The 54,682-nt window shown below is 72.7% G+C and carries 55 protein-coding genes and 6 pseudogenes (2 of these 61 only partly in view); 27 read left to right on the top strand and 34 right to left on the bottom strand.

The window, feature by feature from the left end; translation table 11 throughout:
• The 3 genes from ACZ6R9_RS28520 to ACZ6R9_RS28510 form a co-directional block, all read left to right on the top strand.
• Positions 1 to 281, top strand: the end of a protein-coding gene (locus tag ACZ6R9_RS28520; RefSeq protein ID WP_465541223.1) for a GNAT family N-acetyltransferase. Its footprint begins 502 nt before the window's first position; the window shows 281 of its 783 coding nt (coding positions 503–783); its start codon lies beyond the left edge, outside the window; it ends in the stop codon at positions 279 to 281.
• A 355-nt stretch (positions 282 to 636) separates the two neighbouring features.
• Entirely contained in the window at positions 637 to 900 is a 264-nt protein-coding gene (locus ACZ6R9_RS28515) for a hypothetical protein (RefSeq protein ID WP_465541221.1), read from the top strand.
• 6 nt (positions 901 to 906) lie between these two features.
• A complete protein-coding gene (locus tag ACZ6R9_RS28510; RefSeq protein ID WP_465541287.1) occupies positions 907 to 1,884 on the top strand; it encodes a hypothetical protein in 978 nt (325 codons plus the stop codon).
• 32 nt (positions 1,885 to 1,916) lie between these two features.
• On the opposite strand, the pseudogene ACZ6R9_RS28505 reads toward ACZ6R9_RS28510, so the two are convergent.
• The 8 genes and pseudogenes from ACZ6R9_RS28505 to ACZ6R9_RS28470 form a co-directional block, all read right to left on the bottom strand.
• Positions 1,917 to 2,111 (bottom strand): annotated as a pseudogene (locus ACZ6R9_RS28505) (NUDIX hydrolase); the annotation flags it as partial.
• 96 nt (positions 2,112 to 2,207) lie between these two features.
• Positions 2,208 to 2,540, bottom strand: coding sequence for a LysM peptidoglycan-binding domain-containing protein (locus tag ACZ6R9_RS28500; RefSeq protein WP_465541285.1), 333 nt, complete (start codon positions 2,538 to 2,540; stop codon positions 2,208 to 2,210).
• 9 nt (positions 2,541 to 2,549) lie between these two features.
• Positions 2,550 to 2,692, bottom strand: a pseudogene (locus tag ACZ6R9_RS28495) (transglycosylase family protein); the annotation flags it as partial.
• A gap of 298 nt (positions 2,693 to 2,990) precedes the next feature.
• Positions 2,991 to 3,155 (bottom strand): annotated as a pseudogene (locus ACZ6R9_RS28490) (methyltransferase domain-containing protein); the annotation flags it as partial.
• Between the two features lie 258 nt (positions 3,156 to 3,413).
• Entirely contained in the window at positions 3,414 to 4,274 is an 861-nt protein-coding gene (locus ACZ6R9_RS28485) for a universal stress protein (protein ID WP_380488412.1), read from the bottom strand.
• Between the two features lie 163 nt (positions 4,275 to 4,437).
• Positions 4,438 to 4,611, bottom strand: a complete 174-nt coding sequence (locus ACZ6R9_RS28480; protein ID WP_465541219.1) for a hypothetical protein — start codon at positions 4,609 to 4,611, stop codon at positions 4,438 to 4,440.
• A gap of 89 nt (positions 4,612 to 4,700) precedes the next feature.
• Positions 4,701 to 5,132, bottom strand: coding sequence for a hypothetical protein (locus tag ACZ6R9_RS28475; RefSeq protein WP_465541217.1), 432 nt, complete (start codon positions 5,130 to 5,132; stop codon positions 4,701 to 4,703).
• 265 nt (positions 5,133 to 5,397) lie between these two features.
• On the bottom strand, positions 5,398 to 6,456 hold the full coding sequence (locus ACZ6R9_RS28470) for a serine/threonine-protein kinase (RefSeq protein ID WP_465541215.1): 1,059 nt from the start codon (positions 6,454 to 6,456) through the stop codon (positions 5,398 to 5,400).
• A 65-nt stretch (positions 6,457 to 6,521) separates the two neighbouring features.
• On the opposite strand from ACZ6R9_RS28470, the gene ACZ6R9_RS28465 reads away from it, so the two are divergent.
• Positions 6,522 to 6,791, top strand: coding sequence for a SpoIIE family protein phosphatase (locus tag ACZ6R9_RS28465; protein ID WP_465541213.1), 270 nt, complete (start codon positions 6,522 to 6,524; stop codon positions 6,789 to 6,791).
• Positions 6,788 to 6,985, top strand: coding sequence for a hypothetical protein (locus tag ACZ6R9_RS28460; protein ID WP_465541211.1), 198 nt, complete (start codon positions 6,788 to 6,790; stop codon positions 6,983 to 6,985). The genes ACZ6R9_RS28465 and ACZ6R9_RS28460 overlap by 4 nt, the downstream gene beginning before the upstream one ends.
• 35 nt (positions 6,986 to 7,020) lie before the next feature.
• Here the strand turns inward: ACZ6R9_RS28460 and ACZ6R9_RS28455 are convergent.
• From ACZ6R9_RS28455 to ACZ6R9_RS28435, 5 genes and pseudogenes are all read right to left on the bottom strand, one after another.
• Positions 7,021 to 7,538, bottom strand: a pseudogene (locus tag ACZ6R9_RS28455) (transposase family protein); the annotation flags it as partial.
• A 56-nt stretch (positions 7,539 to 7,594) separates the two neighbouring features.
• A complete protein-coding gene (locus tag ACZ6R9_RS28450; RefSeq protein WP_465541209.1) occupies positions 7,595 to 7,849 on the bottom strand; it encodes a DUF6213 family protein in 255 nt (84 codons plus the stop codon).
• A gap of 66 nt (positions 7,850 to 7,915) precedes the next feature.
• Complete coding sequence (gene tpg, locus ACZ6R9_RS28445; RefSeq protein WP_380488418.1) at positions 7,916 to 8,464, bottom strand: telomere-protecting terminal protein Tpg; 549 nt, start codon at positions 8,462 to 8,464, stop codon at positions 7,916 to 7,918.
• A 91-nt stretch (positions 8,465 to 8,555) separates the two neighbouring features.
• Complete coding sequence (tap, locus tag ACZ6R9_RS28440) at positions 8,556 to 11,063, bottom strand: telomere-associated protein Tap (protein WP_465541207.1); 2,508 nt, start codon at positions 11,061 to 11,063, stop codon at positions 8,556 to 8,558.
• Between the two features lie 32 nt (positions 11,064 to 11,095).
• Entirely contained in the window at positions 11,096 to 11,452 is a 357-nt protein-coding gene (locus ACZ6R9_RS28435) for a hypothetical protein (protein ID WP_380488420.1), read from the bottom strand.
• 467 nt (positions 11,453 to 11,919) lie between these two features.
• Between ACZ6R9_RS28435 and ACZ6R9_RS28430 the strand changes: the two genes are divergently transcribed.
• The 3 genes from ACZ6R9_RS28430 (at position 11,920) to ACZ6R9_RS28420 (ending at position 14,170) form a co-directional block, all read left to right on the top strand.
• On the top strand, positions 11,920 to 12,354 hold the full coding sequence (locus ACZ6R9_RS28430; RefSeq protein ID WP_380488422.1) for a hypothetical protein: 435 nt from the start codon (positions 11,920 to 11,922) through the stop codon (positions 12,352 to 12,354).
• 734 nt (positions 12,355 to 13,088) lie between these two features.
• Complete coding sequence (locus ACZ6R9_RS28425) at positions 13,089 to 13,217, top strand: hypothetical protein (protein ID WP_380488423.1); 129 nt, start codon at positions 13,089 to 13,091, stop codon at positions 13,215 to 13,217.
• A gap of 119 nt (positions 13,218 to 13,336) precedes the next feature.
• The gene (locus tag ACZ6R9_RS28420; RefSeq protein ID WP_380488424.1) at positions 13,337 to 14,170 is read left to right on the top strand and encodes a hypothetical protein; all 834 of its coding nucleotides are present in this window, start codon (positions 13,337 to 13,339) and stop codon (positions 14,168 to 14,170) included.
• Here ACZ6R9_RS28420 and ACZ6R9_RS28415 read toward each other — a convergent pair.
• The gene (locus tag ACZ6R9_RS28415; RefSeq protein WP_465541204.1) at positions 14,116 to 14,532 is read right to left on the bottom strand and encodes a hypothetical protein; all 417 of its coding nucleotides are present in this window, start codon (positions 14,530 to 14,532) and stop codon (positions 14,116 to 14,118) included. The two genes, ACZ6R9_RS28420 and ACZ6R9_RS28415, sit on opposite strands and share 55 nt — an antisense overlap.
• Entirely contained in the window at positions 14,529 to 14,747 is a 219-nt protein-coding gene (locus tag ACZ6R9_RS28410; RefSeq protein ID WP_465541202.1) for a hypothetical protein, read from the bottom strand. The genes ACZ6R9_RS28415 and ACZ6R9_RS28410 overlap by 4 nt, the downstream gene beginning before the upstream one ends.
• 180 nt (positions 14,748 to 14,927) lie before the next feature.
• Between ACZ6R9_RS28410 and ACZ6R9_RS28405 the strand changes: the two genes are divergently transcribed.
• On the top strand, positions 14,928 to 15,317 hold the full coding sequence (locus tag ACZ6R9_RS28405) for a ribosomal protein L7/L12 (protein WP_465541200.1): 390 nt from the start codon (positions 14,928 to 14,930) through the stop codon (positions 15,315 to 15,317).
• 70 nt (positions 15,318 to 15,387) lie between these two features.
• Here the strand turns inward: ACZ6R9_RS28405 and ACZ6R9_RS28400 are convergent, their stop codons facing one another.
• On the bottom strand, positions 15,388 to 16,665 hold the full coding sequence (locus ACZ6R9_RS28400; RefSeq protein WP_465541198.1) for a hypothetical protein: 1,278 nt from the start codon (positions 16,663 to 16,665) through the stop codon (positions 15,388 to 15,390).
• A gap of 183 nt (positions 16,666 to 16,848) precedes the next feature.
• Here ACZ6R9_RS28400 and ACZ6R9_RS28395 point away from each other — a divergent pair, with 183 nt between their 5' ends.
• The 3 genes from ACZ6R9_RS28395 to ACZ6R9_RS28385 all read left to right on the top strand — a co-directional run bounded on the left by ACZ6R9_RS28395 (position 16,849) and on the right by ACZ6R9_RS28385 (position 19,568).
• Positions 16,849 to 18,033: a hypothetical protein gene (locus ACZ6R9_RS28395; protein ID WP_465541196.1), complete on the top strand. Its 1,185-nt coding sequence runs from the start codon at positions 16,849 to 16,851 to the stop codon at positions 18,031 to 18,033.
• Positions 18,034 to 18,995: 962 nt separating this feature from the next.
• Positions 18,996 to 19,241: a hypothetical protein gene (locus ACZ6R9_RS28390; protein WP_380488432.1), complete on the top strand. Its 246-nt coding sequence runs from the start codon at positions 18,996 to 18,998 to the stop codon at positions 19,239 to 19,241.
• Between the two features lie 36 nt (positions 19,242 to 19,277).
• Positions 19,278 to 19,568, top strand: a complete 291-nt coding sequence (locus ACZ6R9_RS28385) for a hypothetical protein (RefSeq protein ID WP_380488434.1) — start codon at positions 19,278 to 19,280, stop codon at positions 19,566 to 19,568.
• Between the two features lie 1,407 nt (positions 19,569 to 20,975).
• Here ACZ6R9_RS28385 and ACZ6R9_RS28380 read toward each other — a convergent pair.
• Positions 20,976 to 22,571 (bottom strand): hypothetical protein, encoded by a 1,596-nt coding sequence (locus ACZ6R9_RS28380; protein ID WP_465541194.1) that lies wholly within the window; start codon positions 22,569 to 22,571, stop codon positions 20,976 to 20,978.
• Between the two features lie 1,309 nt (positions 22,572 to 23,880).
• Here ACZ6R9_RS28380 and ACZ6R9_RS28375 point away from each other — a divergent pair.
• The 3 genes from ACZ6R9_RS28375 to ACZ6R9_RS28365 all read left to right on the top strand — a co-directional run bounded on the left by ACZ6R9_RS28375 (position 23,881) and on the right by ACZ6R9_RS28365 (position 26,495).
• On the top strand, positions 23,881 to 24,696 hold the full coding sequence (locus ACZ6R9_RS28375) for a hypothetical protein (protein WP_465541192.1): 816 nt from the start codon (positions 23,881 to 23,883) through the stop codon (positions 24,694 to 24,696).
• Between the two features lie 304 nt (positions 24,697 to 25,000).
• Entirely contained in the window at positions 25,001 to 26,134 is a 1,134-nt protein-coding gene (locus tag ACZ6R9_RS28370) for an IS30 family transposase (protein ID WP_465541279.1), read from the top strand.
• A gap of 169 nt (positions 26,135 to 26,303) precedes the next feature.
• On the top strand, positions 26,304 to 26,495 hold the full coding sequence (locus ACZ6R9_RS28365; protein WP_465541190.1) for a hypothetical protein: 192 nt from the start codon (positions 26,304 to 26,306) through the stop codon (positions 26,493 to 26,495).
• A 367-nt stretch (positions 26,496 to 26,862) separates the two neighbouring features.
• Here ACZ6R9_RS28365 and ACZ6R9_RS28360 read toward each other — a convergent pair.
• From ACZ6R9_RS28360 to ACZ6R9_RS28325, 8 genes and pseudogenes are all read right to left on the bottom strand, one after another.
• Positions 26,863 to 27,081, bottom strand: a pseudogene (locus ACZ6R9_RS28360) (IS5/IS1182 family transposase); the annotation flags it as partial.
• 60 nt (positions 27,082 to 27,141) lie between these two features.
• The gene (locus ACZ6R9_RS28355; RefSeq protein ID WP_465541188.1) at positions 27,142 to 29,229 is read right to left on the bottom strand and encodes a helicase associated domain-containing protein; all 2,088 of its coding nucleotides are present in this window, start codon (positions 29,227 to 29,229) and stop codon (positions 27,142 to 27,144) included.
• Positions 29,195 to 29,455, bottom strand: a complete 261-nt coding sequence (locus ACZ6R9_RS28350; protein ID WP_465541186.1) for a DEAD/DEAH box helicase family protein — start codon at positions 29,453 to 29,455, stop codon at positions 29,195 to 29,197. Before ACZ6R9_RS28350 ends, ACZ6R9_RS28355 begins: the two co-directional genes overlap by 35 nt.
• A gap of 188 nt (positions 29,456 to 29,643) precedes the next feature.
• Positions 29,644 to 30,342: pseudogene (locus ACZ6R9_RS28345) on the bottom strand (SbcC/MukB-like Walker B domain-containing protein); the annotation flags it as partial.
• 35 nt (positions 30,343 to 30,377) lie between these two features.
• Positions 30,378 to 31,076, bottom strand: coding sequence for a helix-turn-helix domain containing protein (locus ACZ6R9_RS28340; RefSeq protein ID WP_465541184.1), 699 nt, complete (start codon positions 31,074 to 31,076; stop codon positions 30,378 to 30,380).
• 166 nt (positions 31,077 to 31,242) lie between these two features.
• A complete protein-coding gene (locus tag ACZ6R9_RS28335) occupies positions 31,243 to 31,572 on the bottom strand; it encodes a DUF1330 domain-containing protein (RefSeq protein WP_380488442.1) in 330 nt (109 codons plus the stop codon).
• Between the two features lie 146 nt (positions 31,573 to 31,718).
• Positions 31,719 to 32,297, bottom strand: a complete 579-nt coding sequence (locus tag ACZ6R9_RS28330; protein ID WP_465541182.1) for a GNAT family N-acetyltransferase — start codon at positions 32,295 to 32,297, stop codon at positions 31,719 to 31,721.
• Between the two features lie 118 nt (positions 32,298 to 32,415).
• The gene (locus tag ACZ6R9_RS28325; RefSeq protein ID WP_465541180.1) at positions 32,416 to 33,393 is read right to left on the bottom strand and encodes an MBL fold metallo-hydrolase; all 978 of its coding nucleotides are present in this window, start codon (positions 33,391 to 33,393) and stop codon (positions 32,416 to 32,418) included.
• A 212-nt stretch (positions 33,394 to 33,605) separates the two neighbouring features.
• Between ACZ6R9_RS28325 and ACZ6R9_RS28320 the strand changes: the two genes are divergently transcribed.
• The 5 genes from ACZ6R9_RS28320 to ACZ6R9_RS28300 all read left to right on the top strand — a co-directional run bounded on the left by ACZ6R9_RS28320 (position 33,606) and on the right by ACZ6R9_RS28300 (position 43,387).
• Positions 33,606 to 35,999 (top strand): hypothetical protein, encoded by a 2,394-nt coding sequence (locus ACZ6R9_RS28320; RefSeq protein WP_465541178.1) that lies wholly within the window; start codon positions 33,606 to 33,608, stop codon positions 35,997 to 35,999.
• Positions 36,000 to 36,923: 924 nt separating this feature from the next.
• A complete protein-coding gene (gene lanKC / locus ACZ6R9_RS28315) occupies positions 36,924 to 39,440 on the top strand; it encodes a class III lanthionine synthetase LanKC (protein ID WP_465541176.1) in 2,517 nt (838 codons plus the stop codon).
• 111 nt (positions 39,441 to 39,551) lie between these two features.
• Positions 39,552 to 39,677 (top strand): SapB/AmfS family lanthipeptide, encoded by a 126-nt coding sequence (locus ACZ6R9_RS28310; RefSeq protein WP_380488450.1) that lies wholly within the window; start codon positions 39,552 to 39,554, stop codon positions 39,675 to 39,677.
• A gap of 87 nt (positions 39,678 to 39,764) precedes the next feature.
• The gene (locus ACZ6R9_RS28305; protein ID WP_465541174.1) at positions 39,765 to 41,528 is read left to right on the top strand and encodes an ATP-binding cassette domain-containing protein; all 1,764 of its coding nucleotides are present in this window, start codon (positions 39,765 to 39,767) and stop codon (positions 41,526 to 41,528) included.
• Entirely contained in the window at positions 41,525 to 43,387 is a 1,863-nt protein-coding gene (locus tag ACZ6R9_RS28300) for an ATP-binding cassette domain-containing protein (protein ID WP_465541172.1), read from the top strand. The genes ACZ6R9_RS28305 and ACZ6R9_RS28300 overlap by 4 nt, the downstream gene beginning before the upstream one ends.
• A 240-nt stretch (positions 43,388 to 43,627) precedes the next feature.
• Here ACZ6R9_RS28300 and ACZ6R9_RS28295 read toward each other — a convergent pair whose 3' ends face one another.
• The 3 genes from ACZ6R9_RS28295 to ACZ6R9_RS28285 are packed head-to-tail and all read right to left on the bottom strand — an operon-like array spanning position 43,628 to position 44,242.
• Positions 43,628 to 43,795, bottom strand: coding sequence for a hypothetical protein (locus tag ACZ6R9_RS28295; protein ID WP_465541170.1), 168 nt, complete (start codon positions 43,793 to 43,795; stop codon positions 43,628 to 43,630).
• Positions 43,792 to 44,085 (bottom strand): hypothetical protein, encoded by a 294-nt coding sequence (locus ACZ6R9_RS28290; RefSeq protein WP_465541168.1) that lies wholly within the window; start codon positions 44,083 to 44,085, stop codon positions 43,792 to 43,794. The genes ACZ6R9_RS28295 and ACZ6R9_RS28290 overlap by 4 nt, the downstream gene beginning before the upstream one ends.
• 28 nt (positions 44,086 to 44,113) lie before the next feature.
• Complete coding sequence (locus ACZ6R9_RS28285) at positions 44,114 to 44,242, bottom strand: hypothetical protein (protein WP_465541166.1); 129 nt, start codon at positions 44,240 to 44,242, stop codon at positions 44,114 to 44,116.
• Positions 44,243 to 44,256: 14 nt separating this feature from the next.
• On the opposite strand from ACZ6R9_RS28285, the gene ACZ6R9_RS28280 reads away from it, so the two are divergent.
• Entirely contained in the window at positions 44,257 to 44,589 is a 333-nt protein-coding gene (locus ACZ6R9_RS28280) for a hypothetical protein (RefSeq protein WP_465541164.1), read from the top strand.
• Positions 44,590 to 44,853: 264 nt separating this feature from the next.
• Positions 44,854 to 45,282, top strand: coding sequence for a hypothetical protein (locus ACZ6R9_RS28275; RefSeq protein WP_380478332.1), 429 nt, complete (start codon positions 44,854 to 44,856; stop codon positions 45,280 to 45,282).
• Between the two features lie 268 nt (positions 45,283 to 45,550).
• On the opposite strand, the gene ACZ6R9_RS28270 is transcribed toward ACZ6R9_RS28275, so the two are convergent.
• The 3 genes from ACZ6R9_RS28270 to ACZ6R9_RS28260 all read right to left on the bottom strand — a co-directional run bounded on the left by ACZ6R9_RS28270 (position 45,551) and on the right by ACZ6R9_RS28260 (position 47,526).
• Positions 45,551 to 45,730 carry a polysaccharide deacetylase family protein gene (locus ACZ6R9_RS28270; protein ID WP_380479225.1) on the bottom strand — a complete coding sequence of 60 codons (180 nt, stop codon included), beginning with the start codon at positions 45,728 to 45,730 and terminating at the stop codon, positions 45,551 to 45,553.
• A gap of 476 nt (positions 45,731 to 46,206) precedes the next feature.
• Complete coding sequence (locus ACZ6R9_RS28265; RefSeq protein ID WP_380478333.1) at positions 46,207 to 46,872, bottom strand: peptidylprolyl isomerase; 666 nt, start codon at positions 46,870 to 46,872, stop codon at positions 46,207 to 46,209.
• 144 nt (positions 46,873 to 47,016) lie between these two features.
• Entirely contained in the window at positions 47,017 to 47,526 is a 510-nt protein-coding gene (locus ACZ6R9_RS28260; RefSeq protein WP_465541161.1) for a hypothetical protein, read from the bottom strand.
• A 274-nt stretch (positions 47,527 to 47,800) separates the two neighbouring features.
• On the opposite strand from ACZ6R9_RS28260, the gene ACZ6R9_RS28255 reads away from it, so the two are divergent.
• Positions 47,801 to 48,349: an EF-hand domain-containing protein gene (locus ACZ6R9_RS28255; protein ID WP_465541159.1), complete on the top strand. Its 549-nt coding sequence runs from the start codon at positions 47,801 to 47,803 to the stop codon at positions 48,347 to 48,349.
• Positions 48,350 to 48,438: 89 nt separating this feature from the next.
• Positions 48,439 to 49,200 (top strand): hypothetical protein, encoded by a 762-nt coding sequence (locus ACZ6R9_RS28250; RefSeq protein WP_465541157.1) that lies wholly within the window; start codon positions 48,439 to 48,441, stop codon positions 49,198 to 49,200.
• A 170-nt stretch (positions 49,201 to 49,370) separates the two neighbouring features.
• Here the strand turns inward: ACZ6R9_RS28250 and ACZ6R9_RS28245 are convergent, their stop codons facing one another.
• A complete protein-coding gene (locus ACZ6R9_RS28245) occupies positions 49,371 to 49,895 on the bottom strand; it encodes a hypothetical protein (RefSeq protein WP_465541155.1) in 525 nt (174 codons plus the stop codon).
• A 223-nt stretch (positions 49,896 to 50,118) separates the two neighbouring features.
• Positions 50,119 to 50,463, bottom strand: a complete 345-nt coding sequence (locus ACZ6R9_RS28240; RefSeq protein ID WP_465541153.1) for a hypothetical protein — start codon at positions 50,461 to 50,463, stop codon at positions 50,119 to 50,121.
• A 106-nt stretch (positions 50,464 to 50,569) separates the two neighbouring features.
• On the opposite strand from ACZ6R9_RS28240, the gene ligA reads away from it, so the two are divergent.
• Entirely contained in the window at positions 50,570 to 52,603 is a 2,034-nt protein-coding gene (gene ligA / locus ACZ6R9_RS28235; protein WP_465541151.1) for an NAD-dependent DNA ligase LigA, read from the top strand.
• Between the two features lie 232 nt (positions 52,604 to 52,835).
• Here ligA and ACZ6R9_RS28230 read toward each other — a convergent pair whose 3' ends face one another.
• Positions 52,836 to 53,201, bottom strand: a complete 366-nt coding sequence (locus ACZ6R9_RS28230; protein ID WP_380478347.1) for a hypothetical protein — start codon at positions 53,199 to 53,201, stop codon at positions 52,836 to 52,838.
• Between the two features lie 63 nt (positions 53,202 to 53,264).
• Here ACZ6R9_RS28230 and ACZ6R9_RS28225 point away from each other — a divergent pair, with 63 nt between their 5' ends.
• Both ACZ6R9_RS28225 and ACZ6R9_RS28220 read left to right on the top strand, forming a co-directional pair.
• Positions 53,265 to 53,858, top strand: coding sequence for a TetR/AcrR family transcriptional regulator (locus ACZ6R9_RS28225; RefSeq protein WP_465541277.1), 594 nt, complete (start codon positions 53,265 to 53,267; stop codon positions 53,856 to 53,858).
• 446 nt (positions 53,859 to 54,304) lie between these two features.
• Positions 54,305 to 54,682: the 5' portion of a hypothetical protein gene (locus ACZ6R9_RS28220; protein WP_380478351.1), read on the top strand. Its footprint extends 66 nt past the window's final position; 378 of the gene's 444 nt are visible here — the first part of the coding sequence; its start codon is at positions 54,305 to 54,307; its stop codon lies beyond the right edge, outside the window.

Below are 54,682 nucleotides of genomic sequence, written 5' to 3'. Positions count from 1 at the left end.
CCGGCCGGGTCGACCTCGTCCTAATTCTCCCTCGTACCACAAGACTTCCAAAGCAGCTCCCCCACACCGACCGATCCCAGCTCCTGGCCCCCGCGACCGACGGGGCGAAGCTCGACACCTGCGACCAGCAACAGCCGCCCGAGCGACAGACACTGACGTCACGAGAGCCATCCAGGACCCCGCCGCCCCGTCCCGGGGCGGCATCCGACGCGCCCCCCGGCTCCCGGACGACGCATAACACCGTGGACACTGCCCGAACCCGATGCTCACCGAGCCGGTGAGCAGCCCGGTGCTGCCTGTCGGATGGGTGCACCGTGCCTGTCTGGCGGTCCGTCGGAGCGGGCGGGCGGTGCGGCGGGCTCGGCACAGGGAGTCGCCTGGTCGGACTGTTCCCGGACCCCGCACGGCTACAACCGGTACGGGGCCACCGGCTCGACACCTTGGCCGGCGCCGTCCGACAGCAGCAGCAGCGGCCAGGACGGATCCGGTACCCAGGTGGGCCAGCTTGCGGCGAACGGCCCCTCCCGTTGTCGAGCATCGCGATCGCACGGCCGCAAGCCTGCTGCACCTGGCGGTCGATGATCGGACGGATCTCCCCGGTGGCCGCCCGCGGCCACCGGGGCGACGCTCGACACCATGGCGATCATCGTGCTGTTCGAGGTCCGGCCCGGCCGACAAACCGGCCCGGACGCCGCGGAGCCCGCCGTGATCGCGGTGCACGCCGCCGGATCCGACCCGGACGTGCCCGAGGACCCGCTGCCCACCACGCTCTGCGGCCGCGACACCGCTTCCATGGAGCACGCCCACTACTCGCGCACCGCCCCCGGACAGCCCTGGTACCCGCCGCGGTTCGCCGCCATACGGTGCCCGGAGTGCGAGCGGGCGCTGCGTGGTCTGTAGAAGCGGGTGATCGTGGTGTCGAAGGCGGCGTTCGAGCGGGTTGCGAACGACCTCTACACCCTGTCTCCTGCCGAGTTCACCGCCGCACGCAACCGCGCGGTGGCCCGAACGCGTCAGGCCGGGGACCGCGAGCTCGCCGCGCAGATCAAGGCGCTGCGGAAGCCGACCCTTGCGGCGTTCGCGGTCAACCGGCTCGTCCGCCGACATCACGAGGAGGTCGGGCCCTTGCTGGAGCTCGGCCGCGCCCTGCGCGAGGCCCAGGACCGGCTCGCCGGCCCCGAGCTGCGGGAGCTGTCCGCCCAGCGACACCAGCTGGTCGCGGCGCTCACCGAGCAGGCCCGCCAAGCGGCCGCCGACGCGGGCGAGCAGCTCGGCGAGGCGCATCTGCGGATGGTGGAGCAGACGCTGCGGGCGGCGCTCGCGGACGAGCGGGCCGCCGAGGCGCTGGCGGCGGGCAGGCTCAGCGGGGCGTTGGAGGAGACGGGCGCGTTGCCGTCGGAGTCAGCTGGCATGTCGGCCGGGCGTGCGGCGGGCGGTACGGCGAGGACCGCGTCCGAAGCGCCGGCCGGCCCGGGCCGGGCGCGGAAGGCGGCGCCGCCCGGGACGTCTAAGGAGGCGGGCCGCCGGGCAGCCGCGCAGCAGGAGGCCCGGGGCCGGGTCGCCGAGGCGGAGACAATCCTGGCCGGGGCCGAGCGCGTCCAGGAGGCCGCCGGCCGGGAGGCCGCGCGGTTGGAGGAGCAGGCCGAGCGCCTGGCCGCCGACGCCGCTGCGGCGGCCGAGGACACCGAGCGGGCCCGAGCCGTGCTGGAGCGGGCCGAGCAGCGGCTCGCGTCCGCCCGCGGCGCCGAGCAGAACCGGCGCGAGGAGCAGCGGGCCGCCCGGCGAAGGGCGGACGAAGCCGCCGACGCTGCCGAGAAGGCCCGCGACGGACTCGGCCGGGAGCGAGGCCGGTTGGTGGAGCTGGAGAAGGAGAGTGGTTCGTGATGGCGGCGGCCAGCGGGCGCAGCGGTGCGGCGCGCGACGGCGAGGGGGTGTCCGCCGGGGTCGGCGAGGCCTGCGGGCGGCTGCCACCAGGCGGGGTGTCCGAGGTAGGGGCGGGCCTGGTGGAGCATCAGAATCCGCCCCGCCTCGTCGGCGGCGAGGACGGAGGCGGAGACGGTGTGCGGGGGCAGCGTGGCGGCGAACGCGGAGGGTTCGAGGGTCCCGGTCACCGTGCTGCTCTTCCCGTCGGAGCCGTCGGCGGGCCCGTTCAGCGGGCGAGAGTGACGGTCAGTTCCGTGTCCGGGCAGCGAATGACCGGCTGCGGATCAGGAGCCGAGCGCCAGCACCTGGCCGGGCAGCAGCAGATCCGGGTCGCCGCCGACAGTGTCGCGGTTGAGGGCATGGAGGGCCGGCCATCCCCCGGGGAAGCCGAGCTCTTCCGCTATGCCGCTGAGCGTTTCCCCCTCCTCCACCGTCCAGGTGCGCGACGGGTCCGCGGACAGGACGGCGGCATCCTGCGAGTCGGCCCACGCCTCGCGGTCGTCGCGCGCACCCACCCACGAATAGTGAGTGTCCGAGCGGTCCGGGTCCAGGGCCGCCTCGGCGTCGCACACCGGCCACGGCGTCAGGCCCCGCCGCGCGGCGAGGCGCTCCGCCACCTCGATCTGCTCCTCCCTGGTCGCCCGGCCCGCGCGCGGCGCGAAGTCGAGCCCGCCGTTGGCGCGCCAGGTCGCCGCATCGAACTGCAGCCCCCGTAGTAGCCGTTGCCGGTGTCGGCGTCCCAGCGGCCGCCGCTCTCGCAGCGGGTCACAGCGTCCCAGTCCGCACCCGCCGACGCTCCGGCCGCAGGCGGCGCCGACAGCCCTCCGAACACCGTGGCAAGCACAAGCAGAGGAAGAAGGACGGCGGACAGACGGCGCAGCGACACGGCCACGAACGGCACGGGAACTCCGCAACTCGGGGACAAGGACCCGGACACCGAAGCGCCCGGAACCCCATCCGTTCCCACGACGCCACGCCCCCCGTTCCCCGAAGACGTCAACCGTCCGAACGGCAGCTCGACGTCGTCCCGACGCCGAGCGGGATTGCCCCGGGCCGGCCTCGGCGGCGACGTGCTCCACGTCGGACATCAGCATCAGCGCCATGCGCGACACGACGGCATCGCACGAGCCTCTGGGAAAGGGGGTTGCTGCGCGCGGGTCACGTGCGGGTCGGCACTGGCCATGGCGGGGCCGGCGAGCCATGTCGAGCTCCCGCTGCGACGGATCGGTGCCTGCGAGAGCCTGTGCGCCACGCCCCGGCGAGCAGGTTCACCAGCACATGGCTGGGCATGGCTTGATGTATCCCGACGCTGATCGTTGGAGTCGATCAGAACCGCGACCTTACTGTCTTCGCCGTGGAGGCCTTCCGCGTCCTGCGCCCCCGGTGGCCGGGCCGCCACCCGCGTCCGGCCCGAGTCAGTCAGCGGCTGCCGGGTTGCCGGCATGTCGGCCGGAGAGGACGAAGGCTGCGCCCACGGGAAGGCGGCGATCTCAGTCGTGCGGGACGACGGCGACCGGGGCGGTGCAGTGGTGGATCGCCGCGTGGGCGACAGCGCCGAGCCGGGTGCCGAGGCGGTGCTGCCGGCGGCCCACCACGACCAGGTCGGCCTGGGCCGAGGCGGCGACCAGCGCGTGCGCGGCACCGCCGGTCCTGGTCTCGGCGAAGGCCTCGACGCCGGGATGTGCCGCCCGGACCGGCGCGAGCGCCTTGGCCAGCACGTCCATGAGCTCGGCGCCCCGGAGTTCCACGTCCTCCTGCGGCGGCATCCAGCCTGCCGCGGTCCAGAACGGGACCGCCTCCCATCCGTGCACTGCCCGCACTCGCGCCCCCCGGCGCTCGGCCTCGGCGAACGCGAACTCCAGCACCGCCGCGGAGGACTCACCGGGCACGCCCACGACGATCTCGGGGCGGTCGGCGGCGTCGGCAGGAGTTGCGGGCGCGCCGTCGCGGACCAGCACCACCGGGGTGGTGCTGCGGGCGGCCACGGCCAGGCCGACGGAGCCCACCACCAGGCCGGCGAAACCGCCGAGGCCGCGTGAGCCCAGCACGACGAGCCGGTGCTCCGCGGCACGGGCGAGCAGGGCGTCGGCGGGGTCGTCGGCCACCGCCTCGGTGACGACGTCCAGCGCGGGGTGAACGCCGCGCAGCCGGTCAGCGACCTCTTCCAACTCCAGCAGGGCGCCGCGGTGGGGAGCCGCCGCGGGCCCGTCGCTCCAGGCCGAGCCGAGCCAGGGCCAGGCGTGCACGATCCGCAGCGGTTCGCCCTGCCGGGCCGCCTCGGCGGCGGCCCAGCCGACTGCGGTTTCGGACCGCGCCGATCCGTCGAACCCGGTGACGATTCCGTGGGCCATGGCCGTTCCCTTCTGTCGGACGGTGACCCGGTGTCCCGCCTCCGGGATCCATGCTGCTGCTCGCGGCGACCGCCCCGACAGGACCCGACGGTCCCTCGCGCGGACCCAAGGTCCTTCTTCGCAGCAGGACTTGGCATGGGGCCGGGTGGCGTCGGCGGGCTGCTCAGCGCAGCCAGCGGCGGGACCTGACCACCGGCAGGGTGGCCCACCAGCGGCCCAGGCCCCAGCGGTCACCGGCCTGCGCGGCCGCGAGGACGATCGACAGGAGGGCATAGACCCTGTGGTAGTCGACGACCGGGTTGGTCGATCCGCTGGGTGCGCCGCTGTCAACGGCCATGTAGTGCCGGCCGTTGACAGTGCTTTGCCCACTCCAGGTTCTGCTGACGTGTCATCTGACATCCCTCTCGGTACCTAGTAGATCGGCTTTCAGTCTTTTTCGGGTTCCCCAACCATCCAGCCACTCACCGCCGTAATCGGACCGCGCCACAGCGGCAGGGTGTGGACGGTGCGGGCAGCGCGGTGGGTGACGTCGCGCAGGTGTAAGAAGCGCCGGTCAATGCCCTGCCGACGGCCTTCGTCGGCGGCCTGGTCGAGATGACCGACCGCATCCCGGACGACACGGCGAAGGGCGTCGTCATGGTCGCCGAGCCGGCGCAGGTGCAGACGCTCCCACGTATCGGTGGAGATCACTGTTCCGGTCACCAACGCACCGTCCAGCACCAGGGTGACAGTGACATCGCGGGCGTCGACGTCCTGGTGCTCGGCGCCCAGGCGCAGGATCTCCAGGTGCGGATCGACGTGGTCGTCCTTCTGAAGCAGCATCCGCAGGGCCAGCGGTACCACGCTTCGCCCCGACACCTACTACTCCTCGGGTCCGCCCACACCCTGCCACCGCCGCGACCGCTCCTGAAGAATCGTCACCGGCTCATCGTGTCACTCGAAGACCTTGGCCGGGCGCATTCCGAACGGTTCCAGGGCCTGTCCGCCGAACGCCCGCGACGCGCCGTCTCCCGAATACGTCGGACAGGGGTCATCGGCGCGATCGAGGCGGGCGTGCTCGGAGATGATCCGGCACCGCGAGGTGCACTCGCGGCACCGGATCAGTCGGCCGGCCTGTCAGCTGTCAGATCGACTGGGCGGGGTTGTCGAGCCAGGCGTGCCAGCCGTCCGGGGTGACGGTCAGTCCGAACAGGGTGTGCGTGGATGCGGTGTCCGGCAGTGGGGGGAGGCTACTTGCTCTGCGGGTGGGGGCCGCGGGCGGGAGCGGGGTCGTCGCTGTCGTGGACGGGGGTTGGGTGGCCCCTCCTGCTGGTGGCGTGGGGCGTTGGGCGGGTTCGGGTGTGCGGTCGAGGTGTCGTAGTGCCTGGGAGAGGTCGGTGGCGTTCGGGTACCGCTGGTCGGGGTCCTTGTGCAGCAGCCTCAGCACGAGGTCGTCCCACGCGGAGGGGACGCCGGTGGATACCGAGCTGGGTGTGGGCGGTTCCTGTGTGAGGTGGGCCGTGAGGTATCCCACGGTGTCGGGAGCCTGGAAGGGGAGCCGGCCTGTGATCAGCTCGAAGAGGAGGCAGCCGAGGGCGTACAGGTCGCTGCGCGGTTCTGGGAAGCCGCGTGCTTGTTCGGGCGCCATGTAGGGGGGTGTGCCCACGATGAAGCCGGTCTGGGTGAGGCGGTCCGCGGTCGCGTAGGGGTCGGCTGCCCGCGCGATGCCGAAGTCGAGGACCTTCACCGTGCCGGACGGCGTGATGAGGATGTTGGACGGCTTGATGTCCCGGTGCATGATCCCGGCTGCGTGCGCCACGGCCAGCGCGTCAGATATCAGCGCACCCCATAAGGCCGCGTCCGCCAGGGTGACGACACCTCGGCGCAGCATCGTGTCCAGGCCCTCGCCTCGGACCAGTTCCATCACCAGGAACGGGACCCGCTCGTTTCCCGCGCCGGTCTCGCCGAGGTCGTGGATGGTCACGATGTTGGGGTGCTGCAGTTGGGCGGTGATCCGTGCCTCGCGCAGGAACCTGGCGCGGGCCTCGTCGCCGCGGCTTCCGCCACCGGCAAGTAGGGAGATCACCTTGACCGCGACATTCCGGCCCAGCGTCTCGTCCTGCGCCTCCCACACTTGCCCCATGCCGCCCTCGCCGAGCTGCCGCACCAACCGGTAACGGTCCCCGAGGAGTTGGTCTCGCATCGTCACGCCTCCCCCGTTTCGAACATTCCTGTCCCTCCTGCTGCCGCGCCGGCGCGATGGGGATCATGACGCGATTGCGTGGGCGGCATGCCCGTTATCCAGAAACCCGCCAAACGGCAGGGGTGTTCGCCAAGGCGGCCACCCTGCTCCGGATCAGCTTTCCACGCCCGGCGCGTCTTTGGCTGCGGATCGGCGCGGTCGCCCCGGCGGACTGCAGCGTGGACGTGTGCACCTTCGAACCCGGTGACACGCTGCTGCTTTACACCGACGGCGTGGCGGAAGCCCGCGACCGCTCCGACAACTTCTACCCGCTCGCGGAACGCGCCGCCCAGTGACAGGAACCGGCCCCGACGAACTCCTGCAGCACATCCGGTGCGACCTCCTCGCCCACGTCGGCGGACGCCTCGCGGACGACGCGGCCCTCATCGCCCTGCACCGCACGCCCACCGTGCACCGAGGCCGGCCGCGGATCTTCCACCTCGGACGGGGCGGTCCCGACGCCGACGGCGAACCACCCCCACAGGCTTGACCAAGGACGCGGGGCTTAGGGCGTCCGCCAGTAGGTCATCGGATGCGTGGGCTTCGAGGGCGGGTGTTCCAGCGGTAGAGGGTCCAGGCGTGTCGGATCAGGCAGCGGACCGTGATGATGGTGGCGGCCAGGGCGAGGAAGAACTCGACGGCCGTTCTCCGGCGTTCGGTGCAGCGCCGGAGCTTGCCAAAGTTGTTCATCCAGGAGTTCGTGCGCTCGACGACCCACCGGCCGCCGGTCTGGATCGGGGTCTTCGCGCCACGCGGGGCGATGCGGGCGTCGATCCTCCGGCCGGCCAGGTCGTCATGGACGACCCGGTAGTCGTAGCCGGCGTCCAGGGCGAGGCGCGGATGCTCCGGCAGTGGCCCGAGGGCCTGTTCGAGGGCGGTGAAGCGGTCGAGGGTGGCGGGTAGCAGAGTGTGGTCGCGGGTGTGGCGGGCGCCGGCTCGGTGACCAGGGGTATGCCGGTGCCATCGGTCAACTGCGAGCGTTTCAGCCCGAGTTTGGCGCGGTCCACCGGACTCTTGCCGGCGCATTCGCCGCCGTGACGGGCAGGTCGCTCGGCCGACGGCGAACGGATCGGTGGACGACGTGCGGGTCGCCTGCTTGTCAGCTCGCGGCGGCGATGCAGGCGACGTCGATCTGGTCGGCGAGGCCTGCGAGGGCGCCGCCGAGCAGGGCGACGGTCTGCGGGTCCAGCTCGCAGTCGCCGTTCCTCTCCCAGGTCAGCCACTGGCCGACGGCGGCGCGCAGCAGGCCGGAGACGTCGGCGGCGGGGACGACCATCTCCCCGGTGCTCGCGTCGTGGTAGATCGGCAGGTGGCGGCGCAGCTCGCCGGGGTGGGGTTCGGGGGTGTTGTCCACGTCGGTGCTTTCTCGGAGTGGGTCGAGTGTGTCGCCGGCGCGAGCAGCACTGGTGGAGGGTGTGGGTCAGATTCCCTCGACGTCCATCCAGGCGATGTCGTTGAGTTCGATGTCGAGGCCGCCGGCGCGGCGTCCGTTGTCCTGGAAGTAGTGCTCGCGCAGGCCTTCGGCGAGGATCCGTTCCTGTTCGGCCTGGCCGGCTCCGGCGTCGCGCGCGGCGTACAGCCGTTGGGCGACCGAGCCGGGCATCTTCTGGGTGATCGTGCGGGGGCGGGGGTCGTCGGTGGAGCCGCCGGCCGCGCTGTAGCCGATGGTGGCGCTGATGTGGAGCATGAAGCCGTTCTCCTCGGCGGCTCGGCGGACCCGCTGCTTCACGCGCGGCTGCCAGGCGGCGCGGACCTTGGTCTCGATGGCCTTGGCGGCGGCCGGTTTCGGGGTGCCCTGGCCCTTGAGCCAGCGCTGCACGGTGCGCTGGGAGACGCCGAGGTCGGCGGCGAGCCGCCGGGTGGAGCCGCCCGCGCCCTTGAGCAGGAACCGCATCCGGGCGGGGACGGACTGAGGAAGAGGGCGGGTGCGCTCGGCACGACCCAGTCCCTCGTCGATCTCCTGGCTCAACTGTTCTCCTTCCCGGCCGCCCAGGCGACGGCCGTGCTGGTGATCGTGGACTGGGCGGCCCGCCGGACAGACGCCGGCGGGCCGGTGGGTGCTACTCGTCGGCGGAGACGACGCCGCCGGTCTTGATGTGCCGGGCGGGGTTGGTGTCGTCGGCGAGCAGCTCGGCGATCTCGGCCATCGGCCTGCTGCCCTCGAACTTCACCAGGCCGGGGCTGACGCCCAGGCGCAGCGAGGTGGTGAGGGTGCCGTCGGGCTTGGTGAGGATGTCGAGGGCGCCGGGGCCGGGGGCGGCGAAGACGGCGCAGTCGGAGAGCACGGCGATGGCGTGCAGGCCGGTGTCGGCGGCCATCTTGCGGAGCTTGCGGTGGAGGTTGACGGTGGCGGTGTCGATGATCAGGGCGCGCATCAGCGGGTCCCAGGTGGGGCGTTCCAGGGCGGCCCAGCGCTCGCCCGGCCGGTAGCCGTGCCCGCGGGGGCGTTCGCGCATTTTGCCGATGGTGCCCTTGGCGGTCTGCTTGATCGCGGTGAGCACCGCGAGCTCGGCCGGGTCGCCGGTGGTCTTGAGGTAGGCCATGGCGTCGAGGAACGCGATCGGGTCGCGGTCGGCGAGGTCGGCGGGGACGCCGAGGGCGGCCATCGTGTCCAGGTAAGCGGCACGCAGGTGCTTGTGCCAGGGGTCGAGGTACGGGCCGTGCTCGTGGCGCAGCCAGGCCTCCAGCGGGCGGACGTCCGCGCCGAGTTCGACGGCGTAGGCGAGCTTCGCTGTGGAGTACCAGGCCGGGCCGGTCGGGCGGGAGCCGTCCGCGGTGAACGGGCTGGGCAGCAGCGGGTCGGTCGCAACGTGGGAGAGGTCGGCCAGCCACGAACCGGGGATGCGCTTGTCGAAGACCGGGTTGATCACGTGCACCGGCGGGCCCAGCGGCAGCGTCAGCCTGCCCGCGGCCGCGAGGAAGGCCATGTTGACGTCCAGGCCCACCGCCCAGGCGGAGCGCCTCTCCTGGTCGGTGAGGGGGCGGTACCAGTCCCACGCCTCGGTGACCAGCTCGCCGCCCGGCTCCCGGCCCTGCGCGAGCGGGTGCACGTCCAGGACCTCCGGCGGCGCCGGATCGAACGCCTCCTTCGGCCGGGAGCCCTCCACCGGGCCGGACGTCCAGCCGGACTCGGTGCGCTGCGCCTTCGTGGGCGGGCGCAGCGCGGTGACGAGGTCCAGGCCGGAGACGGCGGTGGAGCCGCGCGGGGTGAGGACACGGGTGGCGTAGGTGCCGAGCAGGCGGGCCAGGCCGGGGGTGTCGAGGCCGTCGGGAATCTGCCAGCCGCCCGTCGCGAGGGCGCCCCAGGCGGGGACGCAGAGTTGCACGCACTGGCGCTTGCCGTCCTCCGGGGTGCGGTAGATCCGCGCCCACGGGCCGAGGCCGCGCTGGGTGAGCAGCCACCCCGCCTTCTCCAGTGCCTTCACCGCCTTGTGGGTCTTCGGGAGCTGGCCCAGGCGCTGGACGAAGTCCTTCTTCTCGTCGCGGCCCATCGGCGGCAGGCCGAGCTCGGCGAGCGCGGCGTCGGTGAGGACGACCAGCGGGTCGCCGTCCTTGCCGTGCCGGTGCAGGCGCGGCGAGCCGAGCCCCGCCCCGAGCGCCCACTCCACCAGACCGGCGAGCGTGTGTCCGGTCGGCGCGGTGGCGGACTCGGTGCCGTCGGCGAGGTAGGCGGCCAGGGCCTTGCCAGACGGGGCGACGTCCACCACCACCAGCGGGCCGGACGGGAACCGTGCCGCGGCGGCCTGCTCCCAGTCGGCCGGGCCTGCCTCGGCGGCCGCCTTCTTCACCGCTGGCTTCCTCGTCCTGGACAGGGCGGCCGACCGCGAGGTGCTGGCCGGGCGCGACGCGGAGGCCCGGCGCGGCGCGGCCACCGGGCCAGCCGCAGACGCGGGGGCGGTCGCGGACACGGGGGCGGTCGCGGACACGGGGGCGGTCGGGGCGGCGGCGATGTTCGGGTGTCGGGCGGGCGCCTCCAGAGCGGCCTGCGACGGTCCGGCCGCCTCCAACCAGCCCTGCCGTTCCACGACCGGGGCGGCGGGCGTGGTCGGGGCCGGCTCCTCCGGCACGGCCGCCGGGGCCGGGGCGGCGGCGCACCAGATACCCATGTGGACCGGACGGCCGGCGGACCGGAACGGCGTCGGACGGCCGCACCGCGCACACGGCGCGGGGTCGGTGCTGAACAGGTCCCCGGACGCGGTGCGGTCGAGCTCGACCACGACCTGGTCGACGCTGTTGACCGCCGTCGTCGGAGCCGGCGCCGGAGCCGGAGGTGCGGCGGGCGTCAACGTGGTGGCCGGCTCCGTCTCCTGGGCCGCGGGGGCGAGGCGAGTCGCCAGGCCCTCCAGCAACCGGGCGTAGGCGGCACGGCCCTCGCCCTGCGGCGCGCGCTGCCCCGACTCCCAGGCGGTGAACGTGCTCACGCTGATGCCCAACGCCCGCGCGGTCTCAGTCTTCGTCAGGCCGTACTCCTCCCGCAGCCGGGTCCGCTCGGCCGGCGCCGGCAGCGGCGTCTGGCGGCGCGGACCATTGCCCAGCAGGGCGTCGATCGCATCCGGGGTGCTGTCCATTCGTCCTCCCTTCCTTCTTGACGGTGGCGGTCTCAGGCCGCGGTGTACTGGCCGCGCTGGACCCGTACGACCCGGCCGGCCTTGAGCAGGCCGTCGATGTACACCGAGACCCCGCTGCTGATCGACTTCTTGCCGGCGGCGGTCATGGCCTCGGCGATCTCACCCAGCGTCATCGGCTTGCCCGAGGCGCTGAGGATCTTCACGATGGCGTCCGCCTTCGTCAGGTCGCCGATCTCCACCGCCGGCGCGGTGGACGCCTCGACCAGCTTCCGCAGCGCGTCCCGCTGGGCTCGCAGCCCCTCGATGCGCACCCCCAGCAGGTCCCACTCCCGCTCCGCCTCGCCGAGTTCCTTCTCCGCCCGCGCGAGGTCCTCACCATAAGAAGTCATGGCGAGAGACTAGCAATCAGAACCTCAAAACTTCAAGAAACTTAGATAGCCATAGTTAATGTGACTTAAGACCCCTGGTCGCCGGACTGCCAGCGGTCGACGAACCGGGCCAGTCGCTCGCGCCGGCGGCGTTCCTCGGCGAGCACGGCGGCCAGGACCCGCCGGTCGACGTACGGATCGACGGCGGCCTCCAGCAGCTGGCGCAGTTCGGCCGGATCGACGGCCTCGGCCTCCCACTGCGGCGGGCGGTCGGGGTCGAAGCCGTAGGTCGCGGCGAAGCCGGGCCAGGGGTTTGTGCGATCGCCGACAGGCCGTTTCGGTCATTCGGTGGCCGATATCCGCGGAGGACCGTCTTCTTTCGCGGATGCCGCACCCCGGGGTGCGGGGGCTGCCATGCTGACATCAGAGGAATGTGACATTTCACATTCCGCCCATCGTCCCATCCCCGCCCCCTAGGAGAGACACCCATGAAGACCACCGTCATCGCCGTCGCCGCCGCGGCGGCCCTGACCACCCTGGCCACCGCCCAGGGGGCCGCCGCCGCGCCGAGCGGCCCGGTCGGCGCCGTCGTGACCTGCGGCACCCCTGGCGCACCCGGCCCGCTGCTGACCCAGGCCTGCGTCGAGGTGACCGGCAACCAGGTCCGCTTCTACGGGGTGGCCACGCCCGGCGACCCGTCCTGGCAGCCCCGGCCCCTCGGCTTCACCGTCTCCGGCACGGTCGTCGGCAGCGCCCCCCTCGCCCCCGTCCACCCGGCCATCATCGTCCAGGCCGGCTCGAACCAGGTCGGCAGCGTCTTCTCCAGCGCCCCGTGCGGCGCCACCGTCAGCACCACCTTCTCGGTGGCCCAGCCCGGCTGGCCCACCTCGACCGCCACCGTCTCCACCGTGGTGGCCTGCTGACGCCGGACTCCCGCAGGTGTGCCCCCGCCTCCCGGGGCACACCCCGCCACCGCCCCTGCGGGGGGTCTTCCAGTTGCCGCAAGTCCACCGGTACCCGCATCCCGCCACGGTGAACCGGCCGATGTCGCGCAGCCCGAGCACCGGAGCCGGCCGCCGCAGCAGCGCCCTGACCCGCCGGATCCCGACCGGGCGCTCGGCCCCGTCCGGCCGGCCACGCTCCACCGGGGCCGCGCCGCAGAGGAGGCCGCGGCCGCGCCGGTGCGCGAGCCGGCGAGCCGTCAGGTGCGTACGACAGGGCGCCGGGCGCTCGGGCCCGGCGCCGCCAGGGCGCTGACCGAAGCCATCCGGGTTCCCCGTACTCCGCCGCCGTGGTGCCGGCCGCCGTCGAGGCCGCCCTGCACACGGTGCTGGAGGAGTTCGAGCAAACCGCCGAGCCCCGTGGCGGGAGGAATTCGAGGACCTGGACGAGGACGCCCTCGCCGAGACCGCCGCCGAGGCCCGCACCATCGGCGCCGATCCGGCCCGCACCGCCGACGACCTGGTGCGCGGCCTGCTCAAGCAGCTGACCGACTGGCAGGCCGCGATCGACGGGCTGGCCGAGCACTCACCGAGGCCGAGTCGGAACACTCACCGCGCCCAACAGTGGCAGAAGCGTCTGGGGCGGCTTGGGTCAACGGGGCCCGCTCGTCAAGCGCTCTTGTGTGTCCTTCCGCTGTCGTCGGAGAGGCAGGACGATGACAGCCGGCTGGGACCGGTCCTCGAGGGCATGCAACTGGTCGCCGCCGCCGGCGGCCGCCTCGCCGAGCAGGCACAGCGACGACGACACCCCGGACGTGGTCGTCAACAACTACTACGAGGACTGATCCGCGCGTCCCCGGACCCCGCCCCTCGGTAACCCGCTTGCCCAAACGCCCATCTGAGGGTGTATGAATCCAGGGCCCACGCCATTCGTGGGCCCTGGAACAAGGGGGTTTCCCGCTCGATGCGGAAGAACGTCTTCAAGCGCGCCGCCGCGGCCCTGCTCGGCGCCGCGGTCATCGCCGTCGCGGCTCCGGCCGGCACTGCCGCGGCGAAGCCGCCGGCCAACGAGGCCACCAGCCTGCGCAGCGGCGAGAAGCTCCTGTCAGGACAGAGCATGGTCAGCGGCGAGACCGAGCTGGTGATGCAGTACGACGGCAACCTGGTGCTCTACCTGGTGGGCGACACCGGCCACCGCGGCCCGGTGCTGTGGTCCAGCGGCACCTACGGCAACCAGGGCGCGTACGCCTACATGCAGCCCGACGGCAACTTCGTCGTCTACCGCCAGGGCGGCGGCCCGGACTCCGGCGGCGCGCTGTGGAGCACCGGGAGCTACGGCCACCCGGGCACGGTGGCCTCGCTGCTGAACGGCTGGTTCGCCGTCAGCGGCCAGCAGCTGTACTGGCAGACCGACACCGGCGTCACCCCGGCCGTCGGCGCCACCAACGACACGCTCGGCCCGAACCTCCCCACCATGCCGCACGGCCGCTGGATCGAGTCGAACTCGGTCTGGCTGCTCATGCAGCCCGACGGAAACCTGGTCCTCTACCGCAAGCGCGACGGCGCGGCGCTGTGGTCCACCGGCACCTACGGCCACCCGAACAGCTTCGCGAACGTGACGGGCGCGCCGACCTTCGGCGCCCTGTGGCTCAACGCCCAGGGCGCCGGAGTCACCTGGTCGCTCTCGACCAAGGGCCGGCCCGGCGACTGGGCGAAGGTGCAGGACGACGGCAACTTCGTGCTCTACGGCAGCGACGGCACCGCCCGCTGGTCCACCGGCACCTGGGGCAACTGGTAGCCGTCCGCTCCGCCAGGGCGCGCCACCTCCGATGCACGCCCGAGCCTGCAGGAGGCGAGGGCCTGCGTGACGGCTGTCCGGGACGGGGCCGAGCCATCGAAAGATCTGGCGAAACTCACCTGGAAAGTTTTAAGAATCTCGTGCCGCATTGCCCACTTGCTGAGGGTCTTCACGGTGTTCTCCAGCTCGCCGATGGTGGTGCCCTCGGGGTCGCGCCAGCCGCGCTGCTCAATCACGGTGGCGCTCGCGTCCTTCTCCTTGATAAGCGCCATCTCCGCAATCCGCTCGGTCACCTGCAGCACGTCGTGGCGCAGGTGCTCTCCAGCAACGTCGAGCTTGGACGCGGCAGAGCCGTCCTTCACCTCCTCCTTGGCGAGCGCGATGGTCTCAGCTCTGGCGAGGTCATCGTCTCGTTCTCGGTGGGCGGCGTCCTGGGATCAGTTGCCAAGTCACCGGGCTCGAGGCGCCGCACCGGGAAGCCGTTGCGGCCGTCGTAGATGGCCTGGGCGAGCTGCTCCAAGCCGTGGTAGCTGCTGGCGAGGTTCGTCAGCAATGTATCGGGTTCCTCACCCAGCACCTCCGCCCCCTCCTCGGTCCTGGCCCGCAACAGACCTGACGTTGAAGACACTCACCCGCGCACGGGGCCCCGGCGGGGGAGGCCGCACCGGCGGAACCGGACGAACGAAAACCCATGGCCTGGCGGTCCGCAAGGGCGATTGACTGGTACTGGCACGACACCGACCGACAAGGGGGATCCGTGGAGGACCCGGATTTCACAATCCTGCTGACCGGCGACTCCCCTCACGACCCGACGGCGCTCAAAGCCGTCCGGACGGTCACCGGGCTGAGCCTGTGGCGTAGCCGGCAGCTGTTGGACAGCGCGCCCGCCACCGTCAGGTCGGACATCCCGTTCGACACCGCCGCTCGCGCGGCGCAGCACCTGCGCCAGGCCGGCATACCAACCGCCATCCGGTGCGGCTGGTGCCGGCGCACCCTCTCCGGCGAAACGCCGGTCGACCCCGGCCCCTGCGCATCGCCGTACTGGCCCACCGCCCACTGCCAGGCCAACTCCATGACCAGCTGTGATTGCGAGTTCTGCGCCGTGCGCGGTCCCCTGCCCGGGCACACCACCCACCACAGCCTCTGAACCCCATGTCGACGACAGCGAGCCCGACCCTGCCCGATGGACCGAAGGGGGACGGTCCGAGTCAGGAGCCTCAGAACGTGGACCACTCCGTCCCCGGAACGTGATCCCAGGTGGCGATCACCCAGTCGTGCCGCATGAACAAGGGCCGGGTCAGGACGGCGTCGCCGACCCGCTGCGCGCGCAGCACGAGCCCCAGCTTCTGCGAGCCCGGATCGGCCGCATGCGGGTAGAGCACGCCGCCCTCCCGTGCACCGCGGTCGAGGAGCCACTGCTCCAGTTCGGAGGGCACCCGCCCGACCAGCGGGGCGCCCTCCAGCGCGACTTGTGGGCCGCACCTCGCGTCGCCGGCGACGCAGGCCAGACGCGCACTGCTGCCCGCGTAGTACACCGAGACGCCGAGGGCGGGGAAGTGATCCTCCTCATGGCGGGGCTCACCACAATCCGGATGCTGCCACCAGCTGGTCGTCGCCCCTACGCCGAGAGCCGCCGCCACCTCCTGCGGGCTCATGCCGAAGTGCAGCGGCCCGAGGCCGACGAACGGGGTGAACACCCATCGGGCGCGGTCCTCGTCCTTCGCGACGGCCCAACCATTCGCCGCCGGCTCCTGCCGCACGCCGAAGGCGGGCTGCTCCGCCTTCGGCGGCTGCGGATCCTGCAGGCCGGCGAGCCCGGGCCCCTGGGCGGGTTCCGATCCATCCACCCACTGGCGCGCGAGCCAGGCCCGGTCCGCGGTGTCCTCGGGGCGTTCGGCCAGCCACCGGTGGACGTCCGCCGAGGCTTGCGGGTCCGCCCAGGGGTCCTCCAGCACGGCTGCTGCCTCTCGTTCGGCGCGGCGATGCGCTTCCTCCTCGGCGAGCAGTTCGCCGACGTCCTCACCCCATGTCTGCAGGCAGTGCCGGGCGATCCACCGGTGGCGGGAGTCGGCGCTGGCCGCCAGGACCCGGCGCACGGCCGGTGCGACCTGCGGGATGTGGTGCGCGAGCTCCGGCGCGGCCAGCAAAAGGCCGGCGGCCGCAAAGGCGGCCTCCCGCACTCGCAGGTCCGGGTCGTCGAAGAACGCGGCAACGTCGGCGTAGACCGCGGGCCGCACGGCCTGGCTCGCCACGATGTCCTCGGCCGCACCAGGGCCGTCCTCGGGCGGGTAGGACGCGGTATCGGCGAACCAGCCGAGCCAGTCCAGAAGTTCCGCGCACAGCGGCCTGCGCCCCGCCCTGTGCTCCCAGTCCGCCTCGACCCGGGCACGCGGATCACCAAGGACCGCAGCAACGTACCGGGCAGCGGGCCCGGTGGCGCCGTAGATGGTCTCCTGATGCAGCACCAGCCGGGACGGCGACACCCAACCGAACACCGGACCAGGGCGGACACGGGCACAGCGGCCGGACGGCCGAGACGGGCGCAGCAGGACGGCCTGGCGGCCGACCAGGACGCCGGCCAAGGCGCAGCGGCACGACACCGTCGGGCGCGGTGAGTCGCTACGGTGTCTCATGACGGCCGACACCCAAGGGCCCTCGGCCGTCGATAAGCTGACGGGATGACAGGCCTCCTGCGGTTCGGCGCGCTGCTGGCGCACCTTGTGGGCCATCGGGCGCTCGACTCCGCCACGCTCACGGCGGCGGTCGGCGCCGACCCGGCGGAGCTGCAAGACGTGCTCGACGGGCAGCCGCCGACCGGACGGCTACTCAGGGGCCTTGGACCGGTACTCGGTCTGCACGCCGCTGACCTGTTCCTTCTCGCCGGACAGCCGGTGCCCGACGACCTGACGCCGATCACCCGCAACCCGCATTGGTCGATCAACGCCGTCATCTACAACACGATGGTCATGCCCGCAGAGAAACGGCGACCGCTGCTGGACGCGATCCGGGCGCAGCCCCTGGTGCGGCGCGAGGGGCGTGGCGGGGTCTCCCGGCCGTACCACCGGTACGAACCGGGGTTCGGCGCGGTGCTCCTGGGCCTGGCACACAACCGGAACCTCAGCTGGCTCTCCACGGCCATGGCCCTGTACGCGGTCACCGACGGACGGGTCTACCTCTCCGCGTCCACCATCGGCGGGATCGGCCGCGGGACCGTCGAAACAACCCCCGAGCTGACAGCCGGCTTCGCCGGCCTGCTCGGCATCCCCGCCCCCGACCTCGCAGCACTCGGCGGCATCCAGTTACCCGAGGGGCGACCTGCCACCGCCCAACTCCCTTGCCACAGACCTGGCCACGGTCATCTGGGAAGCCCGACGCCTGACCACCGCCCAACTCCAGGACGTCAAACTCACCGCCCGCCACCTCGCCGGCCGCTGACCCACCAGGCATCCCCACCCGGCCGAAACCAACAGAAGCGAGCGCACCCGGCCAGAACGGCACACAGCGAGGCCGGCGCAGGCGCGACAGGACGACGACGCCACCCGGCAACCCGCGACAGCGGCACACCGGTGCAGCGGGACGGCCTGACGGCCGACCAGCACGGCGGCCAGGGCCCGGCAGCGGAGCGCGGCACCAAGCGGCGCGGGCGGGGCAGCGGGGAGCAGCCGAGTCCGGCGAACCGGACGACGGCCGGTTCAACACGGGGGTGCAACACGCCCGCCCGCCCCCGCCCCAGGCCACTTAACACCTGGTCAGACCCGCAACACGGCCCCGTGTTGCACCCCAGCACAACACCGCGTCGCACCCCCACCCGCCACCAGGCCGCCGATGACCTGTCTCACCGGAGTTGGGCCGTGTCTCACTGAAGATGGACAGATGCTGGTCCGTCTCATCGAAGGGGGCAGCAGGCGCCCGACCAGTTCGAAAGTGGAGCCGAAGTCGGAGCTCACCGTCGATGGTGCGCCGACCCCCGGCATCGGAGAGGCGCCTGCCGATGAGACGACCGTAGCCTCGCGCTGACGCCAAGGCCTTGGCCGAGTACTCGATAGATCGGGCGTGACCAGCGCTACCGCGCATCGGTCCACCTTCGGTGAGACGGGTCAGCCGCGCACGTATGCCGAGAGGGTCAGTTGCGGACCAGGCATCACTCCTGCGCGGGGGCGGTCAACTCCATCATCGCCTGGGCGTAGGTTGCGCCGTCAATCTCCTCGTCATGGTACTGGCGCATCAACTCGTTCGTCGCCGGCTGTCACTAGCCACCGCCCCGGACAGGGCGAGCCTCGGGCAGGGTCGGGCCCGGGACGACGGCCCGCACCCGGCCGCCAGAACGGCGCCGCAGACCGGCGGGCCGACGGCGCGGCAAGCGGGAAGGCGAGGCGCAACAGCCCCGGCCCCGAACAACAAGCACGGCAACGAGGCACAACCACCACACACAGTCACCAAACCCCACACCAACATCGACCCCGCCACACCCCCAACAGGCACAACCAAAGGTCCAGACAACATGGCGTGTGGGGCCATTTCACACCCACCGCAACCAACAGGTCACACCCTGCAGCCTCTCGCCGGGTAGAGCCTGGCGTGCAGCACTCGGTTCTCCCACCACGGATCAGCCTGCGCGGAGACCGGAGCAGCCACCAGCTCGCGCTTGGTCGGGACAGGCAGCACCAGCGGGCCCAAGGCCTTTGCGGCGCGGGCCTGTACGCACTCGGGGCACTCCAGCCGGTTGCGGGTGCGGGGGGTCAGCGCAGACTGGGACACGGGACCGTATGCCGAGGGGGAGCGAGGTGGTAGCACCATGTCAGACGCAGTGGAACCACGGGGAACCATGAGGAAGATCGAGGACAGCGAGTTCGAAGTCGTCCGCGTCACCATCGATGTCGAGGACGACCTGGTGCGGCGGCAGCTGGAGAAGGATCCCAGCGGGGCCGTCAGAAAGTTCCTAGAGGCCCAGGGGTACACGGTCAACCGGCTCACGGCGCCGGCTCCGGTGGAGGGTCAGCCGTACCGGCCGGAGTTCGTCCACATCCTGAGCGGGAAATACGCCTCGACATGGACCCGGCTCCTTCCGTGAGGACCTGAGGACGTGAGGACGTGAGGAGGAGTTTCCATGTCCAACGAAGCCGTGATGCGGGGCAGCGTCGAACGCGTGCGGGTGGCGGCCACATCGATCTACGAGGTGCGCCTCGAACCCGACGACGCGACACTCCATGACCTCGCCAACGACCCGCGCGGCGTGTTCCGACGGTTCTTCGAGTCCCAGGGACACGAGGTGAACGGGATCGCCCTAGGATCGGCAGGACACGGCCTAGCCGAACTGACCCACCTACCCGGACCAGGGCCGTGGGCCCACGACAACAGCCCTGAGGAGAACTCCCACTGGTACCGGATCGAGCTCTGAACGGAAAATAGATCATCAGCTGGGCGGGCGGCAGAACTTTTCGCGAAGGAGGACGCAGGTTCAGCGCTGTGATCGCGATGCCGAGGCGGGGAGTCAGGACGGCCCCGCTGCCTGGGCAGCGGGGCCGGAGCGGGCAGCGCCAGCGGGCCCAGTTCGCCCGTCTCCCGGTTGCTGACGCACCGCGGGCACTCCAACCGGTCCGGGCCGGCCTCCTCGGTCAGCTCCAACTCCGAACCGGCCTTCCCGCCGATCGAACCCCGACACGACCAACACAGGCGCAGCTGCGCGTTTGCCACGCGGACCGCCTCCAGCCGCGCCAGGGCCGCCTGTTCCGGGCGCTGGGTGTGTTCCTGGCGGCAGGGCCGGGTGACCTGGCTGCCGGGACAGGCCGCCGGGGCATGGAAGGTGCCGTGAAGGCCGGCCACCGCGCGCCCGGCCCGCTACCTGTGTGACAAGGCGGATGGGCGAAGTCTGGGACAACCAGCCAGTGGGCTACCTTCCCTCGCACCGACTACTCGCCCCGCGGGGCGGGCTGCGGGCGCACCCGCGGTGGTGCCTACGGTGTTTCACCTGCGATGGTGCCTACGTGGAGTCGGCGCGGCACCGGGAGCGGTCGGTCGGGCCGGCCCCGGTCGGCGCGGACGGCTTCACCGGGCGCGCTGAAGAACACCGGCCCGCCGCAGGCGCGAACCCCGAACCGAACCGACCGGCCACCTCCACTGCCCAAGACGAAGGACAGCGAAGAGGGTTGTCGCCACGCCCCGGGCCCCTTGACGCGGGGCCGCCGGCCTGCGGAAACGGGCCAGGCCACCGACGGGGGCGTGGAGGTGTCGGCGGAGGTGCCCACGGAGGCGGCGCAGGGCCCCTTGTCCCCGTCCGGCGAGGCCTTCGCCGGACGGTTGGGCAGGTGGTGGTCGGCGGCCTGCCCGCCGACGGCGCCGAGGTGTACCGGCCCGCCGCCCACCTCGCGTACACCGCGGGCCGAGGCGACACCCGACACCGCCTGCGCGCGTTCATCGAGCGCCACCGCCCCGGCACCGGCGACGAGCAGACCGCAGCCCGGCCGGCGGCGTGCCCGTCGAGGTCGACGCCTTCACCCTGGACGCCACCGCCGAGGCCGCTCCGAAGCAGCTCTGACCCACCACACGACATGCCGAAGGCGCCGACCACCTTGGGTGGCCGGCGCTTTCGGTGTTCCGCCGTGAGCCAGGTAGTGGCGGGCTCGTTGGCCAGGTTGTGCTTCGAGAGGTGGCTACCGGCGGCCGACGATCGTGTTGGCGATGGTCCGACGGGTGGACGGGTCGTCGCGGTCGCCCGGTCGTCGCGGTGGCCCGGACGGCGGCGCGGTGGCCCGGACGGTGGCGCGGTGGTCGTGGGCCGGTGGAGGCGGACCCGGGGTTGGTTGGTCTACCAGTGCTCGTTGCGGTCGCAGCGCATGTCGTGCTTGTCGTGTGCGTCGTGCTTGTGGTGCTTGATCCTGGTGGGGTCGGTGGCGGTGTGGGGGGTGGTGTCGCCGCCCCCGGTGACAACCGCGACGTTGGTGACCTCGTCGTCGGCACTGCAGGAGACATCGACCTGCAGCGTGATGGGCGGGTAGCTGGTCCCGGCGGGAAGGGCGTCACTGCGGGTGCAGGTGAGCGTGCCCTGGTCACAGGTCCAGCCCGTACCGCTGATGCTGTCGGCCTTGAGTCCCGCGGGGAGGGTGTCGTGCATGGTGACCGTGGTGCCGTCGGTCGGGGCGGCCCCGGCGGCGTTGCCGACGGTGATGGTGTAGGTCCCGTCCCGTCCCTGGGTGAAGTGCCCGGTGTGGGTCTTGGTGATGGTCAAGGACGGGACTACGTAGGAGATGGTCACCTGGCCGTTGTGGTTCGCCGTCCCGATCGTCGACGGCGTGTAGCTCGTGCCGGTACCCGTGGGGGTGGCGAAGCTGCTGCCGCCACCACCACCGCCCCCACCCGCCGAGGTTCCCGTGTTGTTGACGGCGCCGCTGCCGCCGCCCCCGCCGGCGAAGTACCCGCCCCCGCCGCCGCCGCCAGTACCGATGACAGCGGCGGCGCAGCCGCCGTCGATGGTGCCGCCGGTGCCGCCGGTGCCGACCGTGGTACCCAGGAACCCGCCTCCCGGCCCGCCCGGCGTAGCGGCACAGGGTGGAGCGGTGCCGGCGGCCCCGCCGGCGCCCCCGGTGCTGGTGCTGGTGCTGCCGCCGCCCCCGCCCTGCCCGGGCGAAGCCCCGGGGCCGGTGGCACTTCCCGCGGTACCGCCGGTGGCGTCCGGCGTCGTCCCGCCGTTGCCTCCGTTGCCTCCCGTGGAGGTCGCTCCGGTGCCGCCGGAGGCACCGCCGCCCCCGGCGACCACCAGCAGGGAGCCGCCCGCACTGACGCTGGAGGCCCCGCCCCCACCCGGACCTTCGAACCGGAAACCGGTGAGCGGGAAACTCCCTCCCGGGGCGCCGCCGTTGAACCCGCCGGCACCCCCCGTCCCGGTGCCGTTGCAGCCCTTGCCGCCGGTACCGCCGACGTTGACGGTGAAGGTCGTCGGGGCGGTGGTTTGCGGCAGGGTGGTCGCCACCCGCGCCCCCGTCCCACCAGTCCCCGTGACGGAACAAGGGGTGCCGGCGTTGTCGGCGCCGCCGGCGCCGTCCGCGGTGATCGTCACCACCGCCGCCGCCGGAACCGTCAGGGTCTGCGAAGCGCCGGTGAAGGTGAAGGTCTGCGACGGATCAGCCTCCTGCGCCCGCACCGGCACGGCCTCCACCGGCGCGGCGGCCACCGGTGGAGCCGCGGCCGCCAGCAGCGCCATACCGGACAGCAGCGCGCCCCCCACCGACACCACCCCCACACCGCGCTCTCCACGCCGTCCACCCGAGCCGACCAGGTCGGACGCGCCGCCGGCACCAGCCGGGATCGTCCCACCGGCCAGGGCCCTGTTGAACACGGCCGCGGGCCGCTGACGGCTGATCCGGTACCACGGCAGATCGCCCTGTCCACGCGTACGAGCACTCATCCGCGGGTTCACCTCTCCTCACAACGAAGCGCCGCACTCTCACGCGACAACGCAGAAGTGCGACATGACACTTGACGGTAAATCATGACAAACCACAGCAGATACCCCGATCCGATCACTTCGAGGCAGCGAGGTTGTGATGAGAAGCCTCGTATGTCGCAACACCCCACGCGAGCCGGCGAGGAGCCGGCATCGCCCATACGCCTGCTGCGCCAAGCGCTGCTCGACGTCGGCGCGGCCGGTCGTCGTACGCACCACTCTGCGCACCCGCGAGACCCTCGCAGTGCCACGGGGCGCGGCAGGGGCTCGAGTCCGACGGCCTGGTCGACTGGACCGTGCTGCCGCTGGACACAGGTGTACGAGGGCGAGCAGCTCGGCCGGTGGGTGCGGGCGCAGCGCGTCGGCCGGCCGGGCCTGGACGCGGACCGGCGGGACTTCCTCATCGCGATCGGGATCGAGGCCGACGCCGGGCTGGTGGCCGCGAAGGCCGCCACTGTGGCCAAGTCGAAGGTGTCGTGGGCAGACCGGTTCGTCCAGGGTCTGGCGGCGCTGGCGGCCTTTGTCGAGCGGGAACGGCATCCCCGGGTGCCCCGCCTGCACAAGGAACCGCTGGAGACCGTGGAGGCCGGCCCCGGGGTGAGGAGCAGGTGGTGGTGTCGCACTTCCCACTGGGCATCTGGCTCGACAATCAGCAGGCTCGGCGGGCGAAGCTGACGCCCGGCCGGCTCGCGCAGCTCGCCGAGCACGGTGTGGAGTGGGCGTAGCGGGCCGTCCCCGGTCCGGGTGGCCAGTTGCCTGACGGTGGGCTTCTTGGGCCCTGAGAAAGCACTGGGAGGCCGTCACCTGCGGGTGGCGGCCTTCCCGCGTTGTGGGGCAGAGGCGCTGGGCGCTCGCAGTGGTGCGGTCCCCGGGTCCGATGGCGCGACGGCCGTAAGGGAATCGGGCGGGGGTAACGGCCGAGATCGTTCGAAACCAGAGACGAAACCATCTGCGAACCCAGAGACGAAACGGCTGGGGCGGTCACCCAGCAGTGACTGGTGGGAGTCTCTCCGGGGTTGATGGAGTGCCGGTCTTGTTGAAGTCGTTCCGCTGATTGGGCACACAGCCTCGGCGGGGAAGCGCGGGAGCCCGGTTCCACTGCGGGTGGAAACCGGGCCTTTGCCGTGCCCGGCCGGATATTCGCCGAGCGGTTCGGAGCTTCTGGGTCTGTCGGGGGCCGTACTCGGTGAGGTCGGTCCGGTCATGACGACCGGAAGCAGGCTTCTCGCTGGACGGCACCGGGGCGGACCTGCGCGAGAATGAGCCCGGCATGGACCAGATCCGTGCCGACCTCACCGCCGTGACCGGCCTCGCGGCGCTCACCGACTTTGCCAATACGGTGCCGTATCACTGCTGTTCACGGTGCCGCGGGGGGTCACACGGGCGCACCGGGGGGATCAGTATGGCGGCGATCACGGTGGACGTGGCAGTTCCCGACTGGAACCGGTTGGATATCACCGATCTCGCGTCCGGCAAGGTGCTTACGGCACGGGACAGCCCGGACAGGGATGAGGACGATGCGGAGTACGCCCACGATTACTTCCACGGCGCGCTGTCGCCGAGTCCTGACGGGACTCGTGTCCACGACGGCGGCTGGGTGTGGCAACCGCGGGGGATGCCGGCGGTGTGGAGCCTGACCGCCTGGCTGCACGACAACCCGCATGAGTGCGAGGACGGGCCCAGCCATGCGGTGTGTCCCGAGGTCTCGGAGTGGAACTGGCCGGTGGTGTGGATCGACGACGGGCGGATCGCGGTGTATGACCGGGACGACGCCGGCCGCGGTACCGTCCACGTCCTCGACCCCACCTCGATCGAACCGCGCGCGCCGGACGTCCGATGGATCAAGGCGGCCGCGACGTTCCCCTGGCCGGTCGGCGAATTCGGCTTCTTCACCGACGGAGAGCACCTGCTGATCGCCGACGAGACCGGCCTGCAGGCCGTCGACATCACCAGCGGACAGCAGGTGTTCGCGATCGACGGATTCCGCCCGGCGCGTCAGGATCGACACACCGGAACGCTGATCCAGGTCGGCAGCGCCAAGGCCCGGTTGTGGACGCCACCGAAGTGGACTGCGCGCGCCGGCTGAACTGCCTTCCCCCGCAGGGCGCCGAAAGGAAGAACATCCGGTCGAGGGAAAGGCCGGCGACCCGCGCTGGCCCGCCAGTACCACCTCGACCCCGCCCGGCCCGTCCAATGGGAGGTCGAGGCACTAGGCAGTGTCTGCGCCGGTGAGTTTTGGCCCCACCAGAACGGGGTGAGTTCCAGACCTCGTAGCAACACCAGATGTGTGAGGTGTTGCAATGACCAGGGGACGTCGGGGAGTTGGAAAGCCCGGGCCTGCTGCTCTCGCGGACAAGCGTGATCGCTACCTTCGGCTCATGGCGCAAGGGATGAGCAACTCGGCCGCGTGCCGGGAGGTCGGGATCAATCGCAGGACCGGCACCCGGTGGCGGTACGGACGGACGGTGACGACCAGGACCGGGCAGGACTACACCTACGCGCCGATCACGGAGGAGAAGGATGGCCAGGTCTCCGACCGGTTCCTGTCCGAGGACGAGCGCGTGCAGATAGCCGACCTGCTCCGCGCGGGGCACTCCCTGCGCGAGATCGCGCGCCGGCTCGGCCGGAGCCCCTCAACGATCAGCCGTGAACTGCACCGCAACAGCAATCCCGCCAACGGCGCCTACCAGCCCTTCCACGCCCAGCGCCGGGCGGTGGCCCGCAGGGCCCGGTCCAAGGAAGGAAAGATCCGGCGCGACCCGGAGCTGCAGGAATTCGTCCAGCTGCACCTGGGCAAGCGTTGGAGCCCGGAGCAGATCAGCCGCGCCCTGCGGACCGCCTTCCCGGCCCAGCCGGATCGGCACCTGTCCCCGGAGACCATCTACCAGGCGATCTACCTGCCGCACCGCGGCGGCCTGGAGCGTCCTCCCGGCCAGCTGCGGACCGGGCGCAAGTACCGCCGCAAGCGGCGCCGGCCCGACCAGCGGACCACCCGGTTCATGGCCGCCGGGCTGCCCATCGGCGAACGGCCCGCCGAAGCCGCCGAACGACTCGTCCCAGGTCACTGGGAGGGCGACTTGATCGTCGGGAAGGACAACCGGTCCGCCATCGGCACGCTGGTCGACCGCACCACCCGCTACGTCAAGCTCGTCCACCGTCCCGCCGGCCGTGGATCGGAACACGTCCGGGACGCCTTGGTCCGCACGTTCATCACCCTGCCCGCCTCGCTCGCTCGGTCGCTGACCTGGGATCAGGGCAGCGAGATGGGCCGCCACGACGAGTTCACCCGCGCGACGAACATCCCGGTCTTCTTCTGCGATCCAGGCAGCCCCTGGCAGCGGCCCTCGAACGAGAACACCAACGGCCTGCTCCGCCAGTACTTCCCGAAGGGCACCGACCTCTCCGTCCACACCGCAGCCGACCTCGCCGCCGTCGAGGCAGAGCTCAACGACCGGCCTCGCAAGACCCTCGGCTGGGAGACACCCACCCAGCGGTTCAGTAGGCTCATCGCAACAGTCGAGTGACCAGGTGTTGCGACCGTCGCTGGAATCCGCCCTCCCCGACGTCCCCTGGTCATTGCAACACCTCACACATCTGGTGTTGCTACGAGGTCTGGAACTCACCCCGTCACCCCGGGGCCAGAAAACACCGTCCTAGACAAGGCAGTGTCCTGGCGATCGTGAGCGAAGCCAGATGACGAGTGCGGCTGCGGTGGCGGACCTGCGCCTGGCTGCCGAGGAGCAGCCCGTCCTCGCCAAGATGCTCGCCGCCGTCCCTGCCAGGCGCCGCCCGCCTCGAAGACCTCCTCCAGACGGGCCCGTCTCCCCGATCTGGCACCCCCTCGCCGAGGAGGACCGAAGGCCCTGCGGGTGGGCGGAGCTGTAGTCGGCGGGTGAGGCGGGGAAGGGGCAGCCCTGGCGCCGGCTGCCCCCACCGCTACCGCATGCTGCGGGCCGTGGAAATTTTCTGACGCTCACGCCCTGTTCGGCACTGCGGTCTGGGGATGACAAGGACACCGTGGCAGCCACTCTCCGCCCGCGAGGCCGGACTTCCCATGGAGCAAGCTGTCTACGAGGGTGTTCCCCACCACCTGGAACCAGGACTGCGCTCGTGGATCCGGGATTCCGTCCCGACGAAATCGCTCGTCCACACCCCGGCGCGCACTCACCTCTGTCCGCCCTGCTCTCCAAGCCCGCGAAGTTCGTGAATCCGGTCGACACGATGGACTCGTTGCTCGGTGATGCCGCCTCCGCTAAGGCCTGTCTGACAAATGATCATCTGGTCGGTTCGCGGAGCCAGAGGATCAGGGAGGCCAGGACGACTCCGGCGCGGTAGCGGTCGGCGAGTTTGTCGAACGGGTGGCGATCGCGCGGAACTGCTTGAGGCGGGCGAAGCATCGTTCAACCACGTTGCGGTCGCGGTGGATCTCCTTGTCGAAGGCGGGCGGTCGGCCGCCGAGGCGCCCTCGGCGGGGTACGACCAGCCGTCCCGGCCCGGTGTGGGCCGGGACGGCGGGGTCTTGCGGGGCGGGTCAGCCGGTGACGGTCTCGGCGTGCCGGGTGAGCGCGTCCAGGAGCGCGGTCTGGTGGTCGGTCAGCTTGCCGTCGGTGCGGGCCCCCGCCTGCTTGCGCAGCCAGGTGCCGGGCCGGAAGGCGGGGTCGTCGCCGAGGCCGGTGCGGTTGGCGGGGCCGTCGAGGGTGCCGCCGCCGGCGAGGTAGGCGAGCAGGCGGTGGTAGGAGCGGTTCCAGTCCGGCTCCAGGCGCCACAGCTCGTCCAGGCCGTCGAGCTTGGCGACCTGGTCCTTGGTGAGGCCCGCGGCCTTGCGCTGGCGGCGCATCCACGCGCCCACGGCGTAGTCGTCCAGCTTCGCGGTCGCCGGGATCGCCAGGTGGCCGTGCTGGTGGTGGAACGCGGCGGCGTAGGCGGCCCCGCGTTCCCAGGCGTTGGCGTTCTTCGACCGGATCATGCCGAGCGCGTCCAGCTCGCTGACGCGGGCGGCGTCGAGCAGGTGCTGGCCGCCCAGGTGGCGCTGGCGGGTGAGCCAGGAGATCAGCTCGGCGTGCTTGGTCTTGTCGGTGGGGTCGAGGTGGCCGTGCTGGAGGTGGAAGACCGCCGCGACGGCGTGCATGCGCTGCCACTCGACCGCGCGCTGGTTGAACGCGCGCAGCTTGACGGTCTGCAGGATCCGGGCGGCGTGCTGGCGGGCGTTGATCTTGAGCCACTCGATCGGCGACTCCACCGGGGCCGGCTGCTGCTCGCCTTCCCCGTCCTCGGCCGCCTCGCCCTCGGCGGGCTTGGCCGCGGTGGTGTGTGCGGTGCCCTGCGAGCGGCCGGCCCGCAGTTCGGTGATCCGGCCGACCACCCGGGCGTCGTGGGCCGCCAGCGCCCGCAGCACCCGCCAGATGGTGCGGAACGAGCTGGCTTCGATCTCGGCGTCGGCCTCGGCCTTCACGGCCTCCCCGGCGTCGTGGACCTCGGCCGGGTCCGCGGCCGCCGTGTCGTCGCCGACCTCGGGGGTGGGCAGGTAGACCGGGATGATGACCCAGGACACCTTGCCCTGCCGGTAGGACTGGCGCAGCGCCCGGCCGACGGCCTGGACGATGTCGATGACCGACGACTTCGGGTCGGCGAAGCAGATGGCGTCCACGGCGGCGACGTCGATGCCTTCCGTCAGGAGACGGCTGTTGCAGAGGATGCCGCACTCCTCGCCGTCCTCACCGGTGTGGGCCTTGAACTCGGCGAACGCGGCGCGGCGGTCCTTGAGGTGGTCGGTGCCGGCGACCGCCTTCGCCCAGATCCGCTCCGGGCGCTCCGCGTCCTCCAGCAGCTGGGAGGCGTCCAGCAGGCTGCCGGCGAACTCGCGCGCCGCCGTGACCCGGGAGTGGAAGGTGATCACGCGGCGCAGCCCGAGGTCGGCGACCGCGCGCAGCACCGCGATCTGCAGGGCCAGGCGCAGCAGTTCCTCGTTGGTGCGCTGGGAGCGCAGGTCGGCGACGGCGGGGAGGTTGAGGAGTTCGCGCAGGTCCTCGTCCGTCACCACCGGTACGAGCACGCGGTAGTCGGCGAGGTAGCCGTGCTCGATGCCCTGTCCGAGGGTCCAGGTGAAACAGACCTTGCCGTAGATCTCCTCCGAGTCCATGGAGCAGAGGGCGGGCAACCTCTCGGCGCCGTCGGTGTCGGCGAGGTCGGCCAGGCCGTCCTTCGCACGCCGGTCGTCCGCGATCCGCGGGGTGGCGGTGAAGTACAGGCGCCTGCGGGCGGGGACTTGGGCGTCGGCGTGGATCGCCGCCCACGCCTTGCCTTCCGGGCCGGCGGTGCGGTGGGCTTCGTCGATGACGACCAGGTCCCAGGTCGGGAGGCCGAAGTCGCGGTGGGCCTGGACGATCCGCTCCAGGCTCGCGTAGGTGGCGTACACGGTGACCGGCTCGCCGGCCTTCTCCTTGGCGACCAGGTCGGCGATCCGCGGGGCCTGTGTGGTGACCTGGGCGTGGACGCGGCCGCCGGCCTCCGCGCTCTCCAGTGCCTCCTCCCGCGAACACGCCGCCACCGCCAGCCCGCGGCGCCCGCCCCGCAGCGACCAGGCCTCAGCGGTCTGCTCCAGCAGCTCGACCGTCGGCACCAGCACCAGCACCCGGCCCCCGGGCGGCCAGGCGCCGTGCGCAGCCGGCGGCGATGAGGGTCTTGCCGGAGCCGGTCGCGGCCACGACGGTGGCGCGGCCGCCGTCCTTCACCTCGCGCACCGCAGCCGCCACCGCGTCCTTCTGGAACCAGTGCAACGGCAACGGATTCGCCACGGCGGTGGTGCCGGACGGCTGCGCCGGGACGGGAGTTTCGACGCTGGCCACGGTAGCGGTCTCCACAGCGTTGTCTCTCTTTCCGCTCCTGCTCAGGGTGGTGGGCTTGTTTCACTACAGATTGAGGCGAGGCCTTTCTCGCTCGGTGAGACAGGCTCCTGCCGCGCCCCGCCAAGGAGCTTGAGGGGTCTTGGTGGTCCTGATGGCGGGGGATCGTGTCGGGGTTCGGCTTGTAAACGTCAGTAGGCCGGGGCGGTGGCCATGGCCTTCACGGTCGAGCCGTCTTGGCATTTGCGGACCTGCATCTGGGTGGGGATGCGCCGTCGCAGGTCGGCGACGTGGCTGACGACCCCGACCGTGCGACTGTGGGAGCGCAGTTCGTCGAGTACTTCGAGGACCTCCTCCAGTGTCTCGTCGTCGAGGCTGCCGAAGCCCTCGTCGATGAACAGGGTGTCGAGCTGGCTGCCGCCGGCTTCCTGGGCGACCACGTCGGCGAGGCCGAGGGCCAGGGCCAGGGAGGCGAAGAAGGATTCGCCGCCGGAGAGGGTGGTGGTGTCGCGGGTCTGGCCGGTCCACTGGTCGAGGATCTCCAGGCCGAGGCCGGAGCGGCCGCGGCCGCTGGTGCGCGCGTCGGTGTGGGACAGCACGTAGCGGCCGGAGGACATGCGTTCCAGGCGGGTGTTGGCCGCCTTCGCCACCTCCTCCAGCCGGGCCGCCAGTACGTAGGCTTCCAGGTGCATGCGGTACTGGTTGTCGCCCGAAGTGCCTGCGGCGAGGTCCGCCAAGTGCTTCGCCACGTGGTGGTGGGTCAGGAGAGGTGCCAGTTCCTCGATGCCCTGTGTGAGGTCGTCAATGTGGCCGAGCAGCGTTTCGCATTGCTTGCGGCTGGTGCTCTCGGTGATGGCCGTTGCTTCCGACTGCTTGGCGGCGGCGGCGAGGCCGATCCACCGCTCAGCGGGACGCTGCCCGCCGGCTACCCGGAGATCCAGCCACGGACCTCCAGATACCGGATGTCTGCGTCCTCGACGGCGCGGCCGGTCTCCACCAGCCAGGCCCGCATCGCCTCGGTGACGTCACCGTGGTGGTCGGCGACCCGCTGGGACCACTCGGCGGCATCGAAGCCCCCGGTGCTCGCGGAGCCGTAGGTGCGCTCCTCGGTGCCGTCCGTACGCGGGAAGAACCCACGCCGCACACCGCCGGAGTCCTGCGCCGACCCGGCCGAGTACACGTACTGGTCGGCCTTCATCCTCACGGTGAAGGCCAGGCGGCCGCCGGCGCGGCCGGTGGCGTGCACCACAGGCGCGAGGTGGGATGCGCCCGAACGGATGGCCTGGCGTCCGGCGCGCCCTGACATCGACTCGCCAGGAGTGCCCACGGTGTCCTTACCACGCACCCGGGCTTTCTGCCCGGTCCTGGTGCGGCGGCGGCTCGTGTTCGCCTCCGCGATCCCGGCCAGTGTGTCGGGGTCGCGTTCGCCGCCGCGCACCGCGCGGACCACCTGGCGCAGCGCGTTGACCATGCTCGCGCCCTTGCCCTTGGTGAAGAACTGGCTGACCAGGCTGGCGTCGCGGCCGAGCATCTTGGCGACCTGGCGCTTGGTGTAGCCCTGGTCCAGCAACTCCTGGGTCAGGCGGGCAGCCTCGTTCGGGTTGTGCGGGTCGGCCGGACTCACTGGTCACCTCCGGCGGCGAGTTCGGCGCGGCCCAGGCCACGCAGCTTCAGGTACTGCTCCTGCGTGGTGGGGTGCTCGACGGGGCCGGTCAGGTGGCCTTTGAGGAGGTAGTCGCCCGGCTCGCCGCGGTAGGGCCAGGGCTGGCACTCCGTCAGGGCGCCGTGGCTCAGTGTTCGTCGAAGCGGTGCTCGGCCCGGTAGTCGGTGGGGACGCCCTCGGCGATGATCACGTCGGCTGTCATGTGGCGGGTGCGCAGGTGCAGGATGTCCTGGTAGGCGGGTGAGTGGTACCAGGCGTGGGCCTGCCGGTAGTCGGGGAACTCGATCATGATCAGGCCCTGTCGGCCCCAACTGCCCTCCATCGTCTCGAACTTGCCGCGGTGGACGAGGAAGCGTCCGCCGAACGCGTCGAGGGTGGCGTCGATGCGCCGCAGGTAGGCGACGGTGTCGGGGCAGACCTCGACGGAGTGGACCTGGGCCAGGGCGTAGGCGGGCATCGTGGCGCTCCCATGGAGTCGGGGGTCGGGCTGACACCGGCGACGTTACGCAGCGGCGGGGCTAGGCGAATCCGTCATGAATCGGTCGCCCGACCGCCTCACGCGGTGGCGGCCGGAGGGGCGGCCGGGCGGTCAGGGGTGGCGGGTCAGGCGCTCCACTCGCGGGCGAGGATGGCGTAGACGTATTCGCTGCCCCAGCGGTCGCCGTCGAGGTCGGCCTCGACCAGGTGGGCCTCACGGCGCATGCCGAGGCGTTCACAGACCCGGACGGAGGGGGTGTTCAGGGCGTCGAGCCGGGCGAAGAGGCGGTGAACTCCCAGGGTTTCGAAGGCCGTTGAGGCGAGAGCGCGGGCTGCTTCGGTGGCGTAGCCCTGGCCCGCGTACTGCGGGTTGAAGACCCAGCCGATCTCGGCCTGACGGGCACGGGCGTTGGTGAGGGTGACGACGACCTCGCCGAGGATGCCCGGCTGGTCGGCCCGGCAGACGGCCCACAGGAGGCCGTCGCCGTCGGCGCTCCAGCCGGCGTGGACGCCGCGGGTGGCGATGGACGTCTCGTTGCCCTCGCGGGTGTGCGCCGGGCGGTAGAGGTAGCGGACGACCTCGGGCAGGCGCTGGTAGGCGTAGCGGTCGTCGGCGTCGGCGGCGGTGAACGGGCGCAGGATCAGCCGCTCGGTGGTGATGGTGGCCGGGATGGCGGCCCGGGTGTGGTGCGCGACCTCGGTCATGGGTCCCCCTGGTGGTGTGTGGCGCCGCGGTGCCACTGTGGCGTCCGCACACCATAGTTGGCGAGGGGGCCCGCCGTGCCGGCCGGGGCTCCGGCGGGCACGGCGGGGGTGGGGCGGGTCAGGCGCGCAGGCGGATCGGGGTCAGGTGTTCGGGGCGGATCAGGCGGGTCTGCGGGGAGAGTGTGCGGGTCTGGTCGATGAAGCCGTCCAGGTCCATCGTGGTGTCGTGGACGGCCGGGCCGGTGAGCGGGGTTTCGAAGTCGTCCCAGTGGACGGGGATCACTGTGCGGGGATAGTCGAGGGTCTTGAGGAGCCGCGGGACGTAGCGGTGGACGCTGTGGGCGGTACTCTCCACGGACAGCATGGCGATGTCCGGCTTCAGTCCGGCGTAGTGCTGTTCCGAGAAGTCGGCGGCGCCGGTCAGCAGAGTTGACGGGCCGTCACCGAGACGGATCTGGAAGGCGAGGGTGTCGCCCTCCGGGAGGTCGCCGATCGTCTCCGGGACGGTGTCGGTCGGGCCGGTGAGGGTGCCGGGCACCCAGTACTGGTGCTTGGCGTTGCGGCTGTGCAGGCTGGACACCACCTGGACGGTGAACTTGCCGAAGTCGAGGTGCTCGCCGCCCTTCACCACGATCAGTTGCTCCGGCTTCACCCCCATCGCGCGGAGCAGGAAGCAGGTGGTGGCCGTTCCGACCACGCGCACGCCGTGCTGCTTGGCGATGTACGGGACGTCGTTGAAGTGGTCCCAGTGGGAGTGGCTGACCAGTACCAGGTCCGGTGTGCCGATGTGCTGGTCGATCAGGTCGGGGGCGACGGACAGTTCCGTCTTCGGGTCGAAGCCCTTCGTCGGGTACCGGGTGATGTACGGGTCGAACAGGACGGTCTTCCCGTTGCCCTCGATCCGCCATCCGCTGTTGCCGAGCCACCGGTAGACGGTCTCGCCACCGCCACCGGCCGGTGCCGGCTCGTCCGTCTCGGCCGCGGCCGCCACTGCGGAGCCCGCGCCGACGCCGACGCCGGCCATCGGGAGGAGGGCTGCCCCCGCGACAGCCGTCCTCAGCAGACCTCGTCGTCCTACTACCGTGTTGTCATTCATGCGTGGACGGACGATCGCACCGGTCCATTCGGTTCTCCCTTCTCTGACTTTCCCTCACTTGCCCACTTCCCCATCACAGTTGAGCGCGGGATCCTCCTCCCGGAAGGTCGAGCGGGGCGGCTGCGGCGGATCACGGTCCGGCGGGCACTGCCGCGCGCTAGGGTGTCCCCCGGTGTGTTCGGGGGCGAACGGGGCGCAACGGGGAGGACTGTATGGGTGGCGACTGGACCAGCGAGCTGATCGTCCCGGACGGGCCGGGCGAGGCGGTCGTGGAGGGGCCCGCACCGGCGCGGCCGCCGGGGTACCGGCCGGATCCGCGGATGTCGCGGGAGCAGTGCGCGGAGGCCGTGCGGCACGGCGGCTGGCTGTTCAAGGCCGACGAGGGCCACGACCCGGACGGGCGGGTGCCGGTGGGAGTCGTGGAGGGGGCCTGGCAGGTGGGCGCCGACGGTTTCCCGTTGCGGTTCTGGCCGAACCCGCGGTACGGCGCGCCGGTGCCGGAGCAGCCCGTCGCGGACGGTGCGGCGCCGCTGCCGCCGCTGCACGCCGGGCGTCGCCCGGCCGGGCGGGCGCTGCTGGGCTGGCTGGAGGATCCTCACGCGCCGCGGCTGTGCCGGGTCGCCGGGTCGAGTGGCAGTGGGCGCAGTCACCTGTTGCGTTGGCTGGTCGCCGCGTGCCCGCCGGACCATGCGCACGCCGGTCGGCGGGTGGAAGTGTCGTTGTCCGCCGCCGAGTTGACCGTGGACCTGTTCGTGTGGCGGCTCGCCGGGCTGCTGGGTGTGCCGGCCGGCACGCCGGAGGAACTGGTCGCGGCGTTGATCGACGGTGTGCCGCGCGTCCTGGTGGTGACCGACCTCGACCGGGCGGGTTCCGCGCTGCTGCCGGATGCCGCGCGGCGGATCGCGGCCGAGGTGCTGCGGCCGTTGCTGCGGGTGCCGTGGCTGCGGATCGTGGTGGAGTGCGCCTCCGGGACGCCTGCGGCGGCGGCGCTGGACGTGCCGGCCGCCGTGCTCGACCTGGATCAGCCGCAGTGGACCGACCTGGAGTCCTTCACCCGGTGGGCGACGTCCCTGGCGGGACGCCCGCTCCCGGCGGAGGTCTACCCGTCGCCCGCGTTGGCGCTGCTGGCCGCACGCACCGGCGACGGCGTGCTGCTCGACGCGGGAGCCTCGCCCGCGCGGCGGGCCGAGACGCTCGCCGAGACCTGGTGGGAGTCGCTGCCCGAGCTCGTCCGGGCTCCGGTGACGGCGCTGGCCTCGGTCCGGGGCGGTCTCGACGAGGAGCTGTGGGGTGAACTGCCCGGCAGCCTCGGCCCGTTCGCGGTGGAGCAGGCGGTCGATCTGCTGCTGCCGGCCGATGACGCCGGGCGCTACCGGGTCTGGCCGGACGCCTTCGCCGAGCGCCTTGCCCGGTCGGGCCTCGACCATCTGTCGATCCGGCAGAACATTCTGCCGGAGCAGCCCGGCCCGAAGGACGCCGACCGCCTCGACCTGGTGCTGCGCCACGCCGTCCGGACATCGGCGCCGGTCGACGACCTGCTGGCCGATCCGGCCGTCCTGGTGCACGCCGACCCGCTGGCGGTCGGCCTCGCGCTGGAGCACGGAGTCGCCCTGCGGGTGGCGAAGGGCGATTCCCTGGAGGCCGAACGCACGCCCGTGCAGCGGGCGTGGTGGCTGGCCGGGCCGCGGGTCACCGCCACCGGGGACCCGCAGGAACGGGCGTCCGCGCTGCACTGCTGGGCGGCGAGTCTTGATGGCGAGCTGTCGGGCCGGTTCGCGCAACTCGCCGGGCAGGGCTGGCGGGCCCGCTGGGCGTTCGCGCGGCGTGCCGACCCGGTGCACCTGATCGCCCGGCACAACGGGCCTTCGCAGGAGGGGCAGTTGGCGGTCGCCGTCGGCTGGGACATCGGGGTGGTCGATGCGGCCACCGGCCGTCCCTCCGGCGGGTCCCCGCTCCGGCTGACGGACCGTTCCGCGGTCGCGCTGGCCACCGGCCACGACGGCACCACCTATGCGCTGCGGCGCAGCGGCGCCGTCGAGGAGATCCGTCCGCTGGAGGCGTCCGGCCCGTTTGCCGATGGGATGCGGCGGTTGCTGGCCTCGATGGACGACGGGGCCACCGCGATTGCGGCGCGCGGCGGGGAGCAGCGGGCGGTGGCGGCCGGTGACGCAGCAGGCCGGGTGCACCTGCTGGAGGACCGGGACGGGACGGAGGCGGTGCGCAGCGACGATCCGCTCCACGACGGGGTGGTGACGGCGGTCGACCTCGCCCACCACGGCGGGCACCACCTGCTGATCACCGGCGGCGCCGACGGCCGGGTGCAGGCCTGGATGCCGGGTCGCGGGCCGCTCTCCCCGCCGCTGCCGGCCCGGGACGTCCCGGTCACCGCGGTCGCCGTCGCCACCACGCCGAACGGCCTGATGTGCGCGGCCGGTTGGGCGGACGGTCTGGTCCGCGTGGTGCTGGCGGGCGCCGAGCGGGTCACGCACGACCTGCCTCTGGGTGCCCCGGTGGTCGGACTGGTGATCACCGACGGGGGCCGCGTGTGCGTGGCCACCGCGACGGGCGCCCTCGGCATCGACCTCGCCGGGGCGGCGCAGGGCTGAGAGTCCGTCAGGAAGTCGGGACGCGGGCGACACCGGGGAGGTGGCGCCCGCGTCGTGCTGTCGGGTGCGTTGTGCCGGCGGGCGGGCGCTCGTGCCGGCGGGCGCCGGACGGGGCACCCGCGACCGGGCCTGCGGCACGCCGGGGGGTCGGGCTGGTGCTCACCGGCGTGGGCCGTCAATGCCGGCGCCCTCGGCCGGGACACCGCAGTGCCGTGGGTCCGTGAGACAGCGGGACGTCGGCGGGTGGCGAGCGGTTCGGCAGGGACGGCGGGGGTGGGACGTGCGTTGCCGTGCCGGGGGTGCTGCCCGGGCGGAAGTCCGGCAGCTGGCCAACCGCGGCTCGGGCGGGGTGTGTTGGCCGAGGTGGGGCGCGCGATGGCGTGTGCGCGCCGGGGGGCGCGTGGGTGGGTGTGGGGGCCGGGGTGGTGGGCGCGCGTGGAGGTGCGAGCACGCCCTCCGTGCCGGTGGCGCGCCGGTCGGGTACCGGACAGCGGGTGGCGGATCGGGGCCCGTCCCGTGGGCGCGTGCGCTCCGACGTTGTGCCGAGGTGCGACCGGGGCGCGGGCGCACCGGCGCGCGCGACGGCGGGGCGGCGGGACGGGCCGCCCCCGGGTATCGCCGCTGGCGGGACGCCACCACGGAGCGGCGCGGGCCTGCGAACGGGGCGGCGGCCGGCCGGGAAAAGCGCAGGTAAAGGGAGGGTTGCGGGGTGGCGGCCGGGCCCGTTGCGTGCGCCCCGCGGAATCCGGCCAACCATTTTCGAAGCTCTTTCGACGCCGCGCCGGCCCTTGCAGACTCTCGGTGGCGATCGGCCGGTCGGACATCCCCACCGGCCGGACGTCCCCCGTTGCCGTGCTGCACCGGCTCCGCGCCGTCCGACGCACGGACACTCCCCTTACCTGCGACGCGCCATGGAGCGATCCGATGGACATGCGCTACGAGGCGTACTCCTACGCCGATCCGGTCTTCTACGACTCCCCGGTCCAGTGGGCGGCCCGCGACGAGTTCCCGGCAGCCACCGAAGCCGCGCCGGACGGCTGGGTGCGCAGCCTGCGCGAGGTGTGGGTGGGTTATCAGCCGGCCGCCGTGCCGTTGCCGGAGCAGGGGTGGAAGATCCACGTGTCGGCCTGTCTGGACAACGCGCCGTGGATCCTGGACGTGGTGCGGGCGCACTGTTTCGAGCACGGGGTGGCGTTCAAGTTCCTGCGCAGTCCGGCGCTGGTGCAGACGCAGAACGCCAAGTACGCCTCGCGCGGCTCCAGTGGGAAGTTCATGACGCTGTATCCGGCCGACGAGGCGCAGTTGGAGCGATGTCTCACCGGCCTGGACGATGCCCTGGCGGGGGCGCCCGGCCCGTACATCCTGAGCGATCTGCGCTGGCGGAAGGGTCCGCTGTATCTGCGCTACGGGGCGTTCACCGAGCAGTGGTGCCGCAACGAGGAGGGCGAGTTGGTGCTGGCGCTGCGCGAGCCGTCCGGCGTGCTGCGCCCGGATGTGCGGCGGGCGGCGTTCGACCTGCCGAAGTGGGCGCCGGTACCGGCGGTGCTGGCCGGGACGGTGGCGGGTGCGGGGCGCAGCAGTGTCGACGAGTTCCCGTTCACGGTGGAGCGGGCGCTGCACTTCTCCAACGGTGGCGGGATCTATCTGGCGCGGCCGGCCGGCGGTGGTGAGCAGGTCGTGCTGAAGGAGGGCCGGCCGTATGCGGGCCTCGATCAGCGCGGTGAGGACGCGGTGCGGCGGCTGGTGCGTGAGCAGCGGACCTTGGAGGCGCTGGCGGGTCTGGATGCGGTGCCGGCCGTGCTGGGAGATCTGACCGCGTGGGAGCACCGTTTCCTGGTGCAGGAGTACGTGGCGGGCGAGGGGTTGCACCACTGGTTCGGCCGTCGTTATCCGCTGGTGCATCCGGAGGCGGACGAGGCGGCGGTGGCCGCGTACCGCGAGGAGGCGACGGCGGTGCTGGACGCGGTGGAGCGGGCGCTGCGGGCCATCCACGGCCGGGGCATCGTGTTCGGGGATCTCCATCCGCGCAATCTGATCGTCCGCGAGGACGGGTCGGTGGTCTTCGTCGACTTCGAACTCGCCTCGCCCGTGGAGGAGTTCGTGCGGCCCGCGCTGGGGGCGGCCGGGTTCGCGGCGCCGGCCGGGCTGACCGGGTTCGCGGTGGACGAGCATGCGCTGCGGGCGCTGCGGCTGTGGGCGTTCCTGCCGCTGTTGCCGCTGACCGCCCTGCATCCGGCGAAGGGTGCGGCGCTGGCTCGTTCCGCCCGCAAGCGGTTCGAGCTGCCGGCCGGGTACCTGCCCGAGCCGCCAGCGGAGGCGGGCGCTCAACTGGCCGCCGTGGAGGGCCTGTTCGGGGACGGCCGGGAGGGCTGGCCACGGCTGCGGGACGGACTGGTGGCGGCGATCGCCGGGAGTGCCACACCCGAGCGCGCCGACCGGCTGTTCCCGGGCGATCCCGCGCAGTTCACCCACGACGGCCTGGGCCTGTCGTACGGTGCGGCGGGCGTGTTGTGGGCGTTGCACGCGGTGGGTGCGGGCGTCGATCCGCGGCATGTGCGGTGGTTGCTCGACGCGGTGGAGCGGCAGCCGTGCCGGCCCGGTCTGTTCGTCGGCGCGCACGGCACCGCCTGGGTGCTGGACCGTCTCGGCCACCGCGAGAGCGCCCTCGACCTGCTGCGCCGCGTCGACAAGGACGACGCGCTCGGCGTCGGGCCCGATCTGTCGGCGGGGCTGGCGGGCATCGGTCTGGCCCGGCTGCACTTCGCCCGCGTCACCTGCGACCGCACCTTGCTCGCCTCGGCCGCCGAGTGCGCGGACCGGGCCGTGGCCGCCCTCCGGCTGGGCGGGCCCGCACCGTCCACGGCCCGGCCGGGCCTGCTGCACGGCGCGAGCGGCACCGCGTTGCTGCTGGTCCGGCTGTTCGAGGAGTGCGCCAACCCGGTACTGCTGGACCTCGCCCGGGCCGCCCTCGACCAGGACCTCGCCCGCTGTGTCACCGCCGAGGACGGCACCTTGCAGGTGGACGACGGCAGCCGGGTGCTGCCGTACCTGGAGTCCGGCAGTGCGGGCATCGCGGCCGTCGCGCACGCCCTGCTGCGGCACCGTCCCGACCCGGCGCTGGCCGAGCAGGTGGCGCGGATCCGGGCCGCCGCCGAACCGGAGTTCATCGTGCAGCCGGGCCTGTTCAACGGCCGGGCCGGGCTGATCGCGCTGCTCGCCCTGGACCCCGGGGGCCCCGCGTCCGAGGACGAGCTGATCGACCGTCACGTGCGTCGGCTGGCCTGGCACGTGCTGCCCCGGCAGGGTCAACCGGCCTTTCCCGGCGAGCAGTTGCTGCGTCTGTCGATGGACCTGGCCACCGGCACCGCCGGCGTGCTGACGGCGCTGGCCTCGGTGTACGACGGCAGCCCGCCGATGCCGTTCTGGCCGGCCGGCAGCTGAGCCGCCCCCGGCGCCTCGCGCCCCCGTCGCGGCCGGGTCATGCCGCCCCACGAGTTCCGGCGACCGCCGGAGAAACCGCAGCACCATCCGAGTCCAGTAAAGGAGACCGTCATGGCGATCCTCGACCTGCAGGCGCTGGAGACCCCCGAGGAGACCACCGAGTACCGCTCGGTGCTCAGCTCCCTGAGCGCCATCAACTGCACCAACAGCACCGTGAGCACGCTGCTCTGCCTCTGATCACCCCGGCCGGCCGTGCGCGCGTCCCGCGCACGGCCGGCTCCGCATTGCCCTGTCGACTCCGCGAACGGCACTCCGGGAGGCCCTGTGCCCGCCGACCTGCCCGCCCCCGTCCCCGTGTTGCGGTCCGTGCTGGCGCTGAAGCGGTGGTGGACCGTCGCGCTCGCCCTGTCCGTCGCCGCCGGCACCGCTTGCAGCCTGCTGTTGCCCCGGGCCCTCGCCCGGGCGATCGACCGGACCTTGGCGGGCGCGGGCTTGGAGGCCTCAACTCCCCTGCTGGTTTTGATCGTTGTGGCTGCGGCTGCCGAGGCGACCGCTCAGTGCACCGCGCCCGGTGGGGCGGCGGCGACGGGTGCCGCGCTGCGGTCGGAAGCGATCCGGCGGGTGGGTGCGGCCGGGCCAGGTACGGTCGGGGCCGGTACGGTCGGGCCCGGTACGGTCGGGGCCGGTACGGTCGGGCCAGGTGCGATCGGGACCGGTACGGTCGGCGGTCCGACGGCGGGTGATCTGACGGCTCGACTGACGGGCAGTGCCCCGCAGGCCGCGCTGGCCGGTGCGGCCGTGGTGCACACGGTCGCCCAACTGCTCACCGCCGCAGGCGCGTTGATCGGCCTGTTCCTGCTGTCCCCGGGTCCGGCCGTGGCGTTCCTGCTTGCCGCGCCGGTCGGCTGGCTGCTGGTTCGCCGTCAGGTGCGGCGCACCGCCGGTCATGGCGAGGCCTACCTGGCCGCGCAGTCCGAGATCGCCTCCCGGCTGGTGGAGGCGGTGCGCGGCAGTGCCTCGATCGCCGCCGCCGGCGCCCGGTCCGTCGAACTCGCCCGGGTGCTGCTTCCGTTGCCCGATCTGTCGCGGCATGGCCACGCGCTGTGGCGCAGTCAGCGCGAAACCGCGTGGAAGGTCGGCCTGTTGGCACCCGCGACGCAGGTCGCCGTGCTGGCCGCCGCAGGCGCGGATCTCGCCGCCGGACGGCTGACCCCCGGGGGCCTGGCCGCCGCGATGGCCTACACCACGGTCGGGCTGGGCGGTTTCGGCGCGGCCCAGAGCCTGCTGGACCTGGCCCGGGCCCGGGCCGCAGCCGTCCGCCTGGCCGAACTCCGGGTGCCGGCGCCGATCACCGGAAACTCACAACTACCGTGGGGAAAGGGCCAGTTGGAGTTCCAGCAGGTGGCGATCCGGTCCGGCTCCGGCCTGCTGCTGAACCACCTGGACCTGACCGTCCCCGCCGGTTCCTGGGTCGCGGTGGTCGGTGCGGACGACGCCGCGACCTCCGCGCTCGCCGCTCTGGCCGCAGGCCTGCTCCGCCCCGAGCGGGGCACGGTGCGGCTCGACGGCGCCGACCTCGCCACCGTCCGCCCACCGCAGCTGCGGGCGGCCGTGGCCGTCGCGTTCGCCGATCCGGTGCTGTACGGCGCGACGCTGGCCGACGCCCTGACGCTTGGCCAACAGGACGTGCCTGAACGGGAGTTGGCGGCCGCCGCGCGCGCCGTCGGGGCGGACGCGTTCCTGCGCCGCCTGCCCTCCGGCTACCGCACACCGCCGGCGCAGGCGCCGCTGTCCGGCGGCGAACGCCAGCGGGTCGGCCTGGCCCGGGCGCTGTGCCGGGACGCCCGCCTGCTCGTCCTCGACCACGCCACCGCCAGTCTCGACGCGTCCGCCGAGTCCCTCGTCCTCGCCGCTCTCCGCACCCACGCCGCCGACCGCACGCGCTTGTGTGCGACCCGCAGCGCCGCGCTCGCCGCCGAGGCCGACCTGGTCGCCTGGCTCGATCGGGGCCGGGTCCGCAAGCTCGCCGCGCACGGCGAGCTGTGGTCCTCCCCCGGCTACCGCGCCCTGTTCGGGGCCGCCGCATGACGCCGCCACACCGGCCGGGGCTGGGGCCGAGGCTGGGGCCGAGGCTGGGGCCGAGGCTGGGGCCGAGGCTGGGGCTGGGGCCGGGGCTGGGGCCGGGGCCGAGACTGGCGCTGCGGCTGGGGCCGGGGCTGGGGCTGCTGCGCGGTGCGCTGGCCGGCAGCCTGCCGGAGCTCGGGAGGCTCGCCGCCTGGACGGTCCTCTCCGCCGCGCCCGCCGCGCTGTCCGGCAAGGCCCTCGCCCTCGCCGTCGACCGCGGCTTCCTCGCCCGCCAACCCGCAACCGGCTGGGCCTGGTTGGCGCTGTTCGCCGCCGCTGCGGCCCTCTCCGCCTGGGGTACCCGCAACGCGTACCGCCCGCTCGCCCGGATCGTCGAGCCCGCCCGGGACCGCCTGTTGCGCGGGGCGGCCGACGGCGCGCTCCGGCAGGCGGCCGCCACCCGGCCCGATCCGGACGCGGCGGCCGTCGCGGTCGCCCGGATCACCCGCCAGGTGGAGGCGGTGCGCGACAGTCTCGCCGGGCAGCTCCTGCTGGTCTCGCACCTCGCCCTGACCCTCGCCGCCGTCGTGGCCGGCACCGCCGCTCTTGCGCCCGGCGCACTCGTCCCGGTCTGCGCGCCCCTGCTGCTCTCGGTCGCCGCCTTCGCCGCGCTCACGCCCCGGATGGCCCGCCGCCAACGCGAACTCTTCCGCACCGAGGAGGAGTTCACCGCGTCCGCCCTGCACACCGTGACGGCGCTGCGTGACCTGACCGCCTGCGGGGCGGAGCAGCGCGCGGTCGATCGGGTGCTGGCGGACGTCGCGGCGAACGAGGCCGCGGGCCGTGCGCTGGCCCGGCTGGCCGCCGTCCGGCACCTGTTGGTCGCGCTGGGCGTGCACGGCCCGCTCGCCGTGCTGATCCTGACGGCCCCGGCCCTGCTGCGTCACGGCCTGAGCCCGGGCGCGCTGCTGGGTGCCATCGCCTACCTGCTGGGCACCCTCGAACCCGCGCTGCGGCTGCTGGTGCAGGGCCTCGGGCCGTCCTGGCTGCGGATGACCGTCGCCGCCGAACGCCTCGCCGCCACGGCCGACGCCACGGCCACCGTCAAGGCCGAGGCCACGGCCGACGAGCCTGCCGCCGATCCGCCCCCGCTTCCGGCTCGGCGTCCGGATCGGCATCCGGATCGGCGTCCGGATCGACAGCGCTCGCGCCCGGCCCTCGAACTGCGCGGCGTCGACTTCGCGTGGGGGCGCGGCGCCCAACCCGTCCTGCGCGAGCTCGACTTGACGCTCCGGGACGGCGAGAGCCTCGCCGTCGTGGGGCCGTCCGGCACCGGCAAGTCCACTCTGGCCGCGCTCGCCGCCGGGCTGCTCCGCCCCGACCGCGGACACGTGCTGCTGTCCGGGCTGCCCGCCGAGGAGTTGGCCCCCGCCGCGCTCGCCGCCCTGCGAACGCTGCTGCCGCAGGAGCCGTACCTGTTCACCGGCACCCTCGCCGAGAACCTCCGCTGGCCGCGCCCGGCCCTTTCGGCCGCCCGGCTCCGCCATGCCCTGCGCGCGCTCGGCGCCGACTCCCTGACCGGCCGCCACGGCGGGCTCGACGGCCCGGTCTCGGCCGCGACCCTCTCCCCCGGTGAACGTCAACTCCTCGCGCTGGTCCGCGCCTACCTCAGCCCGGCGCCGCTCACCATCCTCGACGAGGCCACCAGCCATCTCGACGCCACCACCGAACTCCGCATCGACCAGGCATTCCGCGCTCGCCCGGGCGCCCTGCTCACCATCACCCACCACCCGTCCCAGGCCGACCGCGCCGACCGCGTCCTGCACCTCGACAACGCCGACTGGTCCCTCCGGGCGGGGGCCGGAAGCAGTGCGTCACAGTGATCGAGCAACGGACGAGTGGCGGCGGCCGTCGGCGCCGGCGAGGAGCTGGTGGCGAGCACGAGGTGCTGGCGCTGCTGAACGGGGGCCGCTCCGACTGGGCGGGCGGGCAGCGGCTCTCGGTGTCGGAGCGGGAGGTGGAGAAGCACCGCGCCTCGGTGTTCACCACGCTCGACCTGCGCGCCTCCCCGACGGACAACCGGCGGGTGCCGGGGCCCACCTCGCCGGGGCGGTTCCTCAAGGTCAGTGCGGGAGACGAGACTTGGCGAGGTCGCGGATGCGCCGGGTGCGCCCGCTCTCGGCCAGTACCGCAAGGGCCGTGCCGGCCGTCGCGGTCTCGGCGGCGCGGAGCTGGCACCAGGTGGACGCCGCGAGCAGTTGCTCGGCGTCCCACGATTCGTTCAGCGTCACCGCCCGCAGCAGCGTCCACTCGCGCAGGCGCCGGGCGGCGAAGTCGTCCACTGCCACGGCCCGGTCATCTCGGCGCACCAGGCCGGGTAGCCGGGGTCCGTGAGCAGCTCGGTGGCCCGCCCGTCGAGGTACTCGCCGACCGCGCTGTTGGGCATCGCCGGGTCGGGATCGGTGAGCACCCGGGCAATCAGGCCGGCCGCGTCCTGCGGGGCCACCTCGACGAACGCCTGGCGGTAGCGGGCGAACCGCACGTGCTCGTCCTTGTCCCAGTTCTGTTGCGCGCCCGTCATCGTCACTCCTGTCGTTCGGTGCGCGCTGTCAGCGGGCCTGGTCGATGACGTCCTGGAGGTACTGCACGGCGAGCTTCTCTGCCCGGTGGCGCCGTTCGACGGTCGCCTCGCCGTCCTGCTCGGACCAGCGGCGGTAGAGGCGGACGGTGGCGAGCATCGCCTGCCGGCTTCGTGGCGATCGTAGCCGCACAGCGTGGCCCGGAGGGCGCGGGCCTCTTCGGGTGCGACGGTCTCCAGGCGGCGCACGCCGCACGGGTCCGCGCCGGCCCGACGGGCGGCCAGCGGGCCGAGCACGATGTCGCGCAGCTGGGCGAGGACGCCGATGGTCTCGAACAGTTCGCCGCGGCCGAGCTTCGTCGCGCCGTAGTGCACCCAGACCCAGAACCGGTCCTCGATCCATTGGGGGTCGAACTCCTGGGTGGCGGGCGGCTGTTGGGCGAGGGCGTCGGCCAGCAGGCCGGCCCGGTCCCAGAGGATCTCCGGGCGGCAGTTCGGGAGCGGTGATGTCCGCTGCCGCACCCCCGATGGACTGCCGATCCGGAGCGGGCGCCCACGGCGGCGAGGCGCGGTCGGCGCCGACGGCGTGTTGCGGGCCGCTTCGAGGTGCGGGACGTGCTGTTGGGTGCGGGCCGGTCCGGGCAGGTGGCGGTGGTGCGTCAATCGCCCTACGGCTTCCGGAAGATGAGAGTCCGACGCCTGGACGAGCGATACCCAGAAGGATAATCTTAAGGAAGAATTTTTCCTTGCTGCTATCTGGGGGGAATCCACTTGTCCGGACAAATCGTCGACCTCACCGGCACCAACGCCGCCGAGATCGTGCAGGAGTGGGACACGCTTCGCCATGTCGTCACTGCCAACGGCGGCGTCTCCCGCGTCGCCATGTGGCTGCTTCGCGACCTTGAGGAAAAAGGACGTCTGGGCGTCCACGTTCGCTCGGCCATCAGCCGACGACTCGACGGCCTGGGCCTCGCCCATCTCCCGGCCGAGCTCCCCTCGGACCAGTACGACATCATCACCGTCTACCGGCGCGGCACCCCCGCCGCAACCGTCATCGACGCGATCTACCACAACGGCAACAGCGTGGAGGCCGAAACGGCGCTTCGCCGCCTCAACACCTCACAGGATGCCGAGAAGTTGACAGCGGTGACCGAGAAGGTGGCCGAACTGACCGCGATCCTCGAAGGCTCCCCCAGCTGAACAGCGGCGCGGACGGCCCGGCCGGGCCGCGCCGACAGCAAGCTGCAGGCGCCGAGGGCCCGCTCGGCGACGCCGATGGGCCGTCAACGGTCGAAATACGAGCGGAAGTTCTCCGGTGACGTCGGCGGGGCCGCCCGGCCGACTGCTGAGGCCGCAGCCCGGGACGGCGAGCAGCAGCGCTGCGGCCGGAGCCGCGAACCCGGCCGGGCGGTAGTGCCATTGACTGCGACGCGGGGGCCTGCTGTTTCGCCCGTGGCGGCACCCGCCCTCAGGGTTTGGTGAACCGCTGCCTCGCCGACGCTGTTGGCGATCGTCTCCTCGGTGCGCTCCGGTTGGGCGAGCACGGGTCGGGTCGGGCAGGTAGGGGGTGGGACCAGGACTGGTTGGCGAGCTGGTGACTGGCAGTGGCCATCCGTTCGAGTTCGGCGCGGTGCGCGCGGGCGTGCAGACCGACGCAGAAGAAGGCCGCGGAGCGCGACGGCGGCCGGTTCCTCGGTCGGGACGGAGCCCAAGGCGGGGCACGGTGGCAGTAGCCACGGGTCGGCGCGGCAGTGCGTCAGGCCGGCGCTCATCAGGCCGCCGTCCAGCATGCCGTTGGCGGAGTCGATCAGCGTCGGCAAGCGTTCGCCCGTGGCGACGAACTCCCGTCGCAGGCCGAGCAGATGGCCGGTGAGGGCGCGGATCCGACCGGCCGCGAACCGGGGCGGCGGGAAGGCCGGCCGCGTCGAGCAGGGCGACTCGGAGCCGGAACCGGTCCAGGCGATTCCCGCATCGCGCACCGCACTCCTCGCGGCCGGGCGGCCGCAGGAACAGTCGGGAGCCCCCGGCTTGACTGACGGCTCGTCAATCTCGTGCGCATAAAGGGAATTAATGCCGTCGCGGAACGGCCCGCCGCGCATTGGTGACGGGCCGCGCCCGGCCCGCTCAGTGGCTGGAGATGGTGACCTTGCGGAAGTCCACCGGCAGGTTCGGGAAGCCGTCGCCCGGGGCATTCTGGTCGTCCTCGCCGCCGGCCGCGATCTTCTGCAGCACGTCGAGCCCGGCGGTGATCCGGCCGAACGGGGTGTAGTTGGGCCGCAGCTTGGTGTCCTTCCAGACGATGAAGAACTGGCTGCCGTTGGTGTCCGGGCCGGCGTTGGCCATCGCGACGGTGCCGGCCGGGTAGGTCGCTCCTTCGAGGTTCTCGTCGGGGAAGGAGTAGCCCGGCCCGCCACTGCCGGTGCCGGTCGGGTCGCCGCACTGCAGCACGTACAGGCGCTGGGTGGTGAGGCGGTGGCAGTGGGTGCGGTCGTAGTAGCCGCGTTCGGCGAGGAACCGGAACGAGTAGGTGGTGCACGGGGCCTTGTCGGTCAGCGCCTTGAAGGTGATCGCCCCCTGGGTGGTGCGCAGGGTGGCGCTGTACGGCTTGGCCGCCTTCTTCGCGTCGAAGACCGGGATGCCCTTGAAGTTGTCCGCCGGCACTGCGGGCGAGTACACGCACCCGGTGCCGGCGGTGGGCGCGGCGGCCACCGGTTCGGCGGCCACCGCGGTGGTGGACAGGGCGAGCGGCAGGGACAGGGCGGTGAGCAGCGCCCAGGACTTGCGCTTCATCTTGCGGTTCCCCCAACGGAGTTGACGTGATCGTCCATGGGACTTGATCAGGGACCTGCCATACCTGCCCACTCAGGTCCCACCCACACCCCGCACCGCGACGGTCGCACCCTTGCCGCTTCCCTGGCGTTCCCTTGCGGAGGGTCAGCGCCCCCAGGCGGAGAACTCGACGACGGCGTTGTTGCCGCCGCCACCGGCCGGCTGCGGGACGTAGAACATCAGGTCGGTGCCGTTCGAGTCGTAGCTGTTGGAGCCCACGTACGGGTTGTCCCAGTGGACCTGGATGATCCGGCCGTTCAGCACCGGGTTGGCGCAGTTCTCGCTGTAGAACCGGGCGTAGCCCTCGGTGCCGGTGGCGAAGCCGTTCGACTCGGACGCCCAGCTGCCCTGCTGCTGGTTGTAGATGTGGATCGGCGGCTGGGTGGTCCAGATGCCGTGCGAGAGCCACCAGTTCTCGCGGGTGAGGGTGCAGCCGGTCCAGTTGTTCAGCTTGACAGCCGTGCTGCGGGCGGCAGTTGCGAGGGCCGGCGCGGCGGTGGGCGACTTGGCGGTGGTCGCCTCGGTGGTGGTGGCGGCGGACGCGGTGCCGGTCAGCGCGACGGTGAGCGCGGCAGCGGCGGCGAAGGCGCCGGCGATGCGGGCGTAGGTTCCCATGGGTTCTCCCCCCGGAGCGGTCCGCCGGTCTCTCCGGCGGCCATGTCCCTACTGTGCGGCACGGGAATAAACCTCCAATGAACGGACACATAACGGCCACATTCATCGGCCTGCCCGCCGTACCGGGCCCGCCCCGAACGGGTGACCGCGTGCGGCATTGTCCGCGCGCCCCCGGAGCGGGGCGGGCCGAGGGCCGCGCCGCGGTGCGCCGGTGCAGGATCCGGCCGAAGGGAAAAGGATCACGACAGTGCACCCCCGAGAGAGGCGGTTTCCCTTGGCCAGCGAATTTCAGCGCAACAAGCTCACCACCATGTTCCAGGCGTTCGACACCGACCGGAACGGCTACCTCGACCAGGACGACTTCCAGGACCTCGCCGACCGCTGGCACCGCCTGCCCCGGGTGGCCGCGGATCCCGAACTCGCCGCGCGGGTGAAGGAAGTGACGCTCGGCTGGTGGGACCACCTGTCCGCAGTGGCCGACCGCGACGGCGACGGCAGAGTCGGCCTGGACGAGATCCTCGCCATGGTCGACCGCCTGCCCGCGATGCTCGACTACGTCAACGCCACCTCCGACGCGGTCTTCGACGCCGTCGACGAGAATTGCGACGGCCGGATCTCCCGCGCCGAGCACCGCCGCCTGGTGGACACCTGGCACGGCCGGGCCATCGACACCGGCGACGTTTTCGACCAGCTCGACCGGGACGGCGACGGCCGGCTCGGCCGCTCCGAATTCGCCCTGTTCTGGGCCCAGTTCTGGATCAGCGACAACCCCGCCGACCCGGGTAACCTGCTCTGCGGGCCACTCCCCCAGCCACAAGGCTGACCCGTCCTGGCCGCTGTCGGACTTTACATGTCCATGGGTACCCTCGCCGCGGGCGGCACGCGCTGTCCGCACCGCGGAGGAGGGTCGAAGTGGACACGTTCGCCGCTCAGAGCGGGGAGTTGACTGTGCGTCATGTCACAGCGGGGCTCGATCCGGCGCTGGCGGACCGGGTGACGGAGGCCCTGCTGCTGGCGGGCCTGCCGGTCGCGCACGGCGGCCACGGGCCGGGCGTCCATCTGGTCCCGGACGGCGAGGCGCTCGTGCTGCGCTGGCTGGCCTCACCCCGGCTGGAGGAAGCGGCCACGGCGGGCGGCGGACGGCATCCTGCGACAGCGGCCCGTCAACTGGTCGCCGACGCCGTCGAGAACGCGCTCGCCGAACTGCTCCCCGCCTTCGGCCTCTACGCGGAACGCGCCACCACCACCCCGGAGCGGACCACGGTGCGCGGCTCCGCCGACCGACCCGAACCCGGCACGGACCTCGCGCCGCCCGCATCGCCACCCGCATCGCCACCCGCACCGCCGCCCGTTCACCCGCCCGTTCACCCGGGCGTCCGGCCGGAGATCGTCACGGCGGTCCGCCGCAGCGCGACCCTGGCGGGCCTCCCGGTGGCAACCCGCCCGGGCGGCGCGGGAATCACCCTGGGCGACTGCTCCGCGACCGGCCTCGCCGACCTCGGCTGGAACCCCTCGCCCCGCCTCGCCGCACCGCACCCGACCACCGCCGTCCAAAACGCCATGTGCCACGCCCTCGGCATCGCCCTGCGCGCCACCGGCCTCCACCTCACCTGGCACCGCCCGCCCGCCGGCCCGGCCCAACTCCGCGCCCACGGCCCGGCCGAGCGCCGCTAGCCCGACGCTGCCGGGGATCGACCGCGCGGATGGCACGGGTCGGCAACCCCGTTGCCACGACGGCGATGTGGGTGCGCACCCGCCTCGACGGGCACCCGCACCACGAGAGGCGTGGTGACGCCACCGGTGAGGTGCCCTCACCGGTGGCGCCACCACGCGCCTCGTCGCGGTCAGTCGATGCTGAAGTCGCCCGTGAAGTCGGCGTCCTTCACACCACCGGCCGTGCCGCTGAAGCCGTGGCCCTCGAACTGGCCGCTGCGCACGTGGCCCGACACATGCCCGACGTTGAGGGTGGAGTCGTCGATCTGCACGTCGAGGATGCTCTCCGCCGTGTCGCCGAGCTCGTTGGTCCATTCGATCTTGCCGCTGCCCTTGCCGCTGCCCGAGCTGCCGCTGGCCAGACAGGAGAGGGAGACGTCGTCGAAGCTCATGGTGAGCTTCGCGGTGCGGATGTCGAAGTCGCTGAAGTCGTCGCAGGTGCCGTCCTGGCCCTGGTACGAGACGTGCTGCGGACGCGGGAACAGCTCCACGCCCGGGTTGAAGTGGACCTGGCCGGCGGCCGAGCACGAGACCGACACAGCCGCCGGCGCGGCGCTGGCCGCCGCCGGCGCGACAAGGGCTGCGCCGAGGGGCAGCACGGCGCAGGCGGCGGCGAGAACGGCCTGACGGGCCCGGGAGCGGGAGGTGCGGAGCATGGGCGTTCCTTTCGGGAACGGAAGGGGGATCGGCCGAACTGGCGGCCGAGACCCATGATGCGCACACAAACTGCTGTCGCGGTCGGTGGTGCTGGGCCAACAGCCTTAACCGGCTTGATCCCGGAGCCACGCGGTGTGAGCGAGGGCGGCGGCCCTCCCGGCGGCCCAATTCCGGCCCCCGACAGCCCCGTTGGACCGTCCGGGCACCGGGCCGGCCGGGCGTTCAGTCGCGGCTGACCCGTACCCCGCCCACCAGCCCCCAGGCCGCGACGTGGACCGTCGGGCCGCCCGCGACGGTCGGGCCGTCGTCGCTGACGCCGCCGAGGCGGATGCCGGTGACCTTGACCCGGACGTCGGGGCGGACCCGGAGGCGGAGGCCGCCGACCAGGCTGAGCTTGGTGATGCGGAGTTCGGCACCGTCGGGGATGTCGACGTCGGTGAGGTCGATGTCGGCACCGCCGACCAGGGAGGCGGTCAGGGTGCGGGTGTGGATCTCGGCGCCTCCGAGGCGGGTGCCGCCGATCAGGCTGATGTGGACGTCGGTGGTGTCGTTCCCCGTGTTCGTCATGGCCGTCACCTTAGGGGAATGCCGGGTGATCTCCGGAAGTCCGGTGCCGTGTCGGCCGGGCACCGCACCCGGCCCGAATGTCAGTGCGACCCGGGAGGATCGCCACATGAACGACACCGCTCCGCTCTCCGCCGGCGCATACGCCGATGCCGTCGCCGCCGCCGTCGAGGCCGCGGCCGCCTACTACGGCGACGGGTCCACTTCCCTGGGCGACGACGAGTACGACGCCCTGCTGCGCGCGATCGCCGAGTACGAGCAGGCACACCCGGAGGAGGTGCTGCCGCAGTCGCCGACCGGCAAGGTGGCCGGTGGCGCGGTGCAGGGCGATGTGCCGCACAGCGTGCCGATGCTGTCCTTGGACAACGTCTTCTCGGCGGAGGAACTCGCCGACTGGACGGCCTCCTTGGAGCGCCGGCTGGGCCGGCCGGTGGCAGCCTGGTGCGTGGAGCCGAAGCTGGACGGGCTGGCCGTCGCGGCCCGCTACCGGGCGGGCCGGCTGCACCGGCTGATCACCCGCGGGGACGGTCTGGCGGGCGAGGAGATCAGCCACGCGGCGGGCGATGTGTTGGGCCTGCCGGCCGTGCTGAACGAGCCGGTGGACGTCGAGCTGCGCGGCGAAGTGCTGTTCACCCGCGAGCAGTTCGACCGGGCCAATGAAGTCCGCACCGCGCACGGCGCGCCCCCGTTCGCCAATCCGCGCAACGGCGCGGCGGGCACCCTGCGTGCCAAGGACCGCCCGTACCGGGTGGAGTTGACGTTCTTCGCGTACGGCGCCGTCGGTTTCGGCGAGGAGGAGTGGGCGCACAGCGCGCTGCTGACCCGCCTGGCCGAGCTGGGGGCGAACACGGCGGCGAGCACGGACGCGGCGCCGGTGCGCTGCGTGACGGTCGATCAGGTGCAGGAGCGGGTGGCGCGGATCGCGGAGCTGCGGGCGGCGCTGCCGTTCGGCATCGACGGTGTGGTGATCAAGGCGGACGAGGCGGCGGACCAGCGCGAGGCGGGCAACGGTTCGCGTGCGCCGCGCTGGGCGGTGGCCCGCAAACTGGCCGCCGAGCACAAGGTGACCACGCTGCTGGGCGTGGAGTGGAACGTGGGCCGTACCGGCATCATCGCGCCGCGGGCCGTGCTGGAGCCGGTGGTGATCGACGGCGTGACGGTGACGTACGCGACGCTGCACAACCCGGCCGACATCGAGCGGCGCGGCCTGATGCTGGGCGACCGGGTGTTCGTGCACCGCGCGGGGGATGTCATTCCGCGGGTGGAGGCGCCGCTGGTGGAGCAGCGCACCGGCGCGGAGCGGCCGATCGTCTTCCCGCAGGCGTGCCCGCGCTGCGGGGAGGCGATCGATGCGAGTGAGCAGCGCTGGCGGTGCAGCCGGGGCCGCGACTGCCAGGCGGTGGCGTCGATCATCTATGCGGCGGGCCGGGACCAGTTGGACATCGAGGGTCTCGGTTCGACCCGCGCGGTGCAGCTGGTGGAGGCGGGTCTGGTGGCGGATCTGGCGGACGTGTTCACGCTGACGCGGGAGCAGTTGCTGGCGCTGGAGCGGATGGGCGAGACATCCACGGACAATCTGCTGGCGGCGATCGGGACGGCCCGCAGCCAGCCGCTGCACCGGGTGTTCTGCGCGCTCGGCATCCGCGGCACCGGCCGGAGCATGTCGCGCCGGATCGCCGCGCATTTCGGTTCGATGGCGGCGATCCGCGCGGCGGACGCGGACACCCTGGCGGCGGTGGACGGCATCGGCCCGGAGAAGGCCCGCCTGCTGGTGACCGAACTCGCCGAGCTGTCCGGCCTGTTGGACCGGCTGGCCGCCGAGGGCGTGGGCACCGCCGTCACCGAGCCGCAGGCCCCGGCGGCCGCCGACGAGCCCACCGGGGCCGGGGTGCTGGCGGGCCAGGCGGTGGTGGTCACCGGCAGTATGACGGGCCCGCTGGCGGAGCTGTCGCGCAACGAGATGAACGAGCTGATCGAGCGGGCCGGCGGCAAGGCGTCCTCCTCGGTCTCCAAGCGCACCACACTGCTGGTGGCGGGCGAGAAGGCCGGCTCGAAGCGGGCGAAGGCGGAGGAGCTGGGCATCCGGATCGTCTCCCCCGACGAGTTCGCCGTCCTGGTGGCGGAGCACCTGCCGCAGCGCTGACGAGCCCGTCACGTCACAGCCCGGTGCCGATCGGGGCGAGCACGCCCGCGCAGGAAACGGCGAGCACGCCGCCCCTGGTGGCGGAGCACCTGCCGCAAGGCTGACGAGCCCGTCACGTCACAGACCGGTGCCGATCGGGGCGAGCACGCCCGCGCAGGAAACGGCGAGCACGCCGCCCCGGGTGGCGGTGGGCGACAGGCGCGGGGAGAGCGCCATGCCGGTGGCCGATGCCTCAACTCTCCTTGGCGCGGCTCAGCACCGCCGCGAACACCAGCGGCGCGAGCGCCTGGTAGCCGATCCACACCTCGCCGCCCGCGCTGCTGCCACCGTGCGCCAGCAGCAGCCCGAGGGCGGCGGTCAGCACCCACCCGGCGTCGTAGCCGATCATCAGCCGGGTGTACGTGCGGGCCGGCCGCCGCCGCACGAGCCTGATCTCGGCCTCGCCGCAGATCAGCAGGGCCACCGCGCAGGCGATCATCAGCCATGACGCGACGCCGAGTTGACGGCCGACCAGCACCGCGCCGAGTCCGAACACCGCCGCCAGCAGCACCTTGAAGGCGCCGTCGGCCACGAACCCCGCCGTCCTGTTCCTCGCCATGCGAGTTCCCCTCCCCTGACTGTTTTCCCGTAACGGGATTACGGCAATAATCAGCCTATGCGAATGACGAGGGCCGAGGCCAAGGAACGCAACCGCCGGGCGCTGCTGGACGCCGCCCTCCAGCTGGTCTCCCGGGACGGCTACCGGGCGAAGCTGGACGAGATCGCCGAGCTGGCCGGGGTGACCACCGGGGCGGTGTACTCGCTGTTCGGCAGCAAGAACGGCCTGGTGGTGGCCGTGGTCGCGGACCATCTGGGCCCGCACTACGCCGAGCTCGAACAGGCCCTGCCACCCGAACTCGACCTGTCGGCGGCGGTCGAGGCCTTCGCCCGCCACTACCGCCGCAGCTGCGACCGCCCGGACGCGATGGCCGCGCTGTCCCTCCAGGTGACGCTGCTGGACATGGCGGTGCACGACGCGGACCTGCGCACCCGGCTGGCCGAGTCGGTCCGGGCCCAGGAGGCGCAGCTGGTGGAGCTGTTCGCCGGACGCGCCTCCGCCGGCGGCACAGTGACGGCAGATCGGGCGCAATGCCTGGTCACCGCGCTGCGGGCGCTGTTCGTCGGGCTCACCCAGGGCGTACTGCTGGGCCTTCACGAGACCGCTGACGAGCAGTACTTCGCGGATGCCGCCCGGGCGCTGACCCAACTCGCCTGACCCGCCCGCTTGTTGCGCCCGAACCTCGAACTCGAACAGCACTGTTCAAGTTCGGGGTTTGCCGGCACCCATCAACCCGTACACCAACGTTCGAGTTACTGGGGTCCTCCGTACACGGCACCGCGCACCACCCACCGTCCACCCACGCCCCGGCCACCACGCACCCGCGCACCCGCGCCGCCGGCTGCTGCTCGGGGTGCTCTGCCTGGCCCAGTTCATGCTGGCCTCGCGGTGCGGGCCGGGAGCGAGATCCCTTCCCACGACGAAGGAGGGTCGAGCGAGCGCGAACCATCGGGGTCGAGCGGCAGTGTCGACTTGACCAGCTGATCGCCCAGCCACTTGACCTCGCAGCCGTAGGTCCGCGAGACAACGGCGAGGTCCGCCCCTGTGCGGAGTCGCGCGGCGAGGGCCATACGCATGCGCCGCAACTCGGCCTCGAGGCCGAGTTGGAGCTACCACAAGCCGTCCGCGCCGCGCTCATCGAGCTGTACGAGACCGAACTCGACCTCGAACCGGGCGACATGGTGGCGATCGACATCGCCGCGGCCATGCTCGCCCGCGCCGCCCAGCTCGACGCCGCGGTCAAGCGCGAAGGCCAGATGATCCCCGGCGGCAACCGCGCCGGGATGATGGTCCTGCACCCCGGCTTCGCGCAGGCCCAGACGAACCGGGCGAGCGCGCGGCCGGCCACCTCGCCAAGTTCCGCGGCGAGGGCGACGGCCCGAAGCGCGGCCACAACGCCCGCGACGCCGTCGGCGCCCGCTGGGACAACCGAGTCAGAGAAGGGGGCCGCCGTGGCACGCCGCAAGACCCGGGCCACCGCC

The sequence above is a fragment of the Kitasatospora sp. NPDC048662 genome (assembly GCF_055587065.1).
The sequence above is the reverse complement of the archived record's forward strand: the minus strand, read 5'-3'. Positions and strand labels throughout refer to the sequence as shown.

Bases quoted from the DNA above. Each gene is read 5' to 3' on its own strand.
- ACZ6R9_RS28515 (WP_465541221.1), top strand. From the start codon at position 637: ATGGCGATCATCGTGCTGTTCGAGGTCCGGCCCGGCCGACAAACCGGC.
- ACZ6R9_RS28485 (WP_380488412.1), bottom strand. From the start codon at position 4,274: ATGGCCCACGGAATCGTCACCGGGTTCGACGGATCGGCGCGGTCCGAA.
- ACZ6R9_RS28480 (WP_465541219.1), bottom strand. From the start codon at position 4,611: ATGGCCGTTGACAGCGGCGCACCCAGCGGATCGACCAACCCGGTCGTC.
- ACZ6R9_RS28470 (WP_465541215.1), bottom strand. From the start codon at position 6,456: ATGCGAGACCAACTCCTCGGGGACCGTTACCGGTTGGTGCGGCAGCTC.
- ACZ6R9_RS28465 (WP_465541213.1), top strand. From the start codon at position 6,522: ATGACGCGATTGCGTGGGCGGCATGCCCGTTATCCAGAAACCCGCCAA.
- tap (WP_465541207.1), bottom strand. From the start codon at position 11,063: ATGGACAGCACCCCGGATGCGATCGACGCCCTGCTGGGCAATGGTCCG.
- ACZ6R9_RS28435 (WP_380488420.1), bottom strand. From the start codon at position 11,452: ATGACTTCTTATGGTGAGGACCTCGCGCGGGCGGAGAAGGAACTCGGC.
- ACZ6R9_RS28430 (WP_380488422.1), top strand. From the start codon at position 11,920: ATGAAGACCACCGTCATCGCCGTCGCCGCCGCGGCGGCCCTGACCACC.
- ACZ6R9_RS28425 (WP_380488423.1), top strand. From the start codon at position 13,089: ATGACAGCCGGCTGGGACCGGTCCTCGAGGGCATGCAACTGGTCGCCG.
- ACZ6R9_RS28420 (WP_380488424.1), top strand. From the start codon at position 13,337: ATGCGGAAGAACGTCTTCAAGCGCGCCGCCGCGGCCCTGCTCGGCGCC.
- ACZ6R9_RS28395 (WP_465541196.1), top strand. From the start codon at position 16,849: ATGACAGGCCTCCTGCGGTTCGGCGCGCTGCTGGCGCACCTTGTGGGC.
- ACZ6R9_RS28390 (WP_380488432.1), top strand. From the start codon at position 18,996: ATGAGGAAGATCGAGGACAGCGAGTTCGAAGTCGTCCGCGTCACCATC.
- ACZ6R9_RS28385 (WP_380488434.1), top strand. From the start codon at position 19,278: ATGTCCAACGAAGCCGTGATGCGGGGCAGCGTCGAACGCGTGCGGGTG.
- ACZ6R9_RS28380 (WP_465541194.1), bottom strand. From the start codon at position 22,571: ATGAGTGCTCGTACGCGTGGACAGGGCGATCTGCCGTGGTACCGGATC.
- ACZ6R9_RS28375 (WP_465541192.1), top strand. From the start codon at position 23,881: ATGGACCAGATCCGTGCCGACCTCACCGCCGTGACCGGCCTCGCGGCG.
- ACZ6R9_RS28370 (WP_465541279.1), top strand. From the start codon at position 25,001: ATGAGCAACTCGGCCGCGTGCCGGGAGGTCGGGATCAATCGCAGGACC.
- ACZ6R9_RS28365 (WP_465541190.1), top strand. From the start codon at position 26,304: ATGACGAGTGCGGCTGCGGTGGCGGACCTGCGCCTGGCTGCCGAGGAG.
- ACZ6R9_RS28335 (WP_380488442.1), bottom strand. From the start codon at position 31,572: ATGCCCGCCTACGCCCTGGCCCAGGTCCACTCCGTCGAGGTCTGCCCC.
- ACZ6R9_RS28330 (WP_465541182.1), bottom strand. From the start codon at position 32,297: ATGACCGAGGTCGCGCACCACACCCGGGCCGCCATCCCGGCCACCATC.
- ACZ6R9_RS28325 (WP_465541180.1), bottom strand. From the start codon at position 33,393: ATGAATGACAACACGGTAGTAGGACGACGAGGTCTGCTGAGGACGGCT.
- ACZ6R9_RS28320 (WP_465541178.1), top strand. From the start codon at position 33,606: ATGGGTGGCGACTGGACCAGCGAGCTGATCGTCCCGGACGGGCCGGGC.
- lanKC (WP_465541176.1), top strand. From the start codon at position 36,924: ATGGACATGCGCTACGAGGCGTACTCCTACGCCGATCCGGTCTTCTAC.
- ACZ6R9_RS28310 (WP_380488450.1), top strand. From the start codon at position 39,552: ATGGCGATCCTCGACCTGCAGGCGCTGGAGACCCCCGAGGAGACCACC.
- ACZ6R9_RS28300 (WP_465541172.1), top strand. From the start codon at position 41,525: ATGACGCCGCCACACCGGCCGGGGCTGGGGCCGAGGCTGGGGCCGAGG.
- ACZ6R9_RS28290 (WP_465541168.1), bottom strand. From the start codon at position 44,085: ATGACGGGCGCGCAACAGAACTGGGACAAGGACGAGCACGTGCGGTTC.
- ACZ6R9_RS28285 (WP_465541166.1), bottom strand. From the start codon at position 44,242: ATGCTCGCCACCGTCCGCCTCTACCGCCGCTGGTCCGAGCAGGACGGC.
- ACZ6R9_RS28265 (WP_380478333.1), bottom strand. From the start codon at position 46,872: ATGAAGCGCAAGTCCTGGGCGCTGCTCACCGCCCTGTCCCTGCCGCTC.
- ACZ6R9_RS28260 (WP_465541161.1), bottom strand. From the start codon at position 47,526: ATGGGAACCTACGCCCGCATCGCCGGCGCCTTCGCCGCCGCTGCCGCG.
- ACZ6R9_RS28245 (WP_465541155.1), bottom strand. From the start codon at position 49,895: ATGCTCCGCACCTCCCGCTCCCGGGCCCGTCAGGCCGTTCTCGCCGCC.
- ACZ6R9_RS28240 (WP_465541153.1), bottom strand. From the start codon at position 50,463: ATGACGAACACGGGGAACGACACCACCGACGTCCACATCAGCCTGATC.
- ligA (WP_465541151.1), top strand. From the start codon at position 50,570: ATGAACGACACCGCTCCGCTCTCCGCCGGCGCATACGCCGATGCCGTC.
- ACZ6R9_RS28230 (WP_380478347.1), bottom strand. From the start codon at position 53,201: ATGGCGAGGAACAGGACGGCGGGGTTCGTGGCCGACGGCGCCTTCAAG.
- ACZ6R9_RS28225 (WP_465541277.1), top strand. From the start codon at position 53,265: ATGACGAGGGCCGAGGCCAAGGAACGCAACCGCCGGGCGCTGCTGGAC.